This is a genomic window from Mesorhizobium sp. M0659 (assembly GCF_040320605.1).
In the GTDB taxonomy this organism is placed as follows: Bacteria; Pseudomonadota; Alphaproteobacteria; order Rhizobiales; family Rhizobiaceae; genus Mesorhizobium.
Genome location: NZ_JAMYPY010000010.1, coordinates 167,756 through 225,426, shown reverse-complemented (window position 1 = coordinate 225,426; position 57,671 = coordinate 167,756). Strand labels below are relative to the sequence as shown.

Genomic DNA, 57,671 nt, shown 5'->3' with positions numbered 1-57,671 from the left:
GATCATCGACCTCGCTTCGGTGAGTGTCATCGGCTGGGTCGAACTGACGGCGACGATGGCGGTGGTTCTGATCGCCATCGATCTCGCCTGGGTCGTCGCGGCCTCACAGGCGCGCAAGCTGCTCAAAAGCAGGCGCGCCATGAAGATCGCCAACCGAATCAGCGCCACGACGATGGCCGGCGCTGCCGGGGCCATCGCGGCGCGTTGACCTCTCCTACGAGGAGAAGGAAACTTTCACCTCGCCATGGCGTGGTATTCGTCGTTCGGCCGCATGTCGATGGCCGCCGCCACGCGGTTCGACATGTTGAAGAAGGCGGCGGTCGAGGCGATGTCCCAGATGTCGCGGTTGGTGAAGCCGGCGTTGCGCAGTGCTTCCCTGTCCGCCTCGACGATCTTTGCCGGCTCTTCCGTCAGCTTGACGGCGAATTCGAGCATCGCCGTCTGTTTCGGTGAAAGTTTGGCAGCGCGGAAGTTCATCACCATCATCTCGCCGAGAGCCGGATCGCCGGAGAGCTGGCGCACCGCCGCGCCATGCGCGGCCAGGCAATAATAGCAGTGATTGATCGAGGAAACGACGACCGCGATCATCTCCCGTTCCAGCTTCGACAGGCCGGATTCACCCAGCATCAGATCATTGTAGGTGGAGGTAAAGGCGCGCAGCTTCTTCTCGTCGAAGGCATAGGCAAGAAGCACGTTGGGAACCAGGCCGAGCTTTTCCTCGCATTTGGCGAAATAGGCTTTTGTCGCCTCGCTCAGTTCCGCGATACCGAGGTCAAGTGCGCTGATTTTGCCGGACATGGGGTCTTCCTCCTGGTTCACCGCCGCCTGACCGTCGAATTCCTGTAATTCTTATCGAGCCGTCAAACCTTTGTCGCCAAACAGCGGTCATCTGCTACCATAGTCGTAAAAGCATGTGACGGGAGGACAACATGGCGAGCGTGAAATCCGCAGCTAAGCCGAGGAAAACAGCCACTGCCGGGGTGAAACCCGACGGGAAGCCGGCCAGGCTCGCCGACTATTTGCTGGCCCGCGCGCCGGCCGAAGACATCGCCGCCTATGACGCCGCCGACCTGGAGCGCGCCTCCGACCTGGCAGGACGTGCGGTCGCCGCCCACAAAAAGGGCCAAAGTGTCGTCGCCGTCGATGCCGGGTCGGGCGTATCCCGCGAGGGCCGCCCGATGACGATCATCACCGTCGTCAACGACAACATGCCGTTCCTGTTCGATTCGATCCTCGGCGAGATCACAGAAACTGCCGGCGAACCGACTTTGGTCACCCATCCGGTCATCGTCGTGCGCCACGGCAAGGCCGGCGTCGACGAGATCCTCGGCGACGGCAGCGCCCTCAAGGACGATGGCAATCACGACCGGCTGAGCGTCGTCCATGTCCATATTCCGCGCCTGACGGCGGAGCAGGCCGACGCGCTGGCCGACCGCCTGCGCAAGATGCTCAACCAGGTGCGCGCCGCCGTCAGCGACTGGAAGCCGATGCTCGCCCGTCTCGACCAGGCGATTTCCGAATTCCGCTATTCCGCCGTGCCGCTCGACAAGAAGAGCGTTGCCGAGGCCATCGCCTTCCTTGAATGGCTGCGCGACGACAATTTCACTTTCCTTGGCATGCGCGAGTTCAAATATTCCGGCGGCACGGAGAGCGGCAATCTGGAGCGCGCCGACAAGCCCGGTCTCGGCATCCTCGCCGACCCAGATGTGCTGGTGCTCCGGCGCGGCACCGAGGCGGTGACGACGACGCCCGAAATCCGCGCCTTCCTGCATGGGCCGGAGCCGCTGATCGTTACCAAGGCGAACGCCAAGTCGCTGGTGCACCGCCGCATTTATCTCGATTATATCGGCGTCAAAACCTACACCGCCAAGGGCACGCTTGCCGGCGAGTTGCGCATGGTCGGCCTGTTCACCTCGACTGCCTACACGCGCTCGGTGATGAAAATCCCGTATCTGAGGTCAAAGGCCGAGACCATCATCGCCAAGTCCGGCTTCGACCGGCACGACCATTCCGGCAAGGCACTGATCAACGTTCTGGAGAGCTATCCGCGCGACGAACTGTTCCAGGTGCCGGTGCCGATCCTGAAGAAGCACGCCGCGGCCATTCTCGGCCTGGTCGAGCGGCCGCGGGTGCGGGCGCTGGTGCGCGCCGACCAGTTCGACCGCTTCGTCTCGATCCTCGTCTTCGTGCCGCGCGACCGCTATGACAGCGTCGTGCGCGAGAAGATCGGCACCTATCTCAAGACCGTCTTCGAGGGCCGTTTGTCGGCTTATTATCCGGCGTTTCCGGAGGGCGGGCTGGCGCGTGTGCATTTCATCATCGGCCGCTCGGGCGGCAAGACGCCGAAGGTCGAGCAGGCGGCGATCGAAGCGGCGATCCGCGATATCGTGCGAACCTGGGACGACGCGCTGGCCGAAGCCGCGGAAGCCGTCGGCGGCGATCCATCGCTGAAGGCGATCGCCGCGCGTCTGCCTGAGAGCTATCGCGATTCCTTCAGCGCGGCCATCGCGCTGAAGGATGCGGGGCGCATCGCCGGCATCAGCACCGCCAACCCGATCGCCATCGACTATTACCGCCATGCCGAGCAGAAACCGCATCAGGCAGCGCTGAAGATCTACCACCACGGCAGCCCGGTAGCGCTGTCGCGTCGCGTGCCGGTGCTGGAAAACATCGGCTTCCGCGTCATCAGCGAGCGCACCTTCGAGGTTGGCGAGGACGGCGGCGACACCGTCTTCGTCCACGACATGGAGCTGGAGAACAGCTACGGCAAGCCGATCGACCTCAGCGATGGCGGCGCGCTGTTCGAGGACGCGTTCCTGTCGGTCTGGCGCGGCGACATCGACAATGACAGCTATAACGGGCTTGCCCAGACCGCCGGCCTGTGGTCGGGCGAAGTCAGCATTCTGCGCGCCTATGGCCGCTACCTGCAGCAAGCCGGTATCCCGCAGAGCCAGGATTTCATCGCGGCCGCGCTCAACCGCTATCCCGACATTGCGCGCGGCCTGCATGCACTGTTCGTCGCTCGTCTCGGCCCGACCGCCGAGACGGAAGGCGTCGTCGCCGCCAAGCACCTCAAGGCCAAGATCAAGGACGCGCTGGAGGAAGTCCCTAACATCGATGACGACACCATCATCCGCCGCTATCTCAACCTGATCGAAGCCTCGTTGCGCACCAATCATTTCGTTGCGGGAACGAAGGCGCGGGGCCAGTCACTGGCGATCAAGCTGGACTCGCAAGCGGTCGATGGCCTGCCGGCGCCGCGGCCGTGGCGCGAGATCTTCGTCTATGGGTCCGAGGTCGAAGGCGTGCATCTGCGCTTCGGCCCGGTTGCGCGCGGCGGCCTGCGCTGGTCAGACCGCGCCCAGGATTACCGCACCGAGGTGCTCGGCCTGGTCAAGGCGCAGCAGGTCAAGAACGCCGTCATAGTGCCGGTCGGCGCCAAGGGCGGCTTCTATCCGAAGAAGCTGCCGATGAGCGCCGGCCGCGACGCCATCTTCGAGGCCGGCACCTCGGCCTACAAGAATTTCGTTTCCAGCCTGTTGTCGATTACCGACAATATCGGGCTGGACGGTGTCATCCCGCCGGCCGGCGTTGTCAGGCGCGACCCCGACGATCCCTATTTCGTCGTCGCCGCCGACAAGGGCACGGCGACCTTTTCCGACACCGCCAACGCCATCAGCGAAAGCCACGGCTTCTGGCTCGACGACGCCTTCGCCAGCGGCGGCTCGGCCGGTTACGACCACAAGAAGATGGGCATCACCGCCAAAGGCGCCTGGGAAGCGGTCAAGCGGCATTTCCGCGAGATCAACCGCGACATCCAGGCCACCCCGTTCACCGTCGTCGGCGTCGGCGACATGTCGGGCGACGTGTTCGGCAACGGCATGCTGCTGTCGCCGCAGACCAGGCTGATCGCCGCCTTCGACCATCGCGACATCTTCATCGATCCCGATCCAGACAGAGTGGCGTCGATGGCCGAGCGCGAGCGCATGTTCGCGCTGCCGCGTTCGTCCTGGCAGGACTATGACAAGACCAAACTGTCGGAAGGCGGCGTCATCGTCTCGCGCAGCCAGAAGTCGATCACGCTGCCTGCGGCAGCGGCGGCGGCGATTGGCCTCGCCAAGACCACCGCGACACCGGCCGAGATCATGACCGCCATCCTCAAGGCGAACGTCGACCTTCTGTGGTTCGGCGGCATCGGCACGTATTTACGGGCCTCGGGCGAAACCAATGCCGAAGTCGGCGACCGCGCCAATGACGCCATCCGCATCACCGCGCTCGATGTGCGGGCCAAAGTGATCGGTGAGGGCGCCAATCTCGGCGTCACGCAGCGTGCCCGCATCGAATTCGGCATGAATGGCGGTCGCTGCAACTCCGATGCCATCGACAATTCCGGCGGCGTCAACTGCTCCGACGTCGAGGTCAACATCAAGATCGCGCTGGCGTCCGCCATGCGCAAGGGATCGCTGACCCGGCCGGCGCGCAACAAGCTGCTGGCCGAGATGACCGACGAGGTCGCCGGCCTCGTGCTGTCCAACAATTACGAACAGACGCTGGCGCTTTCCATCGCCCGCAAGCGCGGCCTTGCTGACATCGCGCACCAGAGCCGGTTCATGGCGGCGCTGGAGGCTCGGGGCCTGCTCGACCGCGCTGTCGAGACGCTGCCGTCGCCGGCCGCCCTTGCCGAGCGCGAGGCGCGTGGCGAGCCGCTGACCCGGGCGGAGCTTGGCGTGCTGCTCGCCTATGCCAAGATCGTGCTGTTTTCCGACATCGTCGCCAGCGACGTGCCTGACGACGCGCATTTCGACCGCGACCTGATGGGCTATTTCCCTGACCGGATGACGAAGAAATATGCGGCCGAGATCCATGGCCACCGGCTGCGCCGCGAAATCATCGCCCGCGTCGTCGCCAACGATCTCGTCAATCGCGGCGGACCGTCATTCGTCAACCGGCTGCAGGAAGCCACGGGGTGCAGCGCGGCCGACGTGGTGCGCACCTTCGCCGTGGTGCGCGACGGCTTCGCGTTGCCGGCGCTCTATCGGGAGATCGATGCGCTGGACAGCCACATCGACGGCCAGGCGCAGCTCGATCTCTACCAGTCCGTCAGCCGGCTTATCTTCGTGACCAGCGGCTGGTATCTGAAGAACGATGCCGGCACCGCAGCGCTCGGCCAGCGCATTGCCGAACTGCAAGAGGCGCGCATGGCGCTGGAGCCGAAGCTGCTCTCGCTGCTGCCGGCCTTCTCGCGCGAGCGGGTCGAGGAGAGGCGGTATGGCCTGTTCAAGGCCGGCGCCCCGGAAAAGCTCGCCGGGCAGTTGGCAATGGCCGATGTGGCGGGACTGATCCCCGACATCGCACTGACGGCGCGCACGGCCAATGCCGACGTCGTCGCCTCGGCCAAGGTGTTCTTCGCCGTCAGCGATGCCTTCCGCATTCCGCGCGTCGAAGAGGCGGCGCGTTCAATCACGCCGTCGGACTATTACGACCAGCTGGCGCTGTCGCGCGCCACCGACACGATCGGCGCGGCGCGGCGCGGCATTGCGGTGGCGGCTCTCGCCGGTCATGCCGGGACGGCGGATCCTGTGGCGGCCTGGCTGGAAGCCGGCGGCGAGCGCGTGGCGCGCATCCGCGAGCGGCTGCAGGCGCTGACCGAAGGCGGGGATATCACCGTGTCCAGGCTGTCGGTGGCTTCGGGGCTGATGAGCGATCTGACGGGGATGTGAGGCTCGGGACTTTACCCTCCCCCTTGTGGGGAGGGTCGCTGCGAAGCAGCGGGGTGGGGGTGCGGCACCGACCCCCACCCGGACCTTCGGTCCGACCTCCCCACAAGGGGGAGGTAGGGGCGCGGCGCCTTTCTTCGCGTCTCTATGCAGGTAGACAGCGGCGACATCCAGGTGAGGGGCAGCGCGAATCTTTCGCGGTTTGCATGAGCATTCGAAACATGCAGACATGGCGCCCGACACGGGCGGTGCCGGGGGAATCATCATGGCGGCAGTAGAAACAGCGCAGCGGGCATCCGGGCGTGGCATCTGGGGGTGGATGTTCTTCGACTGGGCGGCGCAGCCGTTCTTCACCGTCGTCACCACTTTCATCTTCGGCCCTTATTTCGTCTCGCGTATGGCGAGCGATCCAGATACGGGCTTGGCTGTATGGGGCTATGGCATTGCTGCCGCCGGGTTGGTCATCGCTGTTTTGTCGCCGATCCTTGGCTCGATTGCCGACCAGACCGGCCCGCGCAAGCCCTGGATCGCGTTCTTCGCCGCGATCAAGATCGCCAGTCTCTGTCTGCTTTGGTTCGCGGCACCCGGATCAAACCTTTTTCTGATCGTGGCCTTGTTCTCGCTGGCTTCGGTGGCCGCCGAATTCTCGACCGTTTTCAACGATTCGATGATGCCGCGCCTGGTGCCGAAGAGCGAGATCGGAAGGATTTCCAACATCGCCTGGGGGCTTGGCTACCTCGGCGGAATGATCGCGCTGATCTTCGTCGTTGCGGTGATGGCGGGCACGCCGGAGACCGGCAAGACGATTCTCGGTCTCGACCCGCTCTTCGGGCTCGACCCGAAACTCGGCGAGGACGCGCGGGCCACCGGGCCGCTCTCGGCCGGCTGGTATTTCCTGTTCATCCTGCCGATGTTCTTCTTCACGCCGGATGCCATCAAAGGCATTCCGATAGGGCCGGCGGTACGGGAAGGCCTGTCGGAGCTGAAGTCGACGCTGACTGAAGTGCGCCAGCGCAAAGGCATCTTCCGCTTTCTGATCGCCCGCATGATCTACCAGGACGGCGTCAATGCGCTTCTGGCGCTGGGCGCGGCCTTCGCCGCCAAGATGTTCGGCTGGTCGATCACAGAGGTCGGGATGTTCGGGATCATCCTCAATGTCGTCGCCATATTTGGCTGCTGGGGCGCGGCTTTTCTGGATACCCGGCTCGGCTCGAAGGTCATTGTGATGATCTCGCTTGTACTGCTCAGCATCGCCACGATCGGCATCGTCTCGACCGGGCCGGGTTTCACGCTGCTCGGCGTTGTGCAGCTTCCCACCGCCGACTCAGGCGGTCTGTTCGGCACGGCGGCGGAAAAGGCTTACATTCTCTATGGTTTGCTGATCGGGGTTGCCTTCGGACCGGTGCAAGCCTCGTCGCGTTCCTACATGGCGCGCAGCGTCACCGCAGCCGAGTCCGGCCGCTATTTCGGCATCTATGCGCTGGCCGGACGGGCGACCAGTTTTCTGGCGCCGTTCATGGTGGCAACAGTTGGCTTGGTCAGCGGCTCCGATCGGCTCGGCATGGCGACAATCGTACTGTTTCTCGGCGTCGGCATAGCGATATTAATCAAGACGCCGTACCCGGCGGATCAGCCGGTGGAATAGCGCCGCACTTTTCCTTCTCCCCTTGTGGGAAAAGGCAGAGGCGCTCAATGCCTGAAATGCCTCACGCCGGTAAACACCATGGCGATGCCATGCGCGTCGGCAGCGGCGATAACGTCGTCGTCGCGCATCGAGCCGCCGGGCTGGATCACCGCCGTGGCGCCGGCTTCGATCGCGGATATGAGCCCGTCGGCGAAAGGGAAGAAAGCGTCGGAGGCGACCACCGAGCCCTTGGTCAACGGCTCCGCGAGGCCAGCTGCTTCCGCCGCGTCGAGCGCCTTGCGTGCGGCGATGCGCGAGGAATCGACGCGGCTCATCTGCCCGGCGCCGATGCCGACCGTGGCGCCGTCCTTGGCGTAAACGATGGCGTTCGACTTGACGTGCTTGGCGATGCGGAAAGCGAATTTGAGGTCGGCCATCTCGGCCGCCGTCGGTGCGCGCCTGGTCACCACCTTCAGTTCGAGATCGTCGACCACCGCGTTGTCGCGGCCCTGGACGAGCATGCCGCCGGCGACGGATTTCACAGTGATGCCGCCGGCGTGCGGATCGGGCAGACCGCCGGTGACCAGCAGGCGCAAATTCTTTTTGGCGGCGATGATGCGGACAGCGTCCTCCGACGCGTTCGGCGCGATGATCACCTCGGTGAAGGTTTTTACGATCTCCTGCGCCGCTTCCGCATCGAGGATGCGGTTCATGGCAACAATACCGCCAAAGGCCGAAACCGGGTCGCAGGCCAGCGCTCTCGCATAGGCAGCAGCCAGCGAAGCGTCCTCGGCGACGCCGCACGGGTTGGCGTGCTTGATGATGGCAACGGCGGCGCAGCGGTTGGGGTCGAACTCGCCGACCAGCTCGAAGGCGGCATCGGTGTCGTTGATGTTGTTGTAGGACAGCTGCTTGCCCTGCAACTGGCGAGCCGTGGCGACCCCCGGCCGCTTGTCGCCATTGACATAGAAGCCGGCGCTCTGATGCGGGTTCTCGCCATAGCGCATGACGCTTTCCAGCCTGCCGCCGAAGGCGCGCCAGGTCGGGTGCTCGATCTCAAGCGTTTCGGCGAACCAGCCGGAGATCGCCGCATCGTAGCTGGCCGTGCGGGCAAAGGCCTTCGCCGCCAGCTTCTGGCGGAAATCCAGCGACAGCGAGCCGATGTTCATCTCCAGCGCGTTCAGCACCGAGGCGTAGTCGCCGGGATCGGTGACGATGGCGACATAGGCGTGATTCTTGGCCGAAGCGCGGATCATCGCCGGGCCGCCAATGTCGATGTTCTCGACAACAGCGGCATAGTCGGCGCCGGAACGGCGGACCTCCTCGAACGGGTAGAGATTGGAGACGAGCAGATCGATCGGCTCGATGCCGTGATCGTGCATCGCCTTGGCGTGTTCGGGATCGTCGCGCACGGCGAGCAGCGCGCCATGCACCGACGGATGCAGCGTCTTGACGCGGCCGTCCATGATCTCGGGAAAGCCGGTCAGTTCCGAGACGTCACGCACCGCCAGCCCCGCCCCGGCGATCGCCTTTGCCGTACCTCCGGTCGAGACCAGCTCGACGCCGGCCGCGACCAGCCCTTTGGCGAAGTCGATCAGGCCGGTCTTGTCGAAGACGGAAAGCAGGGCGCGGCGGACCGGAACGAGGTCGGGTGCCGGAATGTTCTTGGCGGCGACGGCCATAGGCTGGCGGCCTTTCAGGGCTGATTGGAGAGCGTTGCCGGGCCGTAGCACATGAGGTCAGGAAATCAAGCCGGAAGCTCGATCAAGCCGGCGCCGGCAACGACGCTCAGCTGTGCTCGGGATAGCCGGCGATGCCGGTGCGCGTGAGCTGCCAATGCACCTCGGCGATCTCCGAGGCCTTGAAGGCGAGCACGATCTGGCGGCTGCGGCGCGGGCCGCCAAGGCCGGCGAAATAGATCGATTCCTCGACCTCCGGCACCACTTCGGTGCAGGTGAACACCCAGGTGTCGGCCTGGTCGGCGGTCAGCACCAGGCGGTCATGCTCGTCCTGCAAAAGGTTGATGTCAGGGTGGATGTGGAAGCGCACCACGACGAAGTCGCGGCCATTGTTGCGGATCGCCGCACCGCCCGGGCGGAGGAAGCGATCCCTGCCGGCGAGCACATTGCCCTCGCTCGACAGTTTCAGCTCGCGCTCATGCAGGAAGCCGAAGCGCTGCACATAGCCGTCATGGCGGGCGATGAAGCCTTGCGTGCCCTTCTGGTCGATGCGCTTGCAAGGCACATGCTGCGGGCCGCCGAGCAAGGGTGAGCCGAGCAGGTCGTTGACGCGCAGCGAATGGGAAAACCGCGCCGACGAGGTGTCGTTGATGGTGGCGGTCGAATGCGCCGCTGTGGCACGGGCCAGCGGCCGGAACTCGGCGGCGCCATAGGTGTCGATGCCGGCATTGACGATATAATGCTGGCGACCGGACGAGAGTTCGAAGGCCAGGCACCCGGCATGCGCGGCGTTGGACACATCGACGGCCGGCGACGGGCCGGTATCTGCAATCACCGTAACGCCGCCCATACACAGCCGCTCATAGCCGGAATGCGGCGCGTGCAGCAGCGGCGCGCCGGCGGTGTCGTCGTGGCGCAAGATGGTGGCAATGCGGTCGTGGATGGTCGCGCCCATGCCGTTGAAGCGGGCCAGGCTGCCATCCTGATGGCGGAAGAAACGGAGCGCCGGCAGCATGCGGTCGATGGCGCCCATCAGGGCTGCCGGTGGCGTTTCGGCCTGATTGGCATAGGTCTGACGCAGCGGCAGGAGATCGGCGAGCAGTTCGAGCACCGCCATCGGGTTGCGCGAAATATGGCCGCCGTCGGGAAGGATCTGCCGGTCGAGTTCTTCCGCCAGGTTGCGGGTGGCGCCGCGCAGTGCCGAGGCCGGCGCCGGCAGCGACAGCGCGGCGAAGGCAAGCGCGATGCGAGCGCGCAGCCTGTCCTTGCCGTCCGGCATTTCGCGCGCCATCGAGCGGAGATAGCGGATCTGCACGGCGAGCGATTTCAGGAAGGCGCGATAGAACGGAAATTCGGCCCCTTGTAGGACAACCGAGGAGTGTTGCAACCAGGCAATGACTCGCTTGGCGGTGGTGCCGGGCTCCCAGGCTATGCCGGAAATCTGGTTGCCATGCATGGCGATCCAGTCGGAGACAAGCGCGCGTGCATTGGCGGCGGCCAGCTCGGTGCCGGCGGCGCGCATATGGCGCAGCCAACGGAAACCGTGCAGCGTCTTCACCCAGCCGCGGTTGGCGACGTCGATCTGGAATGGTGACTTGCCGCCGGTCTCGACCAGATGTCCCGACAGCGGATAGCGGCCATAATAAATCTCGAGCGCGATCTGCGGATCGGCGAGCCTGAGGTCGGGCGGTGCAATCAGGACGCGTTCGGGCGTGCGCCCGGAATAGCGCCAGCGATAAACTGGCCCCGCGCGAAGGCGCCGGCGCGTCTTGCGCCAAAACTCCTTAGCGACAAGCGTCCACAGACGTGTCGTGCTGCCGGCAGCCAGTGCCAAAACCCCTCCTCGTCGCCTGGAGATAGAGCATGCTGTCGTCCGAAAACCGCGTCGCAGGTTTCGGCATCATGTTCCGGTACCCCAGCACAAGCTTATATGATTCAAGAACTTATGCGAAGTCGAATTCCGCCGACGTGAAGCGCCTCACGCTGCCGGCCACCGACCCACCCCGAAAAAATCAAGTGCTTCGCGGGGTTAAGCCTGGTAATCCGGCACTCACTTGCGGTTGTGGCGAGACCGAAATTCGCTGGGCGAACAGCTTTCGCGGTCGCGAAACAGACGGGAGAAATAGAAGGCGTCGTGGATGCCGACGGCGGCCGCAATGGACTCGATGGGCGAATCGGAGGCGGCCAGCATCTGTTTGGCGCGGTCGAGCCTCGTGCGCAGTTGGAAGGCCTTGGGCGACATGCCGGCTGCCCGCGCAAATCTGCGCCGCAAGGTTGCCGGCGACATCGAGAATTTCGCGGCGAAGGCATCGAGATCCACCGGGTCGCACGCGCAGCGGCGCAATTCGTCGATGATGGGCTGCATGTCAGCGGCATCCTGGAGGCTGGGGTTTCGTTGACGGTTGTTCCAATCCATTGCCTGGCGGGCAGCACGCACGACGATGCGATGCATCGTGGCGGCGGCTTCTGCCTGGCTCAGCATCGTATCCAGCGACAGCTCACCATGCAGCCTGTCGAACAGCCGCTGCATTTTGCCGAGGTCGCGCAAGGGGACGACAGGGGCGTCCTCGGCGATCAGCCGCAGCCGGGTGAAATCGCGTATCAAGGCGCCGTCGAAGAGCGCCCAGCGTTCGAGCCATCCCGATGCATCCGGCCCGTAGGAATGCATCCTCCCGGGAAGCAGCCAGAACAGGGCCGGCGCTCGGATCGTCTGCATGCCGGCTGTCATGGTTTCAAGCCAGCCTTGACCATCCTCAATCAGCACCACGGCGAATTCCGGCAATTTGCGCGCTTGGATCGCCTGCGTGACGCGATGCCGACCAATCCCTGTAACCGACAGGCCGCCGGCCGCGGCCGGTGCGGATCTGTAGAGCGCGTAAGGGTGATCGTTCATGAGCGAAAAGTCCATGGCTTCGTTCCGTCCATGGGCGAGCGTGCGAACAGTATGGCATTTCCAGCTAAGGATGGAAAATCGCAGGTGGCTGAAATGTCAAGCTCAACAGGTGGCACGCAACGACGGAGTCCTGTTGCGTCAATCGATCTGAACGCCAACGGCAAGACATTATCGATGGCGCCGAACCGGTTGGGTCATCTCGTGCCAACCGACGCCGGGGTCGGCATCGATGCCATTCGCGGCCTCCTTGCCGAGCAAGGCTATGTCTGGCTGAAAAGTATGCTGCCGCGCCGCGACGTCATCGATTTTCGCGGCTGGGTGTTTTCATATCTGGCCGACACCGGCTTGCTGCAGCCCGGGTCCGATCCCGCGCTTGGCCTGGCGGCGGCCGCCGGCACGTTCGACCGTCAGCTCGCCGATCGCCGGTTGATGGCGCTAGTTCGCTCCACCGCCTATGAAGGGTTCTGCGCACAGCCCCTGATGGCTCGGCTGATGGATGCGTTCGTCGGCGGGCTGTCCTATTTGCACAAGCGCAAGATCATGCGTTTCACCCAACCGGGCACCACTGTGGCGACGCCGGCGCATTACGACCTCGTCTATCTGCGCGGCGGCACCAGCCGCATCGTCACGGCCTGGATCCCGATCGGCGACGTTCCCGTCGACATGGGCGGCCTGGTCTATCTCGAGGGATCGCACGCCATCGGCCTCGACATGGAGGCCCGGTTCGCCAGGGAAAATGCCGGGCTGAGCCCGCAGGAGCGCATCAGCGCCTACAACCGGAACATGAGCGAGGGCGGCTGGGTGTCGAAGGACCTGCCCGACATGGCGGAGCGGTTCGATACACGCTGGCTGATCGCGGATTTCGAGGCCGGCGATGTCGTCCTCCACTCGCCCTACATGATCCACGCCTCGACGACCAACCAGAGCGCGGAGGGGCGTATCCGGCTCTCCACCGATATCCGCTACCAGAATGTCGATGATGAGATCGATGCAAGGTGGGGGAAGCACTGGTCCCTGGACGACATGCTTTAGGGGGCGCAGCCGTTCGGGATTAGTCGAGGCATTCGCACTTCGTCATCCCAGGGCGAAGCAGGAGCGAAGCTCCGTCGCGGAGGCCCTGGGATCCATTCCGTGACCTTGGCCGTGGGTTGCAGCGGAGCAGATTCTGCGTCGTAGCGGCGCTCATGTGTCGCGGCATGGCATCCTCGGGTCTGCGCTGCGTCGCTACGCTCCTTGCTCCGCCCGTGGATGACGAAGTCACGAAGGGCTGCGGCTCTGCCGACAAAATCCTAGGCGACACGTCGCATGCGGGCGGCGAAGAAGCCGTCCAGGCCGGAAACCCCTGGCGAACCAAGGTCAAGATCGGCGGGTGTGGTGCGCAGCGTGCCTTGCGGGGTCAGGAAGGCGTCGATGCCGGCGATTTCGCCGGGCTGCAGTGGATCGTCGGCGACGGTTTTGTTGCCGGCCAGAAAGACGCGATACAGATCCTCGCCTTCGATCGGGTCCAGCGAACAGTTGGAAAAAACAATCCGGCCGCCCGGTTTGACCAAAGTGACGGCGCGGGCGAGCAGCTTTGCTTGCAGATCGGCCAGCTTTTCGACGTCGGCTGCCGTCTTGGTCCATGGCACGTCCGGGTGGCGCCGAACCGTGCCGGTGGAAGAGCAGGGCGCGTCGAGCAGGACGGCGTCGAGAAGCTCCGCCGGCTGGTATTTCAGCAGATCGGCCTGCACGATCTCGGCGGACAGCCCAAGCCGTTCGAGGTTCTGCGTCAGCCGCGCCAGCCGGTTCTTCGAGGTGTCCAAGGCGGTGACTTTGGCGCCGGCAAGGATAAGCTGAGCGGTCTTGCCGCCGGGGGCGGCGCAGAGGTCGGCGACGCGTAATTCTTTGACATCGCCGAACAGCCGCGCCGGAAAACTGGCGGCGGCGTCCTGGACCCACCATGCGCCTTCGCTGAAGCCCGGCAGTTCGGTGACGGAGGCGCTGAGCTTTTCCACTCGCACCGTGCCGGTCGGCAGCACGATGCCGCCGAGCTTTTCGGCCCACGATTCGGGATCGGCCTTGACCGTGAAATCCACCGGCGCCTCAACGCGATGCGCCGCCAGGATCTGTCTGGTCATCTCGGCGCCATAGGCGGCCTTCAGCCGGTCGGAGAACCATTTTGGCGCCTCATCGGTGGCGGCAAGAGCGGCAGGCAGTTCGGCCTCCTTGGCGCGCGCCAAAGTGCGCAGCACGCCGTTGACGAGGCCGGAAAAGCGCTGCGTGCGTGGGTCCGACTTGGCGTGGGTCACAGCCAAATCGACGGCGGCGCTGTCGGGGATGTCGAGGAACAGGATCTGCGCCGCCGCAACATGCAGGATGTGCAACAAAGCTGTGGCGTTGGGCGGCAGCGGCTTTTCAAGGCGGCGGGCGAGGAGCCCGGCAATGGTCATGCGGTAGCGCAGCGCGGTCACCAGTATGGCGCGCACCAGGCCGCGGTCGCGCAGGTCGAGCACCTTGTATTGCGGATGGCCGTTCTCGTGGTCCGTCAGCCCGTCGAGCGGCGTTTTGGCGTCGATAACGGCGGCCAGGAGCCGCGCCGCTGCCTTGCGCGCGGCGAGGCCGGCGACGAATTCGTCCGAGCTGTTTTCGCGAACGCCTGAATGTGCGAGCCGGGGTCTGGCGCCGCTCACGACCACGGACCTTTGGGTCCGGTCGGGTTGCGGCCCCACGGATTGGCTTTCGGCTTGGCCGGTTTGGTCGGCGGCGTGGGCCGTGCTGCCTTGCCCCACGGACCTTGCTCGGCATCGGCCGGCAATTCTTCGATCGGCTCTGGCGTCGGCGCCTGGCGCGGCGCCGGCTGGCGGCCTGCCATGTCGCGCGCCATCGCCTGCAGCGCGGCGATGCGGTTGTCGGTGTTCGGGTGGGTCGAAAACAGGCTGTCCATGCGCTCGCCGTGAAGAGGATTGATGATGAAGAGATGCGCGGTCGCGGGATTGCGTTCGGCATCCGGGTTGCGGATGCGTTCGGCGCCGCGGGCGATCTTGTCAAGCGCCGATGCCAGCCAAAGCGGATTTCCAACGATTTCGGCGCCGCGCCGGTCGGCCTCGTATTCGCGGGTGCGGCTGACCGCCATCTGCACGATCATGGCGGCGAAGGGCGCGACAAGCATCGCCACCAGCACGCCAACAAAGCCGAACGGGTTGTTGTTGTCGCGGCTGCCGCCGAAGAAGAAGGCGAAATTGCCGAGCATCGAGATGGCGCCGGCGAGTGTTGCGACAATGGTCATGGTCAGCGTGTCGCGATGCTGGATGTGGGCCAGCTCATGCGCCATGACTGCCGCCACCTCCTCATGCGAAAGGCGCTCCAGCAGCCCGGTCGAGGCCGCGACCGCGGAGTTCTCGGGATTGCGGCCGGTGGCGAAGGCGTTCGGCTGCGGATTGTCGATCAGATAGGTCTTGGGCATCGGCAGGCCGGCCTGCTTGGCCAGCGCCTCGACGATGGCGTGGAATTCGGGGGCGTTCCTGGCATCGACCTCGACGGCGTGGTTCATCGACAGCACCATCTTGTCGGCATTCCAGTAGCTGAACAGATTGGTGCCCGCGGCGACCAGGAAGGCGATCATCATGCCGCCGGTGCCGCCGATCAGAAAACCGACGCCCATGAACAGCGCCGTCATCGCGGCCAGAAGCATGGTGGTGCGTAGCGTGCTCATCATCTGCTCCCTGTGCGGCCGTGGCAAAAAAAGGTCGATCGGGGTGAACTCATGGCTATATGATGGGAAATGCCGCCCTTCGTTTCAATCCGCCCGGACTATCGCATGACCGACCAACCCAGCAAAGCTGATGCCGACCGGGAGAAGGACCTGACGCCGGCGGCCAGCCGAGCGCTGGCTGAAGCCGAGGCGCGCCGTGAAGCGTATCGCCAGAAGGAAGCTGCGTTGCCGAAGGAAATCGGCGGCCGCGGCGGCAAGGAACCCGGCCGCTACGGCGACTGGGAAGTGAAGGGACTGGCTAGCGATTTCTAGGGGTTCAGGAACGGAAGAACTGGGGAACTGGTGAACTGAAGAGTTGAAGAAAAAGGCGCATAGCAGTCCTCCAGTCCTCCAGTCCTCCAGTCCTCCAGTCCTCCAGTTCCTCAGGCCGCGCTGCGCTGTGCTCCCAGCGTCATCCAGCCGCTGTCATCGATGGCGATAGAGACGGTTTCGTAGCCGCTAATCGAATTGTGCTGAGTCGTCGTTGGATACTGGTGAGTGGCGCTGATCACCATCACCGACGCGCCCGCTGCTTCCGCCGCAGCGATACCGGCCGGTGCGTCCTCGAAGACCAGACAGTCGCCGATATCGACGCCGAGCCGTTTTGCCGCCAGCAGGAAACAGTCGGGCGCCGGTTTGCCGTGCGACACATCCTCGGCCGCAACCACCAAGGCGGGAACCGGGATGCCGGCGGCCCGCATGCGCAGCAGCGCCAACGGGCGCGGCGCCGAGGTGACGATCGCCCAGCGCTCTGGCGGCAAAGCGTTGAGGAACGGCACGGCGCCGGCGATCGGCAGCACGCCTTCGACATCGTCCGACTCGGCCTGCAACAGCACAAACGCCTCATGAACAGGGTCGACGCCGGGAAGCGCCAGGCTGGTGATGGTCTCGACGGCCCGCACGCCGTGGATCGTCGGCAGGAAGGCTTCGACGTCGAGACCTTGCTTAAGCGCCCACGCCGCCCAGACGCGCTCGGCCGAGGCGATCGAATTGAGCACCGTGCCATCCATATCGAACAGGAACGCGGCGAATTTTCTGCCTGCAAACATCAGGTTTTCCACGGGGTTAGGGATCGTTTCGGGAGGGTCAAAACATGTCGTGCGACCGTAACGTCGCCACGCCTGCCTGGGAAGCTGCGGGAGAGCCTTTTCGATAGTTCCAGGGAACCATGGTCCCGCCTCTGGCGTTTTGAGCATACTGTTTTCCACGGGATCGAAGGGGCAATCATTGTGCTGATCCGGCTCGGCTACGAAATCGCCATTGAATGCGTCGGCGCCACGCCGGTCATCTCGCTGCTTGATATCCACAGGGATCGTCAGGCCGACATCAAACGGCAGACGCGCGTGCTGACGTCGCCTTCGGTGCCGAGCAAGGTCTATCACGATCTGTTCGGCAATACCTGCCGCCGCTTCACCGCACCCGCCGGCAGTTTCCGCATTCTCTATGACGCAGCCGTCGAGGACAGCGGGGAGCCTGACGCGGTCAACACGCTGGCCAGGGAAGTGCCGGTGGCGGAACTGCCGGACGATGTGCTCGGCTACCTCCTCGGCAGCCGCTATTGCGAGACCGATCATCTGAGCAGTCTGGCCTGGCAGCTTTTCGGCCATGTTCCCTCCGGCTGGGCGCAGGTGCAGGCGATCGTCGACTATGTCCACAACCGGCTGTCCTTCGGCTATGGCTATGCGCGGTCGACGCGCACCGCAGCCCAAGCGCATGAGGAGCAGGTTGGTGTATGCCGCGACTTCGCCCATCTGGCGATCACGCTCTGCCGCTGCATGAACATCCCGGCCCGCTATGTGAACGGTTATCTCGGCGACATCGGCGTACCGGCCGACCCGGCGCCGATGGATTTTTCGGCCTGGATGGAAGTGTTCCTCGACGGCAAATGGTACACGTTCGACCCGCGTCATAATCGTCCGAGGATAGGCCGCGTCGTCATCGCGCGCGGTCGTGATGCCACGGATGTCCCGCTGCTGCACAGCTTCGGCCCGCACCAACTTTCGCTGTTCAAGGTCTGGACCTACGAGCAGGAAGGCAATCTGTTCAACCCGCCCTATCACGGCGTCGACAAGACGGTGAGCGCGCGGATGCTGGCGTGACCGGATTCTGATCCGCTTCGACACACAATCCGGAAATGGAAAAGGCCGCCGCTTCTTGACGAAGCCGGCGGCCTTCCGTGTTTCCGTCCGTGGCGCGGCCAATGGCGGCGACCGAGGTCACCCGCCGCGCTTATCGCGCCTTAACGGGAAGACTGCTTCCCGAAAGTGCAATCCGCTGAGGCCACGTTCCGGAAAACGAAATCACTCGACATCGGATCACCTCCTTTCGATTGGTTGAACACGTACAGATGATGGGGTGCGTTGCAGCAAAAAACAAGATGCCGATTTGAAATAGCTGGCGAGCCGCCTTTTGCGCCGGGTTGCGAAGAGCCGCGCGGGCGGGCAAAATCCATGCAAGGTGGATTGTCAGGACTCGGGAGGATTGCCATGGAGGCAGCCGAGAAGGCCGCGCGCATCGTGCGAACGGTGATCGAAACGCTGAAGCCGGGTTTTGCGGTCAAGCTGTGGACCGGCGAGCGGATCGGTCCCGCCATCGGGCCCGTGCTCACCATCAACGACCAGGACATCGTCTGGCAGGTGGTGAAGCGGCCATCGTTGTCGACGCTGATCGAGATGTGGATCTCCAAGACGATAGACATCGAAGACGGGACGATTTTCGATTTCTACGCACTGCCGTCGCAAGGCAAGCTCAGGACCAAGCTCAAGTCGCTGCCGAAGCTGGCGATCCTGCGCGACCTGCCGGCGGTGCTCCTGTCACGCAAGCAGATGAGTGCACGCACCGATCTGTCGGGTCGCAACCCCTATGTCAGCGGGTCGAGCCAGGAGGCGATCCAGCATCACTACGACATTTCGAATGCCTTTTACCGGCTCTTCCTCGACGAGCGCATGGTCTACAGCTGCGGCTACTTTAAGGATTTCGCCGATGGCATCGACCAGGCGCAGGCCGACAAGCTCGACCATATCTGCCGCAAGCTCAGGCTGAAGCCGGGCGAAAAGCTGCTGGACATCGGCTGCGGCTGGGGTGCCATGCTGATCCATGCGGCCAAAAATTACGGCGTCGTCGGCCATGGCGTGTCGCTGTCGCAGGCGCAGACCGATCTCGCCCGCGAGCGCATCCGCGCCGAAGGGCTGCAGGACCGCATCACCATCGAAATCAAATCCTATACGGAGCTCAAAGGCTCCTTCGACAAGATATCGTCGATCGGCATGTTCGAGCATCTCGGCCTCGCCAACCACGCCACCTATTTCAAGACCATCCATCGCTTGCTGAAGCCCGGCGGCATCTATCTGCACCACGCCATCACCAGGCGCAGCAAGGGCGACTTGAAGAAAACCTTGCGCAAGGGGCCGGAGTTCAAGGCGCTGCTCAAATACATTTTCCCAGGCGGCGAACTCGACACGATCGGCATGACGCTGGGCAATCTGGAGGCGCATGGCTTCCTGGTCTACGACGTCGAGAATCTGCGCGAGCACTATGCGCGCACCTGCCGGCTGTGGGCCGAGCGGCTACAGGCTCGCTTCGACGAGGCGGTCGCCGAAGTCGGCGAGGCCAAGGCACGGCTGTGGCTGCTTTATCTCACCGGCTGCTCGATCACCTTCGAGCGCGCCTCGGCGCAGATTTTTCAGACCGTCGTCACCAAACGCGCACGCGGGCCGAGCGGGCTGCCGCCGACACGGGCGGATCTGTATCGGTAGAGATAGGATTCGGGGCCGAACCCCACGCTTTCCAAGGTCTGCGATTCGCTGCCTCGCGGTAGAGGCCTACACGAACCGCATCGGCGCGCCGATCTCGACGCGGGCAGGCCTGTCCACAGTGCAATAGACGCCAAGATTGTGCGCGTTGTGGCGGACCAGATTGCGCAGGATGCCGGGATCGTGGTCGAAGCCGTCCTGGCTGATGATGGTGAAGCCGCAGCGGCGGCACGGCTCCGAGACGGTCACCAGCAGGTCGCCGATGGCAAGCTTGCGGCCAATCCATTCGGTCTCGGGAAACGAGCTCTCGACCGCCGCCATGTCGACGACAATGTTGGGGCGGAAGCGGCGCGGATCGGGAATGCCTTCGGGGTGCAGCGCCTTGAGCCGCGCCAGCGATGCGGTGGTCAAGAGATGGATCGGCGCTTTGCGGTAGCGCGCCGCGGTGAGCGGGCCGGTGTAGCCGGGGGCGTTGTCCTGGCTGAACGGCCGGATCGAGGCGGCGAAGCCGAGATAGGCCGAGATGGCTTGGTCGCATTCCACACCCGGCACTGCCAGCCAGTCGCCGTCGGGAACGGCGATCTCCAGCTTGCGGTCCTTGCTCAGCCGGGTGCGGATGCGCGGCACCTTGTGCCACTTGGCGTCGCGGTCGGGCCGCGCGATCTCATTGTCCGAGACATCGACAAGGCCGAACAGCCGGTCGCCGTCGATGGTTTCAAGGCCGACCGAAATGGCGTCCTGGCGTTCGCCGGCAAGCGAACTTGCGGGGTAACGCCAGAGCTCCGTGACTGCGCCCAGTGCAGCCATCAAATCCCCTCAGCCCTTCTTGTTCTGGCGGTTGGCGATCAGATCATCGACCACGGCCGGATCGGCCAGTGTCGAGGTATCGCCGAGCGCGGAAAAATCGTCCTCGGCGATCTTGCGCAGGATACGGCGCATGATCTTGCCGGAGCGGGTTTTCGGCAGTCCGGGCGCGAATTGCAGCTTGTCGGGCGAGGCGATGGCGCCGATCTCCTTGCGGACATGGGCCACGAGCTCCTTGCGCAGTTCCTCGCTAGGCTCCACGCCTTTCATCAAGGTAACGTAGCTGTAGATGCCCTGGCCCTTGATGTCGTGGGGATAGCCGACGACAGCTGCTTCCGACACCTTCTCATGGCTGACGAGCGCCGATTCGACCTCGGCCGTTCCCATGCGGTGGCCGGAAACGTTGATGACGTCGTCGACGCGGCCGGTGATCCAGTAATAGCCGTCGGCGTCGCGGCGACAGCCGTCACCGGTGAAGTATTTGCCCTTGTAGGTGGAGAAATAGGTCTGCACGAAGCGGTCATGATCGCCATAGACCGTGCGCATCTGGCCGGGCCAGGAATCGGCGATGCAGAGATTGCCGTCGGCCGCCCCTTCCAGCACCCTACCTTCGCCGTCGACCAGCTGCGGCCTGATGCCGAAGAAGGGCCGCGTCGCCGAACCAGCCTTGAGGTCGGTGGCGCCGGGCAGCGGCGTGATCAGGATGCCGCCGGTCTCGGTCTGCCACCAGGTGTCGACGATCGGCACCTTGCCGTTGCCGACGATGTTGAAATACCACTCCCAGGCTTCCGGATTGATCGGTTCGCCGACCGAGCCCAGCACGCGCAGCGACTTGCGCGAGGTCTTCTTCACCGGTTCGTCGCCGGCGCCCATCAGCGCGCGCAGCGCCGTCGGCGCGGTGTAGAAGATGTTGACCTTGTGCTTGTCGATGACTTCCCAGAAGCGCGACTGCGAGGGGTAGTTCGGCACGCCCTCGAACATCAGCGTGGTGGCGCCGTTGGCGAGCGGGCCATAGACGATATAGCTGTGGCCGGTGACCCAACCGACATCGGCGGTGCACCAGTAGATATCGCCATCATGGTAGTCGAAGACATATTGGTGGGTCATCGCGACATAGACGAGATAGCCGGCGGTGGTGTGCAGCACTCCCTTCGGCTTGCCGGTCGAGCCTGAGGTATAGAGGATGAACAGCGGATCCTCGGCCTTCATCTTCTCCGGCTTGCAGTCGCCTTTCACCGTGGCGATCTCGTCATGGTACCAGATGTCGCGTCCCTGGACCCAGCCGGTCTTGCCGCCGGTGCGGCGAACGACGACCACCTTATCGACCTTGGTGCCGGCCTTGGCGGCGATTTCGATCGCTCTGTCGGTGTTTTCCTTCAGCGGGATCGGCTTGCCGCCGCGCAGGCCTTCGTCGGCGGTGATGACGAAGGTCGACTTGCAGTCATCGATGCGGCCGGCCAGCGCGTCCGGTGAAAAGCCGCCGAAGACGATCGAGTGGATGGCGCCGATGCGGGTGCAAGCCAGCATCGCGTAGGCCGCTTCCGGGATCATCGGCATGTAGATGGTGACGCGGTCGCCCTTCCTGACGCCGTGCTTCTTCATCACATTGGCGAGCCGGCAGACATGCTCGTAGAGCTCGTTATAGGTGATCTTCTTGTCGTCGTAGGGATTGTCGCCTTCCCAGATGATGGCTGTCTGGTTGCCGCGCTTCTTCAAATGGCGGTCGATGCAGTTGTAGGAGACGTTGGTTTCGCCGTCCTCGAACCATTTGATCGAGACCTTGCCCTCGAAGGAGGTGTTCTTGACCTTGCTGAACGGCTTGAACCAGTCGATGCGCTTGCCGTGCTTGCCCCAGAACTTGTCCGGATTCTTCACGCTGTCAGCATACCATTTGAGGTAGGTGTCATTGTCGATCAGCGCATTCTTCTTCCACGCCGGCTGGACGCGGTGGATCTTCACCTCGGACATGTCTTCACTTTCCTCCCAAACCACCCCGCCGGCTTGACCACAGCCAGGATCACGGCGACGCAGCCGCGAATTCGGCGGCATTATTAACAGTTCCGCGCTGACGGCAACATTAGACGTTGGATTCGCGTGGCGGGATGCCGCAGCTCCCGTCTCGGTTGTATCAGCACTCGGCAGCGGTCGCTGCTAACTGCATGTTTTCGTGCATAAAACCCGACTGGGATCAGGAAAATCATAGACAGTTAAGGAACGGCGCGCACAATTCGGTGTTGGGAGGAATGGAGAATCAACTAGGCCAAGGGGCTGTCATGCGCGATCATTCCGAAATGGACCTGATGCTCAAGGGGTATGGCCTGACCACGGCCAAGATTCTATACCATTTTCCCGACCACCCGCATCTGCTGCAGAGCTTCATCTGGCAGGATTACGATCTGGCGCCGAAGTTTCCGGTGCTGATCAAGTTCATCGAGTTTTGGAAGGCCAGGCTCGACGGGCCGCTGCATTCGATCAGCTACACGCACCAGAAGCTGATCGCGCCGAACGAATGGCGGAAGGTGGATGGGGAGTTCGTGCTGCACTGAGCGGCAGTATAGCTGATCTCCCCCGCGAGGGGGGAGATTGGCAGCTTCAACGTCGGCGATCACACCGCAGGCGGGTTCAGCCGGGCGAAACCTTCCTGGCGGTGATAGGGGAAGTACGGGTAGGGCGCGGTCACTTCGCTTGCCTTGTCGAGCTTTTTGACCTGCTCCGGCGTCAACGCCCAGCCGACGGCGCCGAGGTTCTGGCGCAGCTGTTCCTCGTTGCGGGCGCCGATGATGACCGAGGACACGGTCGGGCGCCGCAACAGCCAGTTGATGGCGATCTGCGGCACGGTCTTGCCGGTCTCTTCAGCCATCGCATCAAGCGCATCCATGACCCGGTAGAGATGTTCGTCCGCGACCGGCGGGCCGAAATCGGCGGTGTCGTGCAGCCGGCTCTTTTCCGGCAGGGGCTGGCCGCGGCGGATCTTGCCGGTCAGGCGGCCCCAGCCGAGCGGGCTCCACACCAGCGCGCCGATGCCCTGGTCGATACCGAGCGGCATCAGCTCCCATTCATAGTCGCGGCCGACCAGCGAATAGTAGACCTGGTGTGCGGCATAGCGCGGGTAGCCATGCTTGTCGGCCTCGGCCAGCGATTTCATCACCTGCCAGCCGGAGAAGTTGGAGACGCCGACATAGCGCAGCTTGCCGGCGCGCACGAGGTCGTCCAGCGTCGACAACACCTCCTCGATCGGCGTGCCGGCATCGAAGGCGTGCAGCTGCAACAGGTCGATGTAATCGGTGCCCATGCGCTTCAGGGACGCGTCCACGGCCTTGATCAGCCGCGAGCGCGACGAGCCGTAATCGGCCCGGCCGTCCCCCATCGGCAGCGAGGTCTTGGTCGAGATCAGCACCGCGTCGCGGCGGCCTTTGATGGCTTCGCCAAGCACTTCCTCGGAGGCGCCGTTTGAATAGACATCGGCGGTGTCGAACAGATTGACGCCGGCCTCGAGGCAGATGTCGATGAGCCGCCGCGCTTCCTTGGCGTCGTTGTTGCCCCACGCCCCGAACAGCGGCCCGGAGCCGCCGAAAGTGCCGGCGCCGAAAGACAGTGCGGGCACTTTCAGGCCCGATGCGCCGAGACGTCGATAATCCATTTTATGCTCCTTGATGATGTCGAAGAAGGATTTGCGCGTGATGCTCATGACGGGGCGCAGACCGGCGCCCCGATTGTGGGGGCGCGATCGAGGCGCAGCGCCAGGGCAGCGACGCCAAGAGCCGCGACCGGCAGCAAAGCGGCGATCCAGGTTAGTGAGCCGAGGCCGAGGCCATGGGCAATCACCGCGCCGCCAAGCCAAGCGCCGGCGGCATTGCCGAGGTTGAAGGCGGCGATGTTGAAGGACGAGGCGAGGCTCTGGCCCGCGCCTTGCGCCTTTTCCAGCACCCACATCTGCAGCGGCGCCACGGTGGCGAAGGCGGCGGCACCAAGCAGGCCGACATAGATGACGGCCAGGATTTGGCTGTGGACGGCGAAGGTCATTGTGGCCAGCACCAACGCCAGCACCACGAGGCTGCCGAGCACCGCCGGCACCAACCAGCGGTCGGCGACCTTGCCGCCAAGCAGATTGCCGGCGATAAGACCGCCGCCGAAGACGAGCAGGATCGGCGACACCGCGGCCTCCCTGAAGCCGCTGATCTCGGTGAGCAGCGGGGCGATGTAGGTGAAGACGGCGAAGACGCCGGCATAGCCGAGCACGGTGGTGGCGAGGCCGAGCAGCACCGGCGTGCGGCGCAGCACGGCGAGGTCGGCGCGCAGATTGGTCTTCTCGGGCGCTTCCTTGCTGCGCGGCACCAGAAGCAGGATGACGGCAAAGGCTGCCAAGCCGACCAGGGTTACCGCCCAGAAGGTGGCGCGCCAGCCGAAGGCCTGGCCTAGCCAGGTGCCGAAGGGCACGCCGAGGATGTTGGCGATAGTCAGTCCGGTGAACATCAGCGCGATCGCCGAGGCTTTCTTGTTGGGCGCGACCAGGCCGGTGGCGACCACCGAGCCGACGCCAAAGAAAGTGCCATGGGCAAAGGCGGTGATGATGCGGGCGCCCATCAGCGTCCAGTAGTCGGGGGCGATCGCACAGGCGAGGTTGCCGAGCGTGAAGATCGCCATAAGGGCCAGAAGGACGGTCTTGCGGGGCCAGTTGCCGGTGGCGATGGTCAAAAGCGGCGCGCCGATGACGACGCCCAACGCGTAGCCCGAAATCAACTGGCCGGCGGCCGAGATCGAGACTCCGAGATCTTTGCTGACATCGATCAGCAGCCCCATGATAACGAATTCGGTGACGCCGATGCCGAAGGCGCCGGCAGCGAGGGCGTAGAGAGCAAGAGGCATGGCGGTTTCCAGTTCGAACTCGAATGAGCGCGCTGTCCAGACCCGCGCCCCGACCGCAGAGATCGTGTTGCCATGCCTTGTGAACCAGACTTGCCTTGGGCATATTTCCTGTGAAATAGATTCACAGATGGCCAGACCCGACATCAACCGTTCCGGCGAGATCGAAGTGTTCGTCCGCGTCGTCGAGGCGAGCAGCTTCTCGGCTGCGGCTCGTTCGCTGCGTATGACACCGTCGGCGGTGAGCAAGCTGATCGCGCGACTGGAGGCAAGGCTCGGCGCGCGGCTGGTCACCCGCTCGACGCGCAAGCTGCAGCTGACGCCGGAAGGGACGGCGTTCTATGACAGCGGGGTGCGCATCTTGGCCGATATGGCGGAGGCCGAGCGCGAGGCGGCCGTGGGTGCCGCGCCGCGCGGACGGCTGCGCGTCAACTCCTATGTGCCCTTCGGGGTGCATCGGCTGATCCCGCTGCTGCCTGATTTCCTCGAACGCTATCCCGAGATTTCGGTCGATCTGGTGCTGACCGACAGCGTCATCGATTTGATGGCTGAGCGTGCCGACGTCGCCATCCGCGCCGGGCCGCTCGGCGAGTCGCGGCTGGTGGCGCGCAAGCTCGGGCAAAGCCGGATGACAGTCGTTGCCGCACCGTCCTATCTCAAGACGCATGGCACGCCGCTGGTTCCAGCAGATCTCGACCGGCACAATCGCATGGCTTTCGGCTTTGTCCGGCATGTCGATGGCTGGTCGTTTGTCGATGCAACCGGGAACGCCGTCTGGTGCCGATCACCGCAAACACGCTGGTCGGCGATGGCGAGTCGATGCGGTTGATGGCGGTCGGCGGCGCCGGCATCGCCCGGCTGGCACACTGGCATGTGGCCGATGACATCGCGGCGGGGCGGCTGACGGCGCTGCTGGAGGATTTCAATCCGGGCGACGAGGAGCCTACCCACGCCGTCTATGTCGGCCAGGGCCGGCATTTGCCCGCACGGGTGCGGGCGTTTCTCGACTTTCTGGTCGAGAGCGTGCGGATGAGCTGAAAAGACGTTGGGGAGCCAGATGACCCCCCAAGCATCAGGCGACAGCGATGACTATTTCTTCGGGGTGAACGGCGCCGGGCGGCGACCGGCGCCCTGACGCTCCAGCATCCAGCCGGGATATTCGGCCGGCAGCGCGCTGACCTCATCAAGTTTGGCGAGATCGTCGGCGTCGAGCTTCACCTCGGCCGCGGCAAGGTTCTGCTCGAGCTGCTCCATGCGGCTGGCGCCGATGATGACGCTCATGACGAAAGGTTTGGCCAGGACATAGCCGAGCGCCACCGTGGCGACGCTGACGCCGTGCTTCTGGGCGATCTCGCGCATCACGGCGACAGCCGCCCAGGCGCGGTCCTCATCGACCGGCGGGAAGTTGAAGGCGGCGCGGCGGCCTTCGCCATTGCCGGGCGCGCCGGGGCCGTATTTACCCGACAGCAGGCCGCCGGCCATTGGCGACCAGACCATCAGGCCGAGCTTTTCCTCGTTGATGAGCGGCACGATCTCGCGCTCGAGGTCGCGGCCGGCGATCGAGTAGTAGGACTGGATGGTCTCGAAGCGGGAAAACCCCTTGCGCTCGGCTATGCCGAGGGCCTTAGAGATGCGCCAAGCCGCCCAGTTGGAGACGCCGACATAGCGGACCTTACCGCTGGCAACGAGATCGTCGAGCGCCCGCAGCGTCTCGTCGATTGGCGTCACGGTGTCGGTGCCGTGCAGCTGGTAGAGATCGATATGGTCTAGCTGCAGCCGCTCCAGGCTCCCCTCGACCGAATCCATGATGTGGCCGCGCGAAGAGCCGCGCTCGTTCGGGCCCTGGCCCATGGCGCCATGCACCTTGGTGGCAATGACGACGTCCGAGCGCTTGACGCCAAGATCCTTGAGCGACTGGCCAAGCAGGCGTTCGGACTGGCCGAATGAATAGACGTCGGCCGTGTCGAAGAAATTGACGCCGGCGGCGATGGAACGGGCAACGATGTCGTTGACGCCCTTCTGGTCGAGGCTGGCGATCAGGCCCCATTGGGCATTCTCGCCGGCGGCGCCGAAGGTCATGGTGCCGAGGCACAGTTCGGAGACGAACATCCCCGTATTTCCGAGTTGATTGTAGCGCATGGTGGCGGCTCCAGCAGATGTGTGATGACGCCAAGCAAATAGGAACGGTGCGTTTCGTTTCCAGTGGTGGCACAATGGACCTAACGCAGTTGGCCCATAGAGCCCGTCAACCGTCGCGAGATGATCTTCATGCCGAAAAATCTATCAGAATTCCACGGGCCGGATGATCGTCTTTGAGCGGCGGTTGACCTCCTCGTCGAAATCGTCGTCCCACGCGGGACCGGAGAGAAGATATTCGGCAAGCGAAGGCTTTGCGCCGATCAGTTGGTCATAGTCATCAGGAGATAATACGACGGCAGCCGGCTTTCCGCGCAAGGTGATGGTTTGCGCCCCTTCTTCGTGCGCCTGTCGTACAAGCTTCGAAAGATTGTTTCTCGCGTCCCTGAGGTGCCAGTCCAAGAAGAATAGTCCTCGCTAACTCGCCGGATGTGCTCGAAACATTAGCTCGAATAGCCGGGGAACGACAGGTGTCTCACGAGCCGAAGGCTACCGGCTTCCAAAAATCGCTGACCCGACGCGGACGCTGGTGGCGCCGAAGGCTATGGCGGTCTCGAAGTCGCCGGACATGCCCATCGACAGTTTTGCGACCCCGGCCTCTTTGCCGAGCTTTTCCAGCAAGGCGAAATGCGGGCCGGGGTTTTCGTCGGCCGGCGGGATGCACATCAGGCCTTCGATGGCGAGGCCATGGACATCGCGGCAGCGGGCGACGAAGGCGACGGCGTCGCGCGGCTCGATGCCGGCCTTTTGCGGCTCCGAGCCGGTATTGACCTGGACGTAGAGTTTCGGCGTGCGGCCCTGGCGCACGATTTCCTTGGCGAGTTCGGCGGCGAGCTTTTCGCGGTCGACGGTCTCGATGACGTCGGCGAGAGCGACGGCTTCCCTCGCCTTGTTCGACTGCAGCGGGCCGATCAGATGCAGTTCGATATTAGGGAATTCCGCTTTCAAGGCCGGCCATTTGCCTTGCGCTTCCTGCACGCGGTTTTCGCCGAAGACGCGCTGGCCAGCCTCGATGACCGGGCGGATGACGTCGGTCTCAAAAGTCTTCGACACCGCAACCAGCGTCACCGAACCGGCGTCACGGCCGGCCTCGCGCTCGGCGGCAGCGATCCTCGTCTTGACGGCGAAAAACTGTTCGACGGCGCTGGCCATGCCCATATCCTGCCTGTCTTTAATCGTCTTGGCCGGCTCGCCGCAGTTGACGGGTCCGGCAATCCATGGTGAACACCGCGACGACATTTACCTCGGCCACCGGGCCTTGTCCGGCGGTCTGCGCCTGCTTTTAAGTGAAAATCATCCGATGGCAACCGAACGATACAATCCGCGCGCGTCAGAGCCCAAATGGCAGAAGGCCTGGGCCGAAAAGAAGCTGTTCGAAGCGCATAACGACGATCCGAAGCCGAAATACTACGTGCTGGAGATGTTCCCCTATCCCTCGGGGAAGATCCATATCGGCCACACCCGCAACTACACGATGGGCGACGTGGTGGCGCGCTACAAGCGGGCCAAGGGTTTCAACGTGCTGCACCCGATGGGCTGGGACGCTTTCGGCATGCCGGCCGAAAACGCGGCGATGCAGAACAAGGTCCATCCCAAGGAATGGACCTACGCCAACATCGCCGCCATGCGCGAGCAGCTCAAGATGATGGGCCTGTCGCTGGACTGGGCGCGCGAGTTCGCCACCTGCGACGTCGACTATTACCACCGCCAGCAGATGCTGTTCCTCGACTTCGTCGAAAAGGGGCTGGTGACGCGCAAATCCTCCAAGGTCAACTGGGACCCGGAGGATATGACGGTGCTCGCCAACGAGCAGGTCATCGACGGGCGCGGCTGGCGCTCGGGCGCGCTGGTCGAACAGCGTGAGTTGACGCAGTGGTTCTTCAAGATCACCGATTACGCGCAGGACTTGCTGGATTCGCTGAACGGTCTCGGCGAGTGGCCGGAAAAGGTCAAGCTGATGCAGCAGAACTGGATCGGCCGCTCGGAAGGGCTGCTGATCCGCTGGCCGCTGGCAGAGCCAAGTTCTAGCAAGATTGGTGGCGACACGAGCGAGCTGGAAGTCTACACGACCAGGCCCGACACCATTTTCGGCGCCTCCTTCATGGCGGTCGCCGCCGATCATCCGCTGGCCAGGAAGGCCGCCGAGAGCAATGTCGAACTGGCCAAGTTCATCGAAGAAATCAGACATATGGGCACGTCGGTGGCCGCACTGGAGACGGCCGAGAAGAAAGGTTTCGACACCGGCATCCGCGTCGTGCATCCGTTCGACGACTCGTGGACCCTGCCGGTCTACGTCGCGAATTTCGTTTTGATGGAATACGGCACCGGCGCCATATTCGGCTGCCCGTCGGGCGACCAGCGCGACCTCGATTTCGCCAACAGATACGGCCTGCCGGTGATCCCGGTGGTGATGCCGGAAGATGCCGACGCCAAAACCTTCCAGGTCACGGAAGACGCCTATGTCGATGACGGCGTGATGATCAATTCGCGTTTCCTCGACGGCATGAAGCCGGAGCAGGCGTTCGACGAGGTGGCAAAGCTCCTGGAGCAGAAAACCATAGGCGGGCGGCCAATGGCGGAGCGCAAGGTGAACTTCCGCTTGCGCGACTGGGGCATTTCGCGCCAGCGCTACTGGGGCTGTCCGATCCCCATGATCCATTGCGAGGATTGCGGCGTGGTTCCGGTGCCGAAAGCCGACCTGCCGGTCAAGCTGCCCGACGACATCGAGTTCGACCGTCCCGGCAATCCGCTCGACCGCCACCCGACCTGGCGGCATGTGAAGTGTCCGCAATGCGGCAAGGATGCGCGCCGCGAGACCGACACGATGGACACGTTCGTCGATTCGTCCTGGTATTTCGCGCGCTTTACAGCGCCCTGGGCCAATGAGCCGACGGAGCCGAAGGCTGCCGATGACTGGCTGGCCGTCGACCAGTATATTGGCGGCATCGAGCACGCGATCCTCCATCTGCTCTATTCGCGCTTCTTCACCCGCGCCATGCGCGCGACCGGGCATCTCGACCTGGCCGAGCCGTTCAAGGGCCTGTTCACGCAAGGCATGGTGGTGCATGAGACCTACCGCGTCGGCGGTGCGTCGAGCAATGGCCGCTGGCTGTCGCCGGCTGAGGTCAGGATCGAGGATGTCGGCGGCAAGCGCCGCGCCATCGAGATCGCCACCGGCGAAGAGGCGGCGATCGGCTCACTCGAAAAGATGTCGAAGTCGAAGAAGAATACGGTAAGCCCGGAAGACATCACCGATGGCTACGGCGCCGACACTGCGCGCTGGTTCATGCTGTCGGATTCGCCGCCCGAGCGCGACGTCGAATGGACCGACGACGGCGCGGCCGGCGCGCACCGCTTCATCCAGCGCATCTGGCGCCTGGTGTCGATCGCCGCCGAGACGCTCGACGGTGTCAAGCCGCAGGTGGCGAAGGAGGGCGAGGCGGGTGCCGTTTCCAAGGCCGCGAACAAGATCCTGAAGGCCATCGGCGAGGATATCGAGAAGCTCGGCTTCAACCGCGCCATTGCCCGCATCTACGAACTGGCCAATGCCTTGACCACGCCGCTCAACGACATCGCCGAGGGCAAGGCCGATGCGGCGCTCAAAGGCGCCTGCCGCGAGGCGGTGGAGATCCTGGTGCATGTGGTCGCGCCGGTCATGCCGCATCTGGCCGAAGAGTGCTGGCACACGCTGGGCGGCACTGATCTGGTCGCCGAACGGCCTTGGCCGGTCTACGATCCGGCGCTGGTCGTCGACAACGAGGTTGTGCTGCCGGTCCAGGTCAACGGCAAGATGCGCGGCTATTTGACAATTGCCCGCGACGCGGACCAAGGTGCGATCGAAAAAGCGGTTCTGGCTCTCGACTTCGTGCAGAAAGCGCTGGAAGGTAAGGCGCCCCGCAAGGTGATCATCGTGCCGCAGAGGATCGTCAATGTCGTTGCTTGACTTCAGAAGGATGGGGCCTGATCTGGAAAAGACGACGCTATTGCTGCGCCGCGCAGCGCTGTACGGCATGGTCGCCTCGGTGGCGCTGGTTTCGGCCTGCACGGTGAGGCCGCTCTATTCCAGCGCGCCGCTGAGCGCCGGTTCCACGGTCAGCGCTTCGGCGGAACTGGCGTCGATCGCGGTCAAGCCGGTCAAGACACGCTACGCCCAGCAGGTCCGCAACAATCTGATCTTTGCCTTTGGCCAAGGCGCCGGCGAGCCGACGGCGCCGGTCTACATGCTCGATCTCGGCGTCACCGAACTGGTCGAATCGGCCGCGGTGGTGCAGATCCAGACCGACGAAGACGAGCCGACGGCAGGCACGGTGACGCTGACCGCAAACTACGTGCTGACCGATGCCACGACCGGCGTGGTGATCGCAACCGGCAAACGGTCGATCCCATCATCCTTCGACAAGCCGACGCAGGAGTTCGCCTCCTACCGGGCACAGCTCGACGCCGAGAACCGCGCCGCGCGTGAACTGGCTGAAATGGTGAGCCTGTCGGTCGCCCAGGACTTGGTCAGGCACGGCAAGAAGGCCTGAGCATTCCCTGGCGCTGCCAACTAGACTTTTAGCAGTCCGCAACAAAAAGGCCGGTTTCCCGGCCTTTCTTCGTTTGTATCGAACCGATCTCAGCCGATCTTCTGGCCGGTCTTGGCCCAGTCGGCAGCGAACTGATCCAGGCCCTTGTCGGTCAACGGGTGCTTGACCAGCGCCTTCAGCGTCGCGGCCGGCGCGGTAACGACATCGGCGCCGATCAGGGCTGCCTGCTTGACGTGGTTCACGGTGCGAACCGAAGCGACGAGGATCTCGGTGTCGAAATCGTAATTGTCGTAGATCTGCCGGATCTCCTGGATCAGTTCCATGCCGTCCGCGCCGGTATCGTCGACGCGGCCGACGAAGGGCGAGATGAACGAGGCGCCGGCCTTGGCCGCCAGCAGCGCCTGGTTGGCCGAGAAGCACAGCGTTACATTGACCATGCGGTTCATCTCGGTGCGGATCGTCTTGCAGGCGCGCAGGCCGTCGAGCGTCAGCGGCACCTTGATGCAGACATTGTCGGCGATCTTGGCCAGGATGTTGGCCTCGGCCATCATGTCCTTGTATTCGACCGCAACAACCTCGGCCGAAACCGGGCCCTTGACGATGTCGCAGATCTGCTTGGTGACCTCGGCGATCTTGCCGCCGGATTTCAGGATCAGCGAGGGATTGGTGGTCACGCCGTCGAGCAGCCCCAGGTCGTTCAGTTCCTTGATGTCCTTGATGTCAGCGGTGTCGACAAAAAATTTCATGGGGGTCTCCTGAAAGATTTCCATGTGCATGCCATGCACATTCGGGGTTGCCCTTTGATCTAGACCAAAGTCGGGGCAAGGTCACGCCCGATGATCGAAGATTCGCCCTTTGTCGCAGCCGCGCCGGTGCTGGTGCCGATGCCCGCCGAACGGCCCTACACCTACGCTGTGCCCGCCGGCATGCGCGTGGTGCCGGGCTCGATCGTGCGCGTGCCGCTCGGTCCGCGCCAGGTTGCCGGCATCGTCTGGGATGGTGCGGTCGAGAATATCGACGCCAAAAAGCTGCGCCCGATCGAACAGGTCTTCGACTGCCCGCCGATCGACCGCGGCATGCGCCGCTTTGTCGACTGGCTGGCGCAGTACACGCTGTCGCCGCCCGGCATGGTGGCGCGCATGCTGTTGCGCGCGCCGGAGGCGTTCGATCCAGAACCGTGGATCGAGGGCCTGCAGCGAACCCTCGTCATGCCGGACCGGATGACGGATGCCAGGACGCGCGTGCTGGAGACGGCGGAAGGGGGGCTTGCCTGGACGCGATCCGGCCTGGCGCATGCGGCGGGCGTGTCGTCGACGGTGATCGAGGGGCTCAAGGCGCAAGGCGTGTTCGAGACGGTGATGATCCCGCCGCGACCGGTGGTCGCAGCGCCCGATCCCTCCTACGCCATGCCGGAGCTGATGCCGGACCAGGCCGATGCCGCCGCCATGCTGCGCGCCAATGTCGCGGCTGCCGCTTTCAACGTCACGCTGCTCGACGGCGTCACCGGATCGGGTAAGACGGAGGTTTATTTCGAGGCGGTGGCGGCCGCTCTAGACCAGGGCAAGCAGGTGCTGATCCTGCTGCCGGAAATCGCGCTGACGCATGCCTTCCTCGAACGCTTCCAGCAGCGCTTCGGCGCCAAGCCGGCGGAATGGCATTCCGACCTGCCGCCCAGAATGCGCGAAAAGGTCTGGCGACAGGTGGCGGAAGGCGGCGTGCGGGTCGTCGCCGGTGCGCGCTCGGCGCTGTTCCTGCCGTTTTGCGAACTCGGTCTGATCGTCGTCGACGAGGAACACGACCTCGCCTACAAGCAGGAGGACCGCGTCTTCTACAATGCCCGCGACATGGCGGTGGTGCGCGGCCATATCAGCGGCTTTCCGGTCGTGCTGGCATCGGCGACGCCATCGGTCGAAAGCCGCGTCAACGCACAGCAGGGCCGCTACAGCAGGGCGGTGCTGTCGGCGCGCTTCGCCGAGGCCGCTCTGCCCGACCTGAAGACAATCGACATGCGGCGTGCGCCGCCGGCCCGGGGCGGCTTCCTGTCGCCGCTGCTGATTGGAGAGATGCAGCGCACGCTGGAGAAGAAGGAGCAGTCGCTGCTGTTCCTCAACCGGCGCGGCTACGCGCCGCTGACACTGTGCCGCGTCTGCGGCCACCGCTTCGGTTGCCCGGTCTGCTCGGCCTGGCTGGTCGAGCACCGCTTTCGCGGCCAGCTGGTCTGCCACCATTGCGGGCACAATGAGAAGCGGCCGGAGGCTTGTCCGGAATGCGGTACGCTCGACCATCTGGTCGCCTGCGGGCCCGGCGTCGAGCGCATCGCCGAAGAGGTGGTGGCGCACTTCCCCGATGCCCGCACCATCGTGCTGTCATCAGACCTGATGGGCGGCGTGAGGCGGTTGCGGCTGGAGCTCGAAGCCATCGCCAATGGCGAGGCCGACATCGTCATCGGCACGCAGCTGGTCGCCAAGGGCCACAACTTTCCCAACATGACGCTGGTCGGTGTCGTCGATGCCGATCTGGGCCTCGCCAATGGCGATCCGCGCGCCGCCGAGCGCACCTTCCAATTGCTCAGCCAGGTGACCGGACGTGCCGGCCGCACCGGCAAGAAGAGCCTGGGCCTGCTGCAGACTTTTCAGCCGGACCATCCGGTGATGCGGGCAATCGTCTCCGGCGATGCCGAGGCGTTTTACGAGCGCGAGATTGCCGAGCGTGAACGCGCCGTCCTGCCGCCGTTCGGTAGGCTCGCCGGCGTCATCGTCAGCGCGGTGACCCGGGCAGAGGCCGAAGGCCACGCGCGCGGCCTGCGCCGTGCAGCTCCCCAGGCCAGCGACCTGTTCGTGCTCGGTCCGGCCGAGGCGCCGCTGTCGCTGCTTGGTGGGCGCCATCGTTTCCGCTTGCTGATCCAGGGTGAAAAGCGCGCCGACATACAAGGCTTCATCCGCACCATGCTCGCCGAAGGGCCGAAGCAGCGCGGCTCGGTTCGCGTCCAGGTCGACATCGATCCGCAGAGCTTCTTGTAAGCACAAAGGCTAAGCCGCAGCCGGCGCCCCTGTGCCGTTTTGTCAAGAAAACCCAGCATCTTAGCGCCTGCTAAAACGCTCGCTGCTCATGTACCCGCCTGCCGCCGTTCGCTGACTAATCCTGATTTAAAAAGTCATAAAATAAATGTTGACTCGTTTTATCATGAATTATAACTGGGCCTTTCCGCTTTGGCACTGGGGACCAGGGCATGGATGGGGGCAGCATGCGCAGATTTTCACTTCTTTGGTCATCGGCTTTGGGTTCGTCGATTGTGGCAGGCGCGGCATTTGCCCAGCAAGCCACCCCGACCGACAAGCAGGGAGCCACCGTGCTCGACCAGATCCTCGTCACCGGCCGCAACGAAAGGTCGATTTCCAGCGTCGCGCAGTCTGTCCAGGTCGTGGAGCGGGAACAGGTCGAGGAAGCCGCGCAGGAGAACATCGACGCCGCGACCCTGATCAGCCGCATCGTTCCCGGCTACGCTCCGCGCAACCAGACCATTTCGGGCGCCTCGGAAACCTTCCGCGGCCGCAGCGTGCTCATCATGGTCGACGGTGTGCCGCGCAACACGCCGCTGCGTGACGTGTCACGCATCCTGTCGATGATCGACCTGAATTCGGTCGAGCGCATCGAGGTCATCAACGGCGCTTCCAGCCTTTATGGCGCCGGCGCCACCGGCGGCACGATCAACTTCATCACCAAGCGCGGCGACAGCGACAAGCCGAAGGTGGCGGTGCGTACCGGCGTCACCGCTTTCACCGAGAATCCCGGCAAGTCGGCCGGGCCCAGCACCAGCGTCTCGGTCGAGGGCAAGAAAGGCGATTTCGACTATTTCTTCTCGGCCTCGGGCGATCTGTCGCGCCGCACCTATGACGGCCACGGCAACGAGATGGCTTCGGACGCCATGCTCGGCCAAGGCGGCGGCGACCGCACCGGCACGGGCAATCTCTTCGGCGTGGCCGGCTACCAGTTCGATTCCAGGCGCTTCGAGGTCAGCGTCGACTGGACTTATGCCAAGCAGAAGCCGGACTGGTTCACCGATTACACGACCAATCCCGTCTCCCCGGATTTCGGCGATCCCTATGAAGGCAAGCCGCTGAAGGAAGATTCGAAGTATCTGACCGCCAAATACACAGACAGCGACTTCGCGTTCGGAAACCTCGAGGTCAAGGCGTTCTACAACGACATCTTCAAGCAGTCGCCCTTCACCAAATTCTCGGCCGTCAACAGCCAGGTCTACCTGCCGACGAACCCGACACGGCCGGTGATCCTGCCGCCGGGCACTGATCCTACGGCCGACTTCAACCAGACCGCGCTGCAGTCGCGGCGCAGCGGCGTCAACCTGACCGTCAACACGCCGATGGACTTTATCACCCAGGGCAGCACGCTGACCTGGGGCGGCGACTATGTCTTCGATGCCACCGACCAACAGCTGACCAACGGCCAGGACGCCATCTCGCCCACGACCCAGAACTCGGTCGCCTTGTTTGCGCAGGGCGAAATTCCGGTGACGGATCGTTTTCGCATCAGCGGCGGCGCGCGCTACGACCAGTTTTATCTCAACGTTGAGGACTTCACCCGGCCTGCCGCTGCCGTTCTGCTTGGCCGCAACATCATAGGCCTGCCGGCGATCCGGGTGACCGGCGGCTCGTTCGACTACGACGCCGTCACCTTCAACGCCGGCGCCGTCTATGATCTGACCGAAAGGATGCAGCTTTTCGGCAATTTCTCGCAAGGCTACAGCCTGACCGACATTGGCGGCTTCACTCGCCGCGCCGGGTTGAACTCCAACGCCGAGACCTGCGACGCCTATGGCACGGCGATCCGGCCGCTGCTGCCATGCACCAACGCGCCCGACTATGCGATCAGCTATGCCGATATCGCGCCCGAGCCTCAGCTTGTGAACACCTGGGAAGCCGGCCTGCGCGGCGACTGGGGCGACTACCGCGGCGGCGTCAGCACCTATCTGTCGACCTCGGACAACGGCGTCAGCTACGACATCGTCAACAACCGGGTATCGCAGCAGAAGGAACGCATCTGGGGCGTCGAAGCCAATCTCGAGGCGGACCTCAGCGGCATGTTCACGCTGGGCGGATCGGCCGGCTATGTCGAAGGCAAATACGATGCGGATCGCGACGGCCACATCGAAGCCAACGAATATCTGCCCAACAACCGCATTCCCTCGACCTACAAGGGCCTGGTCTATCTCACGACCCATTTCGAGAACGAGCTGACCCTGCGCAGCGAGTTGGAGCTGTTTTCCGGACGCGACCGCATCGCCACCCAGGACCTGGACGGTGCCGCGCTGGTCAATCTCGCGGTGTCGAAGAAGTTCGCCAATGAGAGCGTGCTGAACCTTGCCGTGCGCAACGTGTTCGACACCTACTACATCAACCCTTCCGCATCGGCGACGCGCGGGGCGGACGTTCCGGGTCTGGGGCGTTCGGTCGCGCTGTCCTACCAGATCACATTCTGAGGGGCGGCGGTGGCGGTGTCTCTCCAACGAAACGGTGCATTAGTCTCGCTGCTGGCAGAAGCGCCAGCCGATCCGGCGGATGGCGCGCGCTATATCGAGGCGCTCGGCCGCCTTTCGCAGGAACGGGAGCCGTTCGTGCTCCTGGTCGATATCCGCATCGAGATCGCGCTGAGCGACGCCCAGCGCAAGGCGCAAAACCTCTGGTACAAGGCGGAACGCGAGCAGCTCGAAAAAGCCTGCCGCGCCTGTGCGCTGGTGCGCCCCGCCGCCGACGAGAACATGCAGCGCGTCTGGCAAAGCCTGTTCGGCTTTCCAGTGCTCGTCACCCGCAGCCGGGCGGAGGCCGGCGCCTTCCTGAACGGTTACGCACCGAAGGACTATCTCAAATGAGCGCCGACGCAGACCGGCCGGCGCCCGCCGGGCTTTCGCGCCTGCGGCTTTTCGTCGTTCTCGCCTGCCTTTATCTGGCGCAGGCCATCCCGAGCTATCTGTTTGCCGCGGCGATCCCGCCGATCCTGCGCGAGCAGGGCGTGTCGCGCACCGCCATTGGCTTGATGGCGCTGCTGATGCTGCCGCTGGTGCTGAAATTCCTATGGGCGCCGCTGGTCGACCGCTTTCGGCCAATGGCCCGCGCCCATCGCGCCGGCTGGGTCATCATCACCCAGATCGGCGTCATCGCCGGCATCGCCGCCATGCTTTGGATCGAGCCGACCGATGTCGCCGGTATCTTTGCCGTCGGCCTTGTCGTGAGCCTGTTGATGTCGACCCAGGACATCGCCACCGACGGCTACGCGGCCAAATATCTCGACCCGAAGGACAGGCCGATCGGCAATGCGATCCAGGGCGGCGCCGTCGCGCTCGGCGTCGTTCTCGGCGGCACGCTCGGCCTGTTGGCTTATCATCATGCCGGCTGGCAAACCATGGTGGCCATGGTGGCCGCGCTGTCCATCATCCCGCTGGTCGCCGCCTTCGCCATGCGCGAGACCGATCCCGTCGCCAGCGCGCCGCAGGCGGCCATCGACCGCCCCTCGATCCTGCGCTTTCTGCGCCGGCCGGAGGCACGCCAGATCCTGTGGATCGCGCTCATCTACCGCGCCAGCGAGGGGCTGGTGAAGTCGATGGAAGGCTCCTATCTCGTCGATGCCGGCGTGCCGCTCGATATCATCGGTTATCTCTCGGGCGGTGCCGCGCTCACCGTCGGGCTCGGCGGCTCGGCGCTGGCGGCGTGGCTGCTGCACAACAGGGGCGCCGCCTCGGTGCTCGGCCTGCTCGGCGCGCTGCGAACCATCTGCTTCCTGATCTTCGCGCTGCACGCTTTCGGCGCTATCGCCGGCTTCTGGCCGATCTTCGGCGCCTCGTTCCTGCAGACGCTGGTGCGCTACATGGAGATCGTGGCGCTCTACAGCCTGTTCATGTCCGTCACGTCGTCGGACCAACCCGGCACCGATTTCACCATCCTGTCCTGCGCCCAGCTCATCGTCTACCTCGTCGGCTCCATGCTTGCCGGCCGCCTTGCCGACATGCTCGGCTACTCCGCGTTGTTCACCCTGGCGACAGTGCTGTCGGGCATCGCCGCGGTGGCGACCTATCGCATGCTGAATGCCCATTTCGCCGATGCCGCAAAGACCCAGCCAGGAACGCCGATGCCGCTGCCGGAGGTCGCCGAATGAGCGCAGGTTCGCTAGTGCTTATGAACCATGGCTGCAAGACCGGCGGCGGCCAGAGCCAGCGCCGCGCAGCCGGCCAGCGGCGCAAAGGGCCAGAGCGTGAAGGCGAAGCCGCCGGCCAATGCGCCGATGCTCTGGCCGAGCACATGGGTGCTGGTGAGCCAGCCGGCCGCCGCGCCCTGCTCGCCGGGCTCCAGGCGCTTCATCAGCCAGGCGGTGTAGCCGGGTGTAGCCAGGGCAATGCCGGCCGCTGCCACCACCAGAGACGCTGCCGAGGCAACATGGCTGGCCGTGACGGCCAGCGCCGTCATGCCGACGCAAACCATGAGACAGCCGACGATGACGCTGTTGCGCTCCGCCAGCCGCAGGCGCGCCATGAGCAGTCCCTGGACCAGAACCATGACGACGGCGACCAGCATCAGGGTCAGGCCGGTCAACGTCGTGGCCTGCGTCGCACCAAGGCCAAAACGCTGCTGGGTCATCGGGCCGAGCATCATCTGAACCTGTCCGAAGCCGAGCGTCAGGCACAAGCCCATCGCCAGGCAAGGCAGAGCGCGGCGATCGAAGGGCGATATTCCACGGCCGACGTCGGTCGCCCTGCCGTCGGCCCGTCTGCCGGCTTCCCCTTTGCCCCGCGCGAGCCACAGCAACAGCGGGCTGAACAGGAACAGGATGGGCGGCAGCAGCGGCGACAGGACGGCAGCCGTTGCCGCCAGCGCGCCGGCCAGCCGCCCCATGCTGACGCCGGCGCCAAGCAGTCCCAGCGCGGCCTGTCGCCTGTCATCGGCAACCGAGCGGCTGGCCCAGACCTGCGCCGTCGGCATGACGCCGGACGCGGCAAAACCGTACACGGTTCGCGAAAGCATCAGCAAAGCGATGCCCAGCGCGGCTCCCGTGCCGGCTATCAGCAGAATGGCGAACACCGCCTGGCCGGCCAGCATGGCGAGGCCGAGCAAGCGCAGCAGCCTGGCATGGCCAAGCCGCTCGCCCATGCGACCCCACAGCGGCGAGCCGACCAGAAAGGCCGCCGCGCCGACAGCAGTTGCCGCGCCGATAGCAAACGTGTCGAGCCTCAGCCGCTCCATCACCAGGGGAACGAGCGATACGAAGGCCGACTGGCCGAAGCCGATTGCCGAGACCGCGATCGCCAGGCGGCGAAGAAGCGAAGATCGATTTTTCATACTGGTCGTCATAACGCGAAGCTTATTTCCTGGTTAGAATAAATAATCAACAGAAATGTTCTAATAACCACAGCGTATAAGATATAATACTACAGTATTGTGTGGATTTATGAGGATGCACATGGAACAAGTAAAATCAGAATCTTCCTCTGCATTAAGCCCGTTCCTCAACGCGTTGCTGCGGGAATGGGATGGCTGGGAATTCGTCGACGCCAGCCAAACCGGGCTGTTTCGGCCGCAGGCGGCCGTGCTGCGTCTGAATTTCCCTGCCTCGCGCGCGGCGGTGCTCGTCGAGGCGCGGCATCGCTCGAAGGTTGGTTACCACGATTTCGCGATGCCGCTCTGGCGCCTCGATATTAGTAGCGAGGGGGCCGATGGCGAGGCGTCCGAGATCGACCTTTTCAGCCTTTTGGCGCTGATCCTGGCGGATCCCGACATTGCCGGCCGGGCGACAGCGAAAAGCCGACTGACCTTCCTGCGCCGCAGCCTGGCCAGCATCGCCGCAATCGCTGACGCGACTGCGGCGCGTGGATCGTCGCGGCCCTTCTCCGAAGGCGATCCTGATTTCATCGATGCCGAAAGCGCCCTGCGCTTCGGCCATGCCGTGCATCCGGCGCCGATGAGTCGCGAAGAGTTCACGCAGACTGATTCCGCGCGCTTCGGGCATGAATACTGCAATGCGTTCAAACTGCGCTGGTGGGCCGTCGACCCGACCATCCTCACTGGGGGCAGCGTCGAGCCGCTAGATGTCACCGAGATGGTCCGCGGGCTTGCCGCCAGCGATCCGCAGCTGCTTGCTCGGGCTGGCAAGCAACAGGGCAAGGTTCTCGTTCCGATGCATCCGTGGCAGGCCGTACGGCTCATGCTGGAAGACCGCGTCGAGCGCCTGTTTTGCGCCGGCCGTATCGTCGATGTTGGGCTCGGCGGACCAGCGTGGCGGGCCACGACCTCGCTGCGCACGGTTCATTCAGCTGAAGCCGAGTGGATGCTGAAATTCTCGCTCAGCCTGCGCCTGACTAATTCCAGGCGCATCGTCGAGGAGCATGAGTGCCGGCGCGGCCTTTCGGTGCACCGGCTGGTCAAGGGCAAGCTCGGCGGCGCCTTGCAGAGCCGCTGCCCAACCATGACGGTGCTGGGTGAGCCCGCCTGGTTCGGCCTGCGTGACGAAGACGGCCGGCTGATGACGGATACCATTGTCTCGTTTCGCGAAAACCCGTTTCGCGGCACGGGCAATCCGCCGGCTGCCGTTCTCGGCGCGCTTTGCGAGCGCCATCCCGGCCGTACCGAAAGCCATCTGTCCGACCTGGTCCACCGTATCGCCCGCGACGAGAAGCGACCTGTCGAGGAAACGGCGCGTTTGTGGTTCGAGCGTTTCCTTCATGCTGCCATCGAGCCGTTTATCGTTGCCTTCTCGGAATTAGGCCTGCTGTTCGGCGCCCATCAGCAGAACCTCGTCGTCGGTCTTTCCGGAGGCTGGCCGAATGCGCTCTATTTTCGCGACTGCCAGGGCACTGGTTATGTCGAGGAATTCCTGCCCAGGCTGCGCGAATTCGTGCCCGAGGCCGGTCAGGCGGGCGATCATGTCTTCCCAGCGGAAGCGGCCGCGAAGCTGTTCGGCTACTATCTGGTCGTCAATGGCGCTTTCGCCGCCGTCGCAGCCCTTGCCGCCGCTGGCCTTACCAACGAAGACGATCTGCTGGCGATATTCCGCCGCTCGCTCGAGCGGCTGGCCGCCACGCCGATGGCTGACCGGTCCTGCGTCGACTATTTGCTCAACGCGCCGACGCTCGCCGCCAAGGGCAATTTCCTGATCGCGCTGCGCGACATCAATGAGAACACCGAAGTGACCGACCCGCTGGCAGGTTACGTCGAGCTTCCGAACCCCCTGCATGTGAGAGAATACGCATGAACATCGAGGCTGCGAAAAACTGGTCACCCGCCACCGTCGCCGGCAACGAAGGATGGCAGCATCTGGCCTCGGCCGCGGAGCCGCTCGCCATCCGTGCCGGCGATGGCCATGTCAGCCTGGTCAACGCTGAGGGAACAGCGGTGGGACAGGCCCGCATCTCCGACGCGGATGGCCGCCTGCTCATCGACGATGTCGCGTTCATTGGCGGCCGCCTCGACCAACCGCAAATCCTGGCAGGTCTCGTCGACGCCGCGCTGCGCCTGCATCCTTCCTTCGACTGCGCCTTCCTGCCGGCGGCCAAGACGCTGTGGCCGGTTTCGGCGCTGGCTACCGAGACGGTTCCGGGTGAACCGGAACGCGCCGTCATCCATCGCTCGGTCCTGCGCCAGCTGCCGCTGCTGTGGCGCAGCCAGGCCTCGCATGTCACCTATCCGGCATTGATGACCGCTATCGGCCCGCAAGACCGGCTGCCGCCATTGCGCCAACCGCGCCCCTGCGGCCCGATGTACGAACGCTGGATTCCGGAGATCGGTCTCACCGTGTCGCTGCGCCCGATCGACCGCCGGACCGATCTCGACCTCTTCCATCGCTGGATGAACGATGGCCGTGTCGCCTTCTTCTGGGAACTTGCCCAGAGCCATGAAGAGCTCGACAAATATCTCGCCGAGCAGGAAAGCGATCCGCACATCTTCGGCGTCATCGCCAGCTTCGATGGGGAGCCGACCGGCTATTTCGAGTTCTACTGGGCCAAGGAGGACCGGCTCGGGCCTTATTACGAGCCACTCGACTGGGATCGCGGCTGGCATGGGCTGATCGGCAATACGCGCCATCTCGGCCGGCCGAAGACGCTGGCTCTGTTCCGTTCCGTCACCCACTATCTGTTCCTCGACGAGCCGCGCACGCAGCGCGTCGTCGGCGAGCCACGCGCAGCGCACCAGAAGATGCTGAGCTATTGCGCCGGCGCCGCCTACGACAAAGTCAAGGAGTTCGACTTCCCGCACAAGCGCGCGGCACTGGTCTGCTGCGAGCGGGAACGCTTCTTCCGCGAGGTGCCGCTGTGACGGTGCAGCAACCGATTGCCAAAGCGGGCGAGGCGACACGCTGGGCCGCGATCAACCGCGATGCCGTCGCCAAGGCCATTTCCGAACTGACCTTCGAGGAGTGCCTGTCGCCCCGCGAGCTTTCGCCCGGCCGATGGAAACTGACGCTCGGCCCCGGCGTGACCTATCGCTTTGCCGCGACGCGGCGCCTGTGGGGTCAGATCGCCGTCCGTCCGGAGACGCTGACCCGCGATGCCGGCATCGAGCTGCCGGTCGACGATGCGGTCGCCTTCTTCGCCGACGCGCGCGAGACGCTCGGCATGCCGCCGGCAACATTCTGCACCTATGCGAAGGAGCTTTACAACACGCTGATGGCCGACATGCGGATCGCCAAAGCCCGCGGCAATCGACCAGCCGCCGAACTAGCCGCGCTGCCGGATACCGAGTTGCAGGCATTGCTCGACGGCCATCCGAAGGCGCCCGCCAACAAGGGCCGGCTCGGCTGGGGACGGGACGACTTCGAGCGCTACGCGCCAGAATCGGCTGCCGCATTCCAGCTCTTCTGGCTTGCCGCCGCCAGCGATCGCTGCCTGCTGGCGCTTGACTGCGGGCTCGACGAAGAGGCGCTGCTGCAGGCCGCACTCGGCGACTACGAGCGCGCAAGGCTCGAAGCGGCTTTCAGCGCCGCCGGGATCTCGCGATCGACGCATAGGCTGCTGCCGGTCCACCCCTGGCAGTGGCAGGCGATGATCGCCTCGCAATATGGTAGCGAGATCGCCGCCGGCCGGCTGGTGCCGCTTGGCCAGTTCGGCGATCCGTTCCTGCCCCTGCAGTCGCTGCGCACTCTTGCCAATGTGGCGCGGCCCGAGGCGCTGCACGTCAAGCTGCCGCTGACCGTCCTCAACACCTCAGCGTGGCGCGGCGTGCCGGGCAAATACATGGCGATCGGCGCCGATCTGTCGCGCTGGCTGGCCACGGTGGCGGCCGCGGACCCGGTGCTCAAGGACGTCAAGGTCTTGCAGGAAGTCGCCGGCGCCTTCTATCCGCATCCGCACTATACCGGCGTTGAAGGCGCGCCCTATCAGTTTTGCGAGATGCTGGGCGCCATATGGCGCGAAAGCCCCGAAAAGGATCTGACAGCGGGCCAGCGGCCGATGATGATGGGCGCCCTGCCGCAGCGCGACGCGCATGGCAGGCCGATCGCCAGCGCCCTGATGGAGCAGTCCGGCCTTGGTCCGGAGGCATGGCTCGATCGCCTGTTCTCCACGGCCTTCGTGCCGCTCTACCACTTCATGTGCCGTTACGGCGTCGGCTTCATCGCCCATGGCCAGAACGTCACCATCATCCTCGACGGAGCGACGCCTCTCGGCGTGGCGGTCAAGGATTTCCAGGGCGACCTCGATCTCGTCGACCAGCCGTTTCCCGAACTGGCCGGCCTCGACCCCAAAATCCTGTCGACGCTGAAGCGCCGGCCGCCGGCACATCTTCTCCAGCATCTGCAAACGGGACACATCGTCAGCGTTCTGCGCTTCCTATCCGAGGCGCTGGCCGCCTATGACCGCTTCGACGAGAGGACTTTCTACGCCATCCTGGCCGCCGCCATCCGGCGCTACCAGGCGCAGAACCCGGATCTGTCGGAACGGTTCGCGCTCTTCGATCTGTTTGCTCCGAAGATCCCACGCATCGCCATCAACAAGGTGCGCTTCGCCATCGGCTACGGCGACAGCGGCGAACGCCCTCTGCCCGACCTTGGCACACCGCTCGACAATCCGCTTAACCCCGAGTCAGCCCGGCGATCTCCCATCAGCCCAGCCAGCTCCATAAGGAGTTCGCCATGACCCATACGCTTGACCTCGCAGGCATCGGCATCGGGCCGTTCAATCTCAGCCTCGCCGCCCATCTCGATGCGGTGGACGGCGTCGAAGCGCGCTTCTTCGATCGGGCGACGCGGCTCGAATGGCATCCGGGCATGATGCTGCCGGGCGTCGAACTGCAGACATCCTTCCTCAAGGATCTCGTCACCGCGACGCATCCGACCAGCCCATGGTCGTTCATGTCCTATCTGGTCGCGCAGAAGCGGTTCTATGAATTCCTCAACGCGGATTTCTCAGCCATCCCGCGGCCGGAATTCGCCCGCTATCTCGGATGGGTCGGCGAGAACTTGTCTTCGCTGCGCTTCGCCAGCGCCGTCGACCGGATCGACTTCGACGGAACGAATTTCAGGCTGCGTATCGGCCGCGAGCAGGTGAACGCGCGCAATCTCGCCATTGCCGTCGGGCTGGTGCCTAACATCCCCGCCTGGGCGCGGGCGGCGGCCTCCGATCAATGCTTCCACAACGCCCAGGCCGCCAACCGCCTCGATCGCCTGAGCGGACAGCGTGTCGCCGTGATCGGCGGTGGCCAGAGCGGCGCCGAAGTGCTTCTGCATCTGATCTCCTCCGACGGCTTCGCCGGCCGCGAAATCGAGTGGATCTCGATGCGGCCGAATTTCCTGCCACTGGACGACTCGCCTTTCACCGACGAACTCTTCACGCCGGGCTATGTCGAAAACTTCCATCGGCTGCCGCAAGGGCGGCGCGAGACGATCCTGGAACAGCAGCTGCTTGCCGGTGACGGCGCATCGACGAGCACGCTGAAGGCGATCTATCGCCAGCTTTACACGCTGCGGCACCTCTCGGAGGAAACGACGGCGGTCAACATGACGCCGCACCGCGAAGTGCTGAACGTGACGCGGGAAGGCAGCGAATACCGGCTGATCATGCGCAACGGCTTCGACGGCGCCATCGAGACGCGCACCGTGGATGCGGTGGTTCTGGCCACCGGCTATGCCTTTGCCATTCCTGATTGCATGGCACCGCTCATGAACAGGATCGCGCTGGACGAGCGCGGTCATTACAGGCTCAACGCCAGCTTCGAGGTCGAATGGGACGGGCCCGACGACCGCCGGATCTACGCGCTCAATGCCGGCCGGCTCAGCCATGGCATAGCCGAGCCGCAGCTCAGCCTGATGGCTTGGCGCAGCGCCAAGATCGTCAATTCGCTGCTCGGGCGGGCACAGTTCGATCTCGATCTGCCCGATCCGCCGGTTGCCTGGAGTTCAAGGCACACGATACAAAGCCTGCATCATCTCGGCGCCAATGCGAGGATGACCGAATCGGGCGCCCGGTGATGTTTGTGGAGGCGGGCCGAAGAGCGTGGTACGGCGCGCGTTAAGGTTGACATCGACCCGTAAAGCTTTTCTGTGAGAGAGATCGTTCGGTCCTGCTGGAGGCTCAGCGCATGAAAACCCTTGGCCTCATCGGCGGCATGAGCTGGGAATCGACGGCGATCTATTATCGCCTGCTCAACGAGATCGTGCGCGAGCGGCTGAGCGGGCTGCATTCGGCAAAGCTGTTGCTCTATTCCTTCGACTTCGCCGAAATCGCCGACCGGCAGCATCATGGCGACTGGGACAGTGCGGGCGTGCTGCTGGCGGATGCCGCGCGCAAGCTGGAGGCGGGCGGCGCAGAGGGGCTTTTAATCTGCACCAACACCATGCACAAGCTCGCCGACCGGGTGCAGGCGGCGGTGTCGATCCCGCTTATCCACATTGCCGACGCCACGGCCGTCGCGGTCAAGGGCGCCGGCGTCAAGCGGCCGGCGCTGCTGGCGACCCGCTTCACCATGGAGCAGGATTTCTACAAGGGCCGGCTGACGGAGAAATACGGGCTGCAGCCCGTGGTGCCGGACCAGGCCGGGCGCGACATGGTGCACCAGGTAATCTACGACGAGCTTTGCCGGGGCATCGTCAACGCGGCATCGAAGGCGGCCTATATCGACGAGGTCGCCCGTCTGCGGCGCGATGAGAAGATCGATGGCGTCATCATGGGCTGCACCGAGATCACCATGTTGATTGGCGAGCGCGATTTCGACATTCCGGTGTTCGACACCACGCGCATCCATGCTGAGGCGGCGGTCGCATTCATGCTGCCCTGAAGGGTCAAAACAAGGATCAGGGCTGGGCAGCCACGGCGACATTGCCGCTGCCGGCCACTTTCAGCTTCCATCGATCTGCTTCCGTGCCGGCCAGATTGAGGTGCCCGGTCAGGAAATAAAGGCGACCGGTGTCGGGGCCTTTGGCTGTGCAAAACCGGTCCTGCAGATAGGAGGGAGGCGTCGCCTGACAATACAGGTTGGCCACGATGCTGGCCGGACGCGTGCGCGGCCTAAACAGCCTTCCGCTCCTTCACGAATTGCGCGCCGAAACTGCCGCGCGCTTGACTTCTTTTTGCAGCGACATTCAATGCATCCGGCATTGCTGTGAGGGGATGAAAGCAAGATGGAATTCGCGTTTCCGTGGCCGACCAGCCAGGGTGAATGGCTGGCTTGGTCCAGCGCCGTCGTCACCTTGGCGCTCGGTCTGCTGTTTTTCCTCGCGCCAGGGCTGGCATTTCGGATTCTGCGGCTGCAGGTCCGGCCCGAAAGGGCAGCGGCAATCGCGGAAGGGCGCGGCCGCATGTCGGGCTTCTATCTCGGCGTCAGCCTGTGCTGCATTCTGTTGGCGCAGCCGTGGCTCTATATGGCACTCGGCTTTTCCTGGCTGTTCACCGCTTTTGGCCGTTTGCTGTCGATGATGTCGGACGGCGCCAACACGCCTTTCAACTGGGCGTCGATCGTCGTCGAACTCGTCCTGGCCGCGTTGCCGCTTGCCTTCGTCTTCGGCTTTCTGCCCTGAATCGGCAGCCAATCCAAAGGCTTCGGTTGAACTCTGCGGCCGGATGCGACAATAGTGCCCGAAAAGCATGCGGGACGACGCATTGCGGTCTTAAAATGCCTGTGCTAGACGGCAATCGACTTTCGGCCGGGGATAGCGGAAGCCGCGCCTCCGTGCTTGGAAAAACTTAGTAAGGTCAAAGATTTAGCCAGAGTTTTTGCTCGCGCCAACAATCTGCGGCCCCTCAGACAAGAGAAAAGACGGTCCGTGGCTCAATCGTCATCGCCAATCTCAGGTGTCGCAGAACGCTACGCGGGTTCGCTGTTCGAACTTGCGCTGCAGTCGAATTCGGTGGCCAAGGTCGAGGCCGACCTCAACAGTTTCGCCAAGATGCTGGATGACAGCGCCGACCTGACGCGCCTCATCAACAGCCCGGTGTTCTCCAGCGAGGACCAGGCCAAGGCAATCGCGTCGATCGCCGACAAGGCCGGCATCACCGGCCTGACCGGCAATTTCCTGCGCGTCGTCGCCCGCAACCGCCGGCTCTTCGCGGTGCCCGGCATGATCAAGGCATTTCGCCGGATCTCTGCCGAACAGCGCGGTGAGACATCAGCCGAGGTCACTTCGGCGCATGAACTGACGGCTGCCCAGCAGACGGAACTCAAGGCCGCGCTGAAAAGCGTCGCCGGCAAGGACGTGGCCATCACTGTTACCGTCGATCCGTCGCTGCTCGGCGGGCTGGTGGTCAAGATGGGCTCGCGCCAGATCGATACGTCGCTCAAAACCAAACTCAATTCGCTCAAGCTTGCACTGAAAGAGGTCGGCTGATGGACATCCGCGCCGCGGAAATTTCCGCAATTCTCAAAGACCAGATCAAGAATTTCGGCAAGGAGGCCGAGGTCTCCGAAGTCGGCCAGGTGCTGTCCGTCGGTGACGGTATCGCTCGCGTCTATGGCCTCGACAATGTCCAGGCCGGCGAAATGGTCGAGTTCCCCGGCGGCATCCGCGGCATGGCGCTCAACCTCGAAGCCGACAATGTCGGCGTCGTCATCTTCGGCGCCGACCGCGACATCAAGGAAGGCGACATCGTCAAGCGCACCGGCGCCATCGTCGATACGCCTGTCGGCATGGGCCTGCTCGGCCGCGTCGTCGACGCGCTCGGCAATCCGATCGACGGCAAGGGCCCGATCAAGGCGACCGAACGCAAGCGCGTCGACGTCAAGGCGCCAGGCATCATCCCGCGCAAGTCGGTCAACGAGCCGATGTCGACCGGCCTCAAGGCCATCGATGCGCTGATCCCCGTTGGCCGCGGCCAGCGCGAGCTGGTCATCGGCGATCGCCAGACCGGCAAGACCGCGATCATCCTCGACACGATGCTCAACCAGAAGGCCGTGCACGACAACGGGCCGGAAAAGGAAAAGCTCTACTGCGTCTACGTCGCCATCGGGCAGAAGCGCTCGACGGTCGCGCAGTTCGTGAAGGTTCTCGAAGAGCGCGGCGCCCTTGAATATTCGATCATCGTCGCCGCCACAGCTTCCGATCCGGCGCCGATGCAGTTCCTGGCGCCGTTCACCGGCGCCACCATGGGCGAATATTTCCGCGACAACGGCATGCATGCGCTGATCAGCTATGACGATCTGTCGAAGCAGGCCGTCGCCTATCGCCAGATGTCGCTCTTGCTGCGCCGCCCGCCGGGTCGCGAAGCCTATCCGGGCGACGTGTTCTACCTGCATTCGCGCCTGCTCGAGCGCGCCGCCAAGCTCAACGACGATCTGGGTGGCGGTTCGCTGACCGCGCTGCCGATCATCGAGACGCAGGCCAACGACGTGTCGGCCTACATCCCGACCAACGTGATCTCGATCACCGACGGCCAGATCTTCCTCGAAACCAACCTGTTCTTCCAAGGCATCCGTCCGGCGGTCAACGTCGGCCTATCGGTGTCGCGCGTCGGTTCGTCGGCGCAGATCAAGGCGATGAAGCAGGTCGCCGGCTCGATCAAGGGAGAGCTGGCGCAGTACCGCGAAATGGCTGCGTTCGCGCAGTTCGGCTCCGATCTCGACGCCGCCACGCAGCGCCTGCTCAACCGCGGCTCGCGCCTGACCGAACTGTTGAAGCAGCCGCAGTTCTCGCCGCTCAAGGTCGAGGAGCAGGTCACGGTGATCTTCGCCGGCGTCAACGGCTATCTCGACAAGCTGGCGCTGAACCAGGTCGGCAAGTTCGAGCATGGTCTGCTCAGCCATATGCGCTCGGCCGGCAAGGACGTGCTGGACGGCATCCGCAAGGAAAAGGCGCTGTCGGACGATCTGCGCGCCAAGCTGAAGGCCGAGATCGACGCCTTCGCCAAGACCTTCGCTTGAGAAGAAGCCGGACGCTCGAGATCAGGTTTGAAGCATGCCTTCATTAAAAGACCTTCGTAACCGTATCGCCTCGGTCAAGGCGACGCAGAAGATCACCAAGGCGATGCAGATGGTCGCCGCGGCGAAGCTGCGCCGCGCGCAGGAAGCGGCGGAAGCGGCGCGTCCCTATTCCGAGCGGATGGGTGCGGTGCTGGCCAATATCACGCAGGCGATCGGCGGCGGCGGCGATGCCCCGGCACTGATGACCGGCACCGGCAAGGACGATGTGCATCTGCTCGTCGTCTGCACCGCCGAGCGCGGCCTTTGCGGCGGCTTCAACTCGCAGATTGCACGTCTGGCCCGCGACCATATCCGCCGGCTGCTGGCCGACGGCAAGCAGGTCAAGATCATCTGCGTCGGCAAGAAGGGTTTCGACATTCTGCGCCGAGACTATGCCTCGCTCATTATCGACCGCGTCGACCTGCGCGATGTCAAGAAGCTCGGCTTCGTCAATGCCGATGCCATCGCCCGTAAGATCATCCATCTGTTCGGCGAAGGCGGCTTCGATATCTGCACGCTGTTTTATTCGCAGTTCAAGTCGGTGATCAGCCAGATTCCGACCGCGCAGCAGATCATTCCTGCCGGCGTGGCCTCCGCTCCCGCCGAAGCGACCGCGGGTGGCAATGCCGTCTACGAATACGAGCCGGAGCCGGGCGAGATCCTCACCGACCTCATTCCGCGCAACATCTCGGTCCAGGTCTTCCGCGCGCTGCTCGAAAACGCAGCCGGCGAGATGGGCGCCAAAATGAGCGCCATGGACAATGCAACGCGCAATGCCGGCGACATGATCAACAAACTGTCGATCACCTATAACCGCCAGCGGCAGGCGCAGATCACCAAGGAACTGATCGAAATCATTTCGGGCGCCGAAGCGCTCTAGGCGCGACCGCCAGGAGGTCATCGACCTTCTGATGGAGCGTGAGAAACAAAGGACGAGAAGGGTAAAGACGATGGCGAAAGCAGCGACCCCCGCGAAGACGGCCCCCAAGGCGGCCGCAAAGGCTCCGGCAGCAGCGGCGAAGGCCGCTCCGGCCAAGAAGGCGGCCGCGCCCGCCAAGGCCGCGGCTCCGGCAGTGAAGACGACGAGCGTTGCCGTCAAGAAGACCGGCGCCATCGGCAAGGTTCGCCAGGTCATCGGCGCCGTCGTCGACGTGCAGTTCGGCGATCATCTGCCGGCCATTTTGAACGCCATCGAAACCTCCAATGTCGGCAACCGCCTGGTGCTCGAAGTTGCCCAGCATCTGGGCGAAAACACCGTGCGCTGTATCGCCATGGATTCCACCGAAGGCCTGGTTCGCGGCCAGGACGTCTATGACACCGGCGCGCCGATCACCGTTCCGGTCGGCCCGGGCATGCTCGGCCGCATCATCAACGTCATCGGCGAGCCGGTCGACGAAGAAGGCCCGGTCGACGGCATCGAGATGCGCGCCATCCACCAGCCGGCGCCTACCTATGTCGAACAGTCGACGGAAGCGCAGATCCTGATCACCGGCATCAAGGTGCTCGACCTTCTGGCGCCCTACGCCCGCGGAGGCAAGATCGGCCTGTTCGGCGGCGCCGGCGTCGGCAAGACGGTTCTGATCCAGGAGCTGATCAACAACGTCGCCAAGGCGCATGGCGGCTTCTCGGTCTTCGCCGGCGTCGGCGAGCGCACCCGCGAGGGCAACGATCTTTATCACGAGTTCATCGAGTCCGGCGTCAACAAGAAGGGCGGCGGCGAAGGCTCCAAGGCGGCACTGGTCTATGGCCAGATGAACGAGCCGCCGGGCGCGCGTGCCCGCGTCGGCCTGACCGGCCTGACGGTCGCCGAATATTTCCGCGACCAGGGCCAGGACGTGCTGTTCTTCGTCGACAACATCTTCCGCTTCACGCAGGCCGGTTCTGAAGTGTCGGCGCTGCTCGGCCGTATTCCTTCGGCCGTGGGTTACCAACCAACGCTGGCCACCGACATGGGTGCGCTGCAGGAACGCATCACCACAACGACCAAGGGTTCGATCACTTCGGTGCAGGCGATCTACGTGCCGGCCGACGATTTGACCGACCCGGCGCCTGCGACCTCGTTCGCCCACCTGGACGCGACGACCGTGCTCAACCGCGCGATCTCGGAAAAGGGCATCTACCCCGCCGTCGATCCGCTCGACTCGACCTCGCGCATGCTCGATCCGCTGGTCGTCGGCGAGGAGCACTATGCCGTCGCCCGCCAGGTGCAGTCGATCCTCCAGCGCTATAAGTCGCTGCAGGACATTATCGCCATCCTTGGCATGGATGAGCTGTCGGAAGAGGACAAGCAGACGGTGGCCCGCGCCCGCAAGATCGAGCGCTTCCTGTCGCAGCCGTTCTTCGTCGCCGAAGTGTTTACGGGTGCGCCGGGCAAGCTGGTCGACCTCGCCGACACAATCAAGGGCTTCAAGGGCCTCTGCAACGGCGACTACGATCACCTGCCGGAAGCCGCCTTCTACATGGTCGGCGGCATCGACGAAGCGGTCGAGAAGGCTCAGCGCCTGGCGGCTGAAGCAGCGTAATCAAGGCAATAGGGAGTAGTCAGTAGTCAGTAGTGAATAGCGGCCGGGTGATCAGGACAGCTGTCCTCGCCCTACTCCCTACTCACTATTCCCTACTCACTAAATTGACATGGCTGAAGCTTTCAAGTTCGAACTGGTCTCGCCGGAGCGCCTCCTGGTTTCCGAGCAGGTCGAGTCCGTCGTCATTCCAGGCGCCGAAGGTGAAATGACAGTCATGGCGCACCATGCGCCAGTCATGACCACGATCAAGCCGGGCGTCGTCACGCTGAAGACCGCCGGCGGCAAGGAAGAACGCTATGTGGTGTTCGGCGGCTTTGCCGACATCGTCCCTGCCGGATGCACGCTGCTCGCCGAATCGGCGGTCGCCGTCGGCGATATCGACCGCGCCGATCTCGCCCGCCGCATCCAGGAAGCCAAGGAAGACGCCGCCGACGCCAAGGACGACCAGAGCCGCAGCAAGGCGGAGCAGTTCCTTAGCCAGCTTACCACGCTCGAAGGCGCGCTGCTGCCGGCGTAAGCCGCAGAATGACTGGACGTGATCCGAGGGGTCATGGTCGGGCAAAGGTATGAAACAGGCCGGGCTTAAGCCCGGCTTTTTGTATCCGGGCGACGTCAGGTCACCTGGTCTTTCCCGGTATACCCAGTGCCGCGAGCGCGAGCGCCACCCCGCCTTGCAGGATATGCTCGCGATGAGCGGCAACCAGTTCGATCAGCGTCTGGCGGTCGGGGCTGCCGCTGGCGAAGCCGGCGAGGTCAAACACCGTCACCACCCGTTCCAGCGTCGGCTGCGCTCCGAGCGCCGCCAGTGCCGCGTCGAGCGGATCGGTAAAGTGGGCTTCCGGCAGGTCCTTGCCGCGCGCCTCGCAGGCGGCGATCCAGGCGGCGATCACCAGCGTCAGATGCTCCGGGACCAGGCCGGCCTGGATGCACTCGATGGCGGTAGCGACAATGCGCTGCGGCAATTTCTGGCTGCCGTCATTGGCGATCTGCGCGGTGCGGTGGGCCAGCGCGGTGTTGGAGAAACGTTCGGCAAGTTCGGCCGTATAGGCTGACGTGTCGAGCCCGGCATCCCCAGGCAATGTCGGGATGGCCTCGGCCCAGAGCCGGTCGACGAACGCGCGGATCGCGGGATCCGCGAAGGCGCGGTCGACGGTGACGTGGCCGCTGAGCAGGCCGATATAGGCGATGCCCGAATGGGCGCCGTTGAGCAGCCGAAGCTTCATGTCCTCGAACGGCCGGACATCCTCGACCATGGTGACGCCGAATTTCTCCCAGGCCGGGCGGCCGGCTGGAAACCTGTTTTCGATCACCCATTGCCGGAACGGTTCGGTCATCACCGGCCAGGCGTCCTCGAGGCCGAGTTCGACCGCGATGCGCGCCCGGTCGGCATCGGTGGTTGCCGGCACGATGCGGTCGACCATGCTCGATGGGAATGCAACGTCATCGGCTATATGACCGGCGAGGGCAGCGTCGCCTGAAGCAGCAGCGCCGGCATCGCGCAGTTTTGCAAACCCGACCAGCAGCCGGTGCAGCGTGGCGCCATTGGCCGGCAGGTTGTCGCAGCAAAGCACGGTGAAGGGCGGCGTGCCGGCGGCCCGGCGTCGCACCAGCGCTTCCGCCAGGAATCCATGCGCTGTCCTGGGAGATCCGGGATTGCCCAGATCGTGGACGATATCGGGATGGTTTTCGTCGAGGCTGCCGTCGGCGGCCCTGAGATAGGCCTTTTCGGTGATGGTCAGGGTGACGATGCGGGTGCGCGGGTCGGCCAGCGCGGCCAGCACCGCGCCGGGGTCTTCCGGCGCGACCAGCATCGACTGGATCGAGCCGATAATGTGCAGCGCTTCGCCATCGCTGCCGCGCACCGCCAGCGTGTAGAGCCCGTCCTGTGGCGTCAGCGCATCGCGCGTGTCGGGGCTGCGCAGCGAGACGCCGACAATGCCCCAGCCGGTCTCGCCGGCCGCCAGGCAGTCATCGACATAGGCGGCCTGATGGGCACGGTGGAAGGCTCCAACGCCGAGATGGACGATGCCTGGGGCGACACTGGCGCGATCATAGGCGGGGACGGCGACCGAGGCCGGCAAGGATTGCACTGTTGCGTTGGAAAGGCGTCTGCTGGTCATGGCGCGGCTTGTCGCTGGATGGTGTGCGGGGCGGGATCTGCTAGCGGCGTAACATCCGCTCTTCCGCCGCACAATGACCTGACGCCGGTTAAAAGTCATCATACAACAATCCAGTTTTTGTATGTTGACATTATTTCTTTCCAATCCTACCGATATCGCCCCTGGGAGGAACGACGTGGCGGGACTGACCCATCCGGATCTGCTTTTTGCCGCCGAAGGGCGCGCGCTGTCGATCGCGCGCGATCTCCATGCCGGCATCAAGGACCTGCCGATCATCAGCCCGCACGGCCACACCGATCCGCGTTGGTATGCGCTCAACGAGCCATTCCCCGATCCCGCGCAATTGCTGGTGGTGCCCGACCACTACATTTTCCGTATGCTGTTCAGCCAGGGCGTGCGGCTGGAAGATCTCGGCGTCCCGACCCTCGACGGCTCGCCGGTCGAGACCGATCCCAGGGCGATCTGGCGGCGCTTCGCCGAGCACTATTACCTCTTCCGCGGCACGCCGACGCGGTTGTGGCTCGACCATGTGCTCGAGCATCTGTTCGGCATCGAAGAGCCGCTCAACGCCAGCGCCGCTAGCCGCCATTACGACACCATCGCGGCGCTTTTGCAGCGCGACGATTATCGCCCACGCGCGCTGTTCGAGCGCTTCAACATCGAGGTCATCGCGACGACCGAGGGCGCACTCGACGATCTCCAATGGCACAAGACGATCCGCGACAGCGGCTGGCAGGGCCGCGTCATCACTGCCTACAGGCCGGATGCTGTCGTCGATCCCGACTTCGAAGGATTTTCGGCCAATCTCGATCGTCTGGGCGAGATCACCGGCTGCGACACCGGCACATGGGCCGGCTATCTCGACGCGCATCGCAATCGCCGCGCTTTCTTCAAAAGCTTCGGCGCAACCTCATCGGACCACGGCCATCCGACGGCCGAGACCGCCAATCTTTCCGATGCGGCGGCGGAAGAGCTGTTCAACCGCATCCGCCGCGGCTCGGACGACGAGCGCGAGCGCAAGCTGTTTCGCGCCCAGATGCTGACCGAGATGGCCAAGATGAGCCGCGACGACGGGCTGGTCATGCAGATCCATCCCGGCTCATGGCGCAACCATTCGCCCGGAATTCTTCAGAGATTCGGCCGCGACAAAGGCTTCGATATTCCGACCCGCACCGACTATGCCGCGGCGCTCAAACCCTTGCTCGACTGCGTCGGGCTGGAGCGCGACCTCTCCATCATTCTGTTCACGCTCGACGAGACCAGCTACGCGCGCGAACTGGCGCCGCTGGCCGGCGTCTATCCGGCGTTGAAGCTCGGGCCGGCCTGGTGGTTCCACGACAGTCCGGAAGGCATGCGCCGGTTCCGCGAGATGACCACCGAGACCGCCGGCTTCTACAACACCGTCGGCTTCAACGATGACACCCGTGCCTTTCCGTCGATTCCCGCCCGTCACGATGTGGCGCGCCGGGTTGACTGCGCCTTTCTCGCCCGTCTCGTCGCCGAGCACCGGCTGCGTGAGGACGAGGCGCATGAGCTGGCGCGGGAGCTTGCCTACACGCTTGCCAAGAAGGCGTACCGGCTGTGAGCCGGGCGCGTGGAATTTTAAAAGGGAGGAAGACAGTCATGTTGCATTTTTCAAAACTGATGGCAGCCACATTCGCCTTCGGCTCGCTGATGATCGGCGTTGCCGGCGCCCAGACCGTACTGCGCTCGGCCGACACCCATCCGGACGGGTATCCGACCGTCGAGGCGGTCAAATATCTCGGCGAGCTCATCAAGGAGCGCACCGCCGGCCGCTATTCGGTCGAGGTCTATCATTCGGCGCAGCTCGGCGAGGAAAAAGACACGATCGAGCAGACGCAGACCGGTGTCATCGATCTGAACCGCGTCTCGATGGGTCCGTTCAACGGCATCGTGCCGGAAACCGCGGTGCCGTCGCTGCCCTACATGTTCCGTTCGGTCGAGCACATGCGCCATGTCATGGACGGGCCGATCGGCGACGAGATCCTCAAGGCCTTCGAGACGCATGATCTGGTCGGCCTTGCCTTCTACGATTCCGGCGCCCGTTCCTTCTACAACACCAAGAAGGACATCACCTCGATCGCCGATCTGAAAGGCATGAAGTTCCGCGTCATCCAGTCCGACGTGTTCGTCGACATGGTCAACGCGCTTGGCGCAAACGCCACGCCGATGGCCTATGGCGAGGTCTATTCGGCGCTCGAAACCGGCGTCATCGACGGCGCCGAGAACAACTGGCCCAGCTTCGAATCCGCCAAGCACTACGAAGTCGCCAAGCACTATACCGTCGACCAGCACCAGATCGTGCCGGAAGTGCTGGTGATGTCGAAATCGAGCTGGGACAGACTGACGCCGGAAGACCAGGCGATCGTCAAGCAGGCGGCCAAGGATAGCGTCGTCAAGATGCGCGAATTGTGGGACGCGCAGGAGAAGAAGTCGCGAGAGATCGTCGAGAAGGCCGGCGTCAAGGTCAGCGAGATCGACAAGCAGCCGCTGATCGATGCGATGAAGCCGGTCTACGACAAGTATCTGAAGACGCCGGAGCTCAAGGACCTCGCGACGCGCATCCAGGCGACCAAGTGATTTTCTGGCGGGGCGGCATGGCGCCGCCCCGCCAATCGCTTTTAGGGGACGGAAAGACCGGGAGGATCGGATGACTGCGGGAACGGCCAGGAGCGGAGCGCCACCGCGCTTCAGCGCGGTGCTTTCGAAGATTTGCGACGGTGCGCTCTATCTCGCGGGCATCGGGATGGTCGCCATGACCGCGCTTGTTGCCTACCAGGTGTTTTCCCGCTTCGTGCTCAACGCGTCACCGAGCTGGACCGAAGTCACCGCCATCATGCTGATGAACTGGTTCATCTTCCTGGGCGCTGCCGTCGGCGTGCGCGAGAATTACCATATGGG

Annotated in this window: 46 protein-coding genes and 1 pseudogene (2 of these 47 running past the window's edge); 29 read left to right on the top strand and 18 right to left on the bottom strand. The window is 64.2% G+C overall.

The genetic code is table 11. The features are described 5' to 3' along the window. A protein-coding gene (locus NKI31_RS18380) for a LysE family translocator (RefSeq protein WP_352652263.1) crosses the window boundary here: on the top strand, positions 1–208 show its 3' portion. It extends 404 nt beyond the left edge of the window; the window shows 208 of its 612 coding nt (coding positions 405–612); its start codon lies beyond the left edge, outside the window; it ends in the stop codon at positions 206–208. Between the two features lie 26 nt (positions 209–234). On the opposite strand, the gene NKI31_RS18375 is transcribed toward NKI31_RS18380, so the two are convergent. Beyond that, the gene (locus NKI31_RS18375; protein WP_352652262.1) at positions 235–798 is read right to left on the bottom strand and encodes a peroxidase-related enzyme; all 564 of its coding nucleotides are present in this window, start codon (positions 796–798) and stop codon (positions 235–237) included. 131 nt (positions 799–929) lie between these two features. Between NKI31_RS18375 and NKI31_RS18370 the strand changes: the two genes are divergently transcribed. After that, entirely contained in the window at positions 930–5,720 is a 4,791-nt protein-coding gene (locus NKI31_RS18370) for an NAD-glutamate dehydrogenase (RefSeq protein WP_352652261.1), read from the top strand. A 262-nt stretch (positions 5,721–5,982) separates the two neighbouring features. Then, positions 5,983–7,362, top strand: a complete 1,380-nt coding sequence (locus NKI31_RS18365) for an MFS transporter (protein ID WP_031247146.1) — start codon at positions 5,983–5,985, stop codon at positions 7,360–7,362. Between the two features lie 44 nt (positions 7,363–7,406). Here the strand turns inward: NKI31_RS18365 and purH are convergent, their stop codons facing one another. From purH to NKI31_RS18350, 3 genes are all read right to left on the bottom strand, one after another. Continuing rightward, positions 7,407–9,023 carry a bifunctional phosphoribosylaminoimidazolecarboxamide formyltransferase/IMP cyclohydrolase gene (gene purH / locus NKI31_RS18360; protein ID WP_352652260.1) on the bottom strand — a complete coding sequence of 539 codons (1,617 nt, stop codon included), beginning with the start codon at positions 9,021–9,023 and terminating at the stop codon, positions 7,407–7,409. A 106-nt stretch (positions 9,024–9,129) separates the two neighbouring features. Beyond that, entirely contained in the window at positions 9,130–10,854 is a 1,725-nt protein-coding gene (locus NKI31_RS18355) for a heparinase II/III family protein (RefSeq protein WP_352652259.1), read from the bottom strand. A gap of 216 nt (positions 10,855–11,070) precedes the next feature. Next, positions 11,071–11,928 carry a helix-turn-helix transcriptional regulator gene (locus tag NKI31_RS18350; RefSeq protein ID WP_502899153.1) on the bottom strand — a complete coding sequence of 286 codons (858 nt, stop codon included), beginning with the start codon at positions 11,926–11,928 and terminating at the stop codon, positions 11,071–11,073. A 159-nt stretch (positions 11,929–12,087) separates the two neighbouring features. Here NKI31_RS18350 and NKI31_RS18345 point away from each other — a divergent pair, with 159 nt between their 5' ends. Continuing rightward, positions 12,088–12,945, top strand: a complete 858-nt coding sequence (locus NKI31_RS18345; RefSeq protein WP_502899152.1) for a phytanoyl-CoA dioxygenase family protein — start codon at positions 12,088–12,090, stop codon at positions 12,943–12,945. Between the two features lie 257 nt (positions 12,946–13,202). Here NKI31_RS18345 and NKI31_RS18340 read toward each other — a convergent pair whose 3' ends face one another. Both NKI31_RS18340 and htpX read right to left on the bottom strand, forming a co-directional pair. Next, complete coding sequence (locus NKI31_RS18340) at positions 13,203–14,588, bottom strand: RsmB/NOP family class I SAM-dependent RNA methyltransferase (RefSeq protein WP_023745353.1); 1,386 nt, start codon at positions 14,586–14,588, stop codon at positions 13,203–13,205. After that, positions 14,579–15,604 (bottom strand): zinc metalloprotease HtpX, encoded by a 1,026-nt coding sequence (htpX, locus tag NKI31_RS18335; protein ID WP_023745352.1) that lies wholly within the window; start codon positions 15,602–15,604, stop codon positions 14,579–14,581. The genes NKI31_RS18340 and htpX overlap by 10 nt, the downstream gene beginning before the upstream one ends. Positions 15,605–15,709: 105 nt before the next feature. On the opposite strand from htpX, the gene NKI31_RS18330 reads away from it, so the two are divergent. Next, the gene (locus tag NKI31_RS18330) at positions 15,710–15,916 is read left to right on the top strand and encodes a DUF1674 domain-containing protein (RefSeq protein ID WP_023688862.1); all 207 of its coding nucleotides are present in this window, start codon (positions 15,710–15,712) and stop codon (positions 15,914–15,916) included. 110 nt (positions 15,917–16,026) lie between these two features. On the opposite strand, the gene NKI31_RS18325 is transcribed toward NKI31_RS18330, so the two are convergent. Continuing rightward, entirely contained in the window at positions 16,027–16,692 is a 666-nt protein-coding gene (locus NKI31_RS18325) for an HAD-IA family hydrolase (RefSeq protein WP_023745351.1), read from the bottom strand. Between the two features lie 180 nt (positions 16,693–16,872). Between NKI31_RS18325 and NKI31_RS18320 the strand changes: the two genes are divergently transcribed. After that, a complete protein-coding gene (locus NKI31_RS18320) occupies positions 16,873–17,742 on the top strand; it encodes a transglutaminase-like domain-containing protein (protein ID WP_352652258.1) in 870 nt (289 codons plus the stop codon). A 387-nt stretch (positions 17,743–18,129) separates the two neighbouring features. After that, positions 18,130–19,398 (top strand): class I SAM-dependent methyltransferase, encoded by a 1,269-nt coding sequence (locus NKI31_RS18315; RefSeq protein WP_023688864.1) that lies wholly within the window; start codon positions 18,130–18,132, stop codon positions 19,396–19,398. 66 nt (positions 19,399–19,464) lie between these two features. Here NKI31_RS18315 and NKI31_RS18310 read toward each other — a convergent pair whose 3' ends face one another. Next, positions 19,465–20,202, bottom strand: coding sequence for an MOSC domain-containing protein (locus tag NKI31_RS18310; protein ID WP_023668647.1), 738 nt, complete (start codon positions 20,200–20,202; stop codon positions 19,465–19,467). A gap of 9 nt (positions 20,203–20,211) precedes the next feature. After that, positions 20,212–22,167 (bottom strand): acetate--CoA ligase, encoded by a 1,956-nt coding sequence (acs, locus tag NKI31_RS18305; protein WP_023688866.1) that lies wholly within the window; start codon positions 22,165–22,167, stop codon positions 20,212–20,214. A 305-nt stretch (positions 22,168–22,472) separates the two neighbouring features. On the opposite strand from acs, the gene NKI31_RS18300 reads away from it, so the two are divergent. Further along, positions 22,473–22,745 carry an usg protein gene (locus NKI31_RS18300; RefSeq protein WP_023668649.1) on the top strand — a complete coding sequence of 91 codons (273 nt, stop codon included), beginning with the start codon at positions 22,473–22,475 and terminating at the stop codon, positions 22,743–22,745. Between the two features lie 59 nt (positions 22,746–22,804). Here NKI31_RS18300 and NKI31_RS18295 read toward each other — a convergent pair whose 3' ends face one another. Both NKI31_RS18295 and NKI31_RS18290 read right to left on the bottom strand, forming a co-directional pair. Beyond that, a complete protein-coding gene (locus NKI31_RS18295) occupies positions 22,805–23,839 on the bottom strand; it encodes an aldo/keto reductase (RefSeq protein WP_027050554.1) in 1,035 nt (344 codons plus the stop codon). A 44-nt stretch (positions 23,840–23,883) separates the two neighbouring features. Continuing rightward, positions 23,884–25,065 carry an MFS transporter gene (locus NKI31_RS18290; RefSeq protein ID WP_027050555.1) on the bottom strand — a complete coding sequence of 394 codons (1,182 nt, stop codon included), beginning with the start codon at positions 25,063–25,065 and terminating at the stop codon, positions 23,884–23,886. Between NKI31_RS18290 and NKI31_RS18285 the strand changes: the two are divergent. Then, positions 25,064–26,100, top strand: a pseudogene (locus tag NKI31_RS18285) (LysR family transcriptional regulator). The gene NKI31_RS18290 and the pseudogene NKI31_RS18285 sit on opposite strands and share 2 nt — an antisense overlap. 51 nt (positions 26,101–26,151) lie before the next feature. Here NKI31_RS18285 and NKI31_RS18280 read toward each other — a convergent pair. The 3 genes from NKI31_RS18280 to NKI31_RS18270 all read right to left on the bottom strand — a co-directional run bounded on the left by NKI31_RS18280 (position 26,152) and on the right by NKI31_RS18270 (position 28,350). Further along, positions 26,152–27,201 carry an aldo/keto reductase gene (locus tag NKI31_RS18280; RefSeq protein WP_023709697.1) on the bottom strand — a complete coding sequence of 350 codons (1,050 nt, stop codon included), beginning with the start codon at positions 27,199–27,201 and terminating at the stop codon, positions 26,152–26,154. 144 nt (positions 27,202–27,345) lie between these two features. Continuing rightward, positions 27,346–27,600 carry a type II toxin-antitoxin system Phd/YefM family antitoxin gene (locus tag NKI31_RS18275; protein ID WP_023704952.1) on the bottom strand — a complete coding sequence of 85 codons (255 nt, stop codon included), beginning with the start codon at positions 27,598–27,600 and terminating at the stop codon, positions 27,346–27,348. A gap of 87 nt (positions 27,601–27,687) precedes the next feature. Next, positions 27,688–28,350: a YggS family pyridoxal phosphate-dependent enzyme gene (locus tag NKI31_RS18270; protein ID WP_023704951.1), complete on the bottom strand. Its 663-nt coding sequence runs from the start codon at positions 28,348–28,350 to the stop codon at positions 27,688–27,690. 148 nt (positions 28,351–28,498) lie between these two features. Between NKI31_RS18270 and leuS the strand changes: the two genes are divergently transcribed. Next, on the top strand, positions 28,499–31,141 hold the full coding sequence (gene leuS, locus NKI31_RS18265; protein ID WP_352652257.1) for a leucine--tRNA ligase: 2,643 nt from the start codon (positions 28,499–28,501) through the stop codon (positions 31,139–31,141). Next, the gene (locus NKI31_RS18260) at positions 31,128–31,724 is read left to right on the top strand and encodes an LPS assembly lipoprotein LptE (RefSeq protein ID WP_352652256.1); all 597 of its coding nucleotides are present in this window, start codon (positions 31,128–31,130) and stop codon (positions 31,722–31,724) included. The genes leuS and NKI31_RS18260 overlap by 14 nt, the downstream gene beginning before the upstream one ends. An 89-nt stretch (positions 31,725–31,813) precedes the next feature. Here the strand turns inward: NKI31_RS18260 and fsa are convergent, their stop codons facing one another. Next, the gene (gene fsa / locus NKI31_RS18255) at positions 31,814–32,470 is read right to left on the bottom strand and encodes a fructose-6-phosphate aldolase (protein WP_023688874.1); all 657 of its coding nucleotides are present in this window, start codon (positions 32,468–32,470) and stop codon (positions 31,814–31,816) included. A 90-nt stretch (positions 32,471–32,560) separates the two neighbouring features. Between fsa and NKI31_RS18250 the strand changes: the two genes are divergently transcribed. The 4 genes from NKI31_RS18250 (at position 32,561) to NKI31_RS18235 (ending at position 38,891) form a co-directional block, all read left to right on the top strand. Next, positions 32,561–34,744 carry a primosomal protein N' gene (locus NKI31_RS18250; protein WP_352652255.1) on the top strand — a complete coding sequence of 728 codons (2,184 nt, stop codon included), beginning with the start codon at positions 32,561–32,563 and terminating at the stop codon, positions 34,742–34,744. A 224-nt stretch (positions 34,745–34,968) separates the two neighbouring features. Continuing rightward, positions 34,969–37,221, top strand: coding sequence for a TonB-dependent receptor (locus NKI31_RS18245; protein ID WP_352652254.1), 2,253 nt, complete (start codon positions 34,969–34,971; stop codon positions 37,219–37,221). Between the two features lie 15 nt (positions 37,222–37,236). Next, positions 37,237–37,611, top strand: coding sequence for a hypothetical protein (locus NKI31_RS18240; protein WP_352652253.1), 375 nt, complete (start codon positions 37,237–37,239; stop codon positions 37,609–37,611). Beyond that, positions 37,608–38,891 carry a RhtX/FptX family siderophore transporter gene (locus NKI31_RS18235; RefSeq protein ID WP_352652251.1) on the top strand — a complete coding sequence of 428 codons (1,284 nt, stop codon included), beginning with the start codon at positions 37,608–37,610 and terminating at the stop codon, positions 38,889–38,891. The genes NKI31_RS18240 and NKI31_RS18235 overlap by 4 nt, the downstream gene beginning before the upstream one ends. An 11-nt stretch (positions 38,892–38,902) precedes the next feature. Here NKI31_RS18235 and NKI31_RS18230 read toward each other — a convergent pair whose 3' ends face one another. Further along, positions 38,903–40,069 carry an MFS transporter gene (locus tag NKI31_RS18230; protein WP_352652250.1) on the bottom strand — a complete coding sequence of 389 codons (1,167 nt, stop codon included), beginning with the start codon at positions 40,067–40,069 and terminating at the stop codon, positions 38,903–38,905. A 121-nt stretch (positions 40,070–40,190) separates the two neighbouring features. On the opposite strand from NKI31_RS18230, the gene NKI31_RS18225 reads away from it, so the two are divergent. The 5 genes from NKI31_RS18225 (at position 40,191) to NKI31_RS18205 (ending at position 46,993) form a co-directional block, all read left to right on the top strand. Continuing rightward, on the top strand, positions 40,191–41,978 hold the full coding sequence (locus NKI31_RS18225) for an IucA/IucC family protein (RefSeq protein ID WP_352652249.1): 1,788 nt from the start codon (positions 40,191–40,193) through the stop codon (positions 41,976–41,978). Next, on the top strand, positions 41,975–43,039 hold the full coding sequence (locus tag NKI31_RS18220) for a GNAT family N-acetyltransferase (RefSeq protein WP_352652248.1): 1,065 nt from the start codon (positions 41,975–41,977) through the stop codon (positions 43,037–43,039). Before NKI31_RS18225 ends, NKI31_RS18220 begins: the two co-directional genes overlap by 4 nt. Continuing rightward, the gene (locus NKI31_RS18215; RefSeq protein WP_352652247.1) at positions 43,036–44,856 is read left to right on the top strand and encodes an IucA/IucC family protein; all 1,821 of its coding nucleotides are present in this window, start codon (positions 43,036–43,038) and stop codon (positions 44,854–44,856) included. Before NKI31_RS18220 ends, NKI31_RS18215 begins: the two co-directional genes overlap by 4 nt. Then, positions 44,853–46,187 carry a lysine N(6)-hydroxylase/L-ornithine N(5)-oxygenase family protein gene (locus NKI31_RS18210; protein ID WP_023668667.1) on the top strand — a complete coding sequence of 445 codons (1,335 nt, stop codon included), beginning with the start codon at positions 44,853–44,855 and terminating at the stop codon, positions 46,185–46,187. The genes NKI31_RS18215 and NKI31_RS18210 overlap by 4 nt, the downstream gene beginning before the upstream one ends. A gap of 110 nt (positions 46,188–46,297) precedes the next feature. Beyond that, positions 46,298–46,993, top strand: a complete 696-nt coding sequence (locus NKI31_RS18205) for an aspartate/glutamate racemase family protein (protein ID WP_023684097.1) — start codon at positions 46,298–46,300, stop codon at positions 46,991–46,993. Positions 46,994–47,009: 16 nt separating this feature from the next. Here NKI31_RS18205 and NKI31_RS18200 read toward each other — a convergent pair whose 3' ends face one another. Then, complete coding sequence (locus NKI31_RS18200) at positions 47,010–47,198, bottom strand: hypothetical protein (RefSeq protein ID WP_023693181.1); 189 nt, start codon at positions 47,196–47,198, stop codon at positions 47,010–47,012. Between the two features lie 138 nt (positions 47,199–47,336). On the opposite strand from NKI31_RS18200, the gene NKI31_RS18195 reads away from it, so the two are divergent. The 6 genes from NKI31_RS18195 to NKI31_RS18170 all read left to right on the top strand — a co-directional run bounded on the left by NKI31_RS18195 (position 47,337) and on the right by NKI31_RS18170 (position 53,146). Further along, positions 47,337–47,732, top strand: coding sequence for an AGROH133_08824 family phage infection protein (locus tag NKI31_RS18195; protein WP_023684099.1), 396 nt, complete (start codon positions 47,337–47,339; stop codon positions 47,730–47,732). 246 nt (positions 47,733–47,978) lie between these two features. Beyond that, positions 47,979–48,539 carry a F0F1 ATP synthase subunit delta gene (locus tag NKI31_RS18190; RefSeq protein WP_023700226.1) on the top strand — a complete coding sequence of 187 codons (561 nt, stop codon included), beginning with the start codon at positions 47,979–47,981 and terminating at the stop codon, positions 48,537–48,539. Then, positions 48,539–50,068, top strand: coding sequence for a F0F1 ATP synthase subunit alpha (atpA, locus tag NKI31_RS18185; RefSeq protein WP_023684101.1), 1,530 nt, complete (start codon positions 48,539–48,541; stop codon positions 50,066–50,068). The genes NKI31_RS18190 and atpA overlap by 1 nt, the downstream gene beginning before the upstream one ends. A 34-nt stretch (positions 50,069–50,102) precedes the next feature. After that, entirely contained in the window at positions 50,103–50,987 is an 885-nt protein-coding gene (locus NKI31_RS18180; protein ID WP_023668672.1) for a F0F1 ATP synthase subunit gamma, read from the top strand. A gap of 70 nt (positions 50,988–51,057) precedes the next feature. Beyond that, on the top strand, positions 51,058–52,629 hold the full coding sequence (gene atpD / locus NKI31_RS18175; protein WP_023698224.1) for a F0F1 ATP synthase subunit beta: 1,572 nt from the start codon (positions 51,058–51,060) through the stop codon (positions 52,627–52,629). Between the two features lie 109 nt (positions 52,630–52,738). Continuing rightward, positions 52,739–53,146 (top strand): F0F1 ATP synthase subunit epsilon, encoded by a 408-nt coding sequence (locus tag NKI31_RS18170; RefSeq protein ID WP_023668674.1) that lies wholly within the window; start codon positions 52,739–52,741, stop codon positions 53,144–53,146. 100 nt (positions 53,147–53,246) lie between these two features. Here NKI31_RS18170 and NKI31_RS18165 read toward each other — a convergent pair whose 3' ends face one another. Continuing rightward, complete coding sequence (locus NKI31_RS18165; protein WP_352652246.1) at positions 53,247–54,749, bottom strand: mannitol dehydrogenase family protein; 1,503 nt, start codon at positions 54,747–54,749, stop codon at positions 53,247–53,249. Positions 54,750–54,924: 175 nt separating this feature from the next. Here NKI31_RS18165 and uxaC point away from each other — a divergent pair, with 175 nt between their 5' ends. From uxaC to NKI31_RS18150, 3 genes are all read left to right on the top strand, one after another. Further along, entirely contained in the window at positions 54,925–56,334 is a 1,410-nt protein-coding gene (uxaC, locus tag NKI31_RS18160; protein WP_352652245.1) for a glucuronate isomerase, read from the top strand. Between the two features lie 38 nt (positions 56,335–56,372). Next, on the top strand, positions 56,373–57,350 hold the full coding sequence (locus NKI31_RS18155) for a TRAP transporter substrate-binding protein (protein WP_023684104.1): 978 nt from the start codon (positions 56,373–56,375) through the stop codon (positions 57,348–57,350). Positions 57,351–57,420: 70 nt separating this feature from the next. Then, positions 57,421–57,671, top strand: the beginning of a protein-coding gene (locus NKI31_RS18150) for a TRAP transporter small permease (RefSeq protein WP_023668678.1). It continues 313 nt past the right edge of the window; the window shows 251 of its 564 coding nt (coding positions 1–251); it begins with the start codon at positions 57,421–57,423; the stop codon falls past the right edge of the window.

Bases quoted from the DNA above. Each gene is read 5' to 3' on its own strand.
- NKI31_RS18315 (WP_023688864.1), top strand. From the start codon at position 18,130: ATGGAGGCAGCCGAGAAGGCCGCGCGCATCGTGCGAACGGTGATCGAA.
- NKI31_RS18350 (WP_502899153.1), bottom strand. From the start codon at position 11,928: ATGGACTTTTCGCTCATGAACGATCACCCTTACGCGCTCTACAGATCC.
- NKI31_RS18310 (WP_023668647.1), bottom strand. From the start codon at position 20,202: ATGGCTGCACTGGGCGCAGTCACGGAGCTCTGGCGTTACCCCGCAAGT.
- atpA (WP_023684101.1), top strand. From the start codon at position 48,539: ATGGACATCCGCGCCGCGGAAATTTCCGCAATTCTCAAAGACCAGATC.
- NKI31_RS18330 (WP_023688862.1), top strand. From the start codon at position 15,710: ATGACCGACCAACCCAGCAAAGCTGATGCCGACCGGGAGAAGGACCTG.
- acs (WP_023688866.1), bottom strand. From the start codon at position 22,167: ATGTCCGAGGTGAAGATCCACCGCGTCCAGCCGGCGTGGAAGAAGAAT.
- NKI31_RS18235 (WP_352652251.1), top strand. From the start codon at position 37,608: ATGAGCGCCGACGCAGACCGGCCGGCGCCCGCCGGGCTTTCGCGCCTG.
- purH (WP_352652260.1), bottom strand. From the start codon at position 9,023: ATGGCCGTCGCCGCCAAGAACATTCCGGCACCCGACCTCGTTCCGGTC.
- NKI31_RS18245 (WP_352652254.1), top strand. From the start codon at position 34,969: ATGCGCAGATTTTCACTTCTTTGGTCATCGGCTTTGGGTTCGTCGATT.
- NKI31_RS18155 (WP_023684104.1), top strand. From the start codon at position 56,373: ATGTTGCATTTTTCAAAACTGATGGCAGCCACATTCGCCTTCGGCTCG.
- NKI31_RS18260 (WP_352652256.1), top strand. From the start codon at position 31,128: ATGTCGTTGCTTGACTTCAGAAGGATGGGGCCTGATCTGGAAAAGACG.
- NKI31_RS18180 (WP_023668672.1), top strand. From the start codon at position 50,103: ATGCCTTCATTAAAAGACCTTCGTAACCGTATCGCCTCGGTCAAGGCG.
- leuS (WP_352652257.1), top strand. From the start codon at position 28,499: ATGGCAACCGAACGATACAATCCGCGCGCGTCAGAGCCCAAATGGCAG.
- NKI31_RS18270 (WP_023704951.1), bottom strand. From the start codon at position 28,350: ATGGCCAGCGCCGTCGAACAGTTTTTCGCCGTCAAGACGAGGATCGCT.
- NKI31_RS18220 (WP_352652248.1), top strand. From the start codon at position 41,975: ATGAACATCGAGGCTGCGAAAAACTGGTCACCCGCCACCGTCGCCGGC.
- NKI31_RS18170 (WP_023668674.1), top strand. From the start codon at position 52,739: ATGGCTGAAGCTTTCAAGTTCGAACTGGTCTCGCCGGAGCGCCTCCTG.
- NKI31_RS18195 (WP_023684099.1), top strand. From the start codon at position 47,337: ATGGAATTCGCGTTTCCGTGGCCGACCAGCCAGGGTGAATGGCTGGCT.
- NKI31_RS18210 (WP_023668667.1), top strand. From the start codon at position 44,853: ATGACCCATACGCTTGACCTCGCAGGCATCGGCATCGGGCCGTTCAAT.
- NKI31_RS18370 (WP_352652261.1), top strand. From the start codon at position 930: ATGGCGAGCGTGAAATCCGCAGCTAAGCCGAGGAAAACAGCCACTGCC.
- NKI31_RS18290 (WP_027050555.1), bottom strand. From the start codon at position 25,065: ATGCCTCTTGCTCTCTACGCCCTCGCTGCCGGCGCCTTCGGCATCGGC.
- NKI31_RS18225 (WP_352652249.1), top strand. From the start codon at position 40,191: ATGGAACAAGTAAAATCAGAATCTTCCTCTGCATTAAGCCCGTTCCTC.
- NKI31_RS18300 (WP_023668649.1), top strand. From the start codon at position 22,473: ATGCGCGATCATTCCGAAATGGACCTGATGCTCAAGGGGTATGGCCTG.
- htpX (WP_023745352.1), bottom strand. From the start codon at position 15,604: ATGAGCACGCTACGCACCACCATGCTTCTGGCCGCGATGACGGCGCTG.
- NKI31_RS18230 (WP_352652250.1), bottom strand. From the start codon at position 40,069: ATGAAAAATCGATCTTCGCTTCTTCGCCGCCTGGCGATCGCGGTCTCG.
- NKI31_RS18280 (WP_023709697.1), bottom strand. From the start codon at position 27,201: ATGCGCTACAATCAACTCGGAAATACGGGGATGTTCGTCTCCGAACTG.
- NKI31_RS18250 (WP_352652255.1), top strand. From the start codon at position 32,561: ATGATCGAAGATTCGCCCTTTGTCGCAGCCGCGCCGGTGCTGGTGCCG.
- NKI31_RS18325 (WP_023745351.1), bottom strand. From the start codon at position 16,692: ATGTTTGCAGGCAGAAAATTCGCCGCGTTCCTGTTCGATATGGATGGC.
- NKI31_RS18295 (WP_027050554.1), bottom strand. From the start codon at position 23,839: ATGGATTATCGACGTCTCGGCGCATCGGGCCTGAAAGTGCCCGCACTG.
- atpD (WP_023698224.1), top strand. From the start codon at position 51,058: ATGGCGAAAGCAGCGACCCCCGCGAAGACGGCCCCCAAGGCGGCCGCA.
- NKI31_RS18345 (WP_502899152.1), top strand. From the start codon at position 12,088: ATGGCGCCGAACCGGTTGGGTCATCTCGTGCCAACCGACGCCGGGGTC.
- NKI31_RS18165 (WP_352652246.1), bottom strand. From the start codon at position 54,749: ATGACCAGCAGACGCCTTTCCAACGCAACAGTGCAATCCTTGCCGGCC.
- NKI31_RS18375 (WP_352652262.1), bottom strand. From the start codon at position 798: ATGTCCGGCAAAATCAGCGCACTTGACCTCGGTATCGCGGAACTGAGC.
- NKI31_RS18365 (WP_031247146.1), top strand. From the start codon at position 5,983: ATGGCGGCAGTAGAAACAGCGCAGCGGGCATCCGGGCGTGGCATCTGG.
- fsa (WP_023688874.1), bottom strand. From the start codon at position 32,470: ATGAAATTTTTTGTCGACACCGCTGACATCAAGGACATCAAGGAACTG.
- NKI31_RS18205 (WP_023684097.1), top strand. From the start codon at position 46,298: ATGAAAACCCTTGGCCTCATCGGCGGCATGAGCTGGGAATCGACGGCG.